The sequence below is a fragment of the Pseudomonas sp. BIGb0278 genome (genome assembly GCF_024809895.1).
GTDB classification, from domain to species: domain Bacteria; phylum Pseudomonadota; class Gammaproteobacteria; order Pseudomonadales; family Pseudomonadaceae; genus Aquipseudomonas; species Aquipseudomonas shirazensis.
On sequence record NZ_JANUEL010000010.1, the window covers coordinates 1 to 53281 of the forward strand.

Sequence of the window (53281 nt, forward strand, 5' to 3'; positions counted from 1 at the left end):
TGGACTCAGCAGGATTCGAACCTGCGACCGCTCGGTTCGTAGCCGAGTACTCTATCCAGCTGAGCTATGAGTCCAAGTTGGTAGTTTTAGACCAGATTACCACTGGTTAAACAATCCGGCTCTGCGAGCAAAACCTTCATGTTGTATGGTGGACTCAGCAGGATTCGAACCTGCGACCGCTCGGTTCGTAGCCGAGTACTCTATCCAGCTGAGCTATGAGTCCATGTCTTGCCGCGCATTATAGATCGCTTTACCGATTTGCCAAGTACTTTTTCGTTTAATTTCAACGACTTAGTAATCTTGGCCAGTTGAAGCGCCCTAAGCGAATAATGGCGGTGAAGGGGGGATTCGAACCCCCGATACCCTTATGAGGTATACTCCCTTAGCAGGGGAGCGCCTTCGGCCACTCGGCCACCTCACCGCAACACGGGGCGTACTATAACCAGAGCCCTCCCCGTTTGCAAACCCTTTTTTAAAAAAAATCTGATAAAAATTAAAGGGTTGGTTCTTCGTCCTTCTCTTTCTTGATTCGCAGGTAGATTTCTTCGCGGTGAACCGCGACTTCCTTGGGCGCGCTAACGCCAATTCGTACCTGGTTGCCTTTGACACCCAGGACCGTAACGGTGATCTCACCGTCACCAATGATCAGGCTCTCGGCGCACCGACGAGTCAGAATCAACATAGCTTTCTCCTTACGCAGTTCAATCAGGGACAACAGTCTGAGGTAGCGCGCTGGCTGCGGGACGCACAGTCAGCGTGTGTGGCCGCCAGAGAGGACAGGACAGGGCCCATCCGGCGGCCGGAAACGCGAAGGGCGCGGCAAGCCGCGCCCTCCTCCTGACTACGCGTTACTCGCCTTGGCGGGCAGGCGCATCCAGCTCGAAGGCGGTGTGCAGGGCGCGCACGGCCAGCTCGAGGTACTTCTCTTCGATGACCACCGAAACCTTGATCTCGGACGTGGAGATCATCTGGATGTTGATGGTCTCCTTGGCCAGCGCTTCGAACATACGGCTGGCAACGCCGGCGTGCGAGCGCATGCCGACGCCGACGATCGATACCTTGGCAATCTTGGTATCGCCGATCACTTCACGGGCGCCGATCTCGCGCGCAGTGTTTTCCAACACCTTGTGCGCCGCTTCGTACTCGTTGCGGTGCACGGTGAAGGTAAAATCGGTGGTGTTATCGTGGGCAACGTTCTGCACGATCATGTCGACTTCGATGTTCGAAGCGCTGATCGGGCCGAGGATCTTGAAGGCAACGCCTGGGGTATCCGGCACGCCACGAATGGTCAGCTTGGCTTCATCACGGTTGAAGGCGATACCGGAAATGATCGGCTGTTCCATGGATTCCTCTTCATCAATGGTAATGAGGGTACCTGGACCCTCCTTGAAACTGTGCAGCACGCGCAACGGAACGTTGTACTTGCCGGCGAATTCGACAGAGCGGATCTGCAGCACCTTGGAACCGAGGCTGGCCATTTCCAGCATCTCTTCGAAGGTGATCTTCTCCAGACGGCGCGCCTGCGGTACCACCCGCGGGTCGGTGGTGTAGACACCATCGACGTCGGTGTAGATCTGGCACTCGTCAGCCTTCAGCGCGGCCGCCAGGGCCACACCAGTGGTGTCCGAACCGCCACGACCGAGGGTGGTGATGCTGCCGTTCTCGTCGACGCCCTGGAAGCCCGCCACGACAACCACACGGCCAGCCTTGAGGTCGGCACGAATCTTCTGGTCGTCGATCTGCAGGATGCGCGCCTTGTTGTGCGCGCTGTCGGTGAGAATGCGCACCTGATTGCCGGTGTAGGACACCGCCGGCACGCCACGCTTGATCAAGGCCATGGCCAGCAGGGCAATGGTCACCTGCTCGCCAGTCGACACGATCACGTCCAGCTCACGCGGAACCGGCTTGTCGCTAATCTGCTTGGCCAGGTCCAGCAAGCGGTTGGTCTCCCCGCTCATGGCCGACAGGACCACGACCAGGTCATCGCCTGCCTCGCGGAATTTCTTGACCTTGTCGGCAACCTGCTCGATCCGCTCGATGGATCCGACAGAGGTGCCGCCAAATTTCTGTACGATCAACGCCATTTCAAAGCTGCCTCTGCCCGTGATGGGCACCCAATAAACAATCCAACCTGAAACGGCCCGCTATCACTAGCGGGCCGTTTCATCTCAAAGCCGCTGTTCGGCGAACGGCACAGCCAGGGCCAGGGCACTGTCCAGTGCAGCGACGTCGACGCCGCCACCCTGGGCCATGTCCGGACGACCACCGCCTTTACCGCCAACCGCCGCAGCGGCCTGCTTCATCAGATCGCCGGCCTTGAGTTGGCCGGAGAGGTCTTTGGTCACGCCAGCCACCAGCACGACCTTGCCCTCATGCTCACTGCCCAGCAGGATCACTGCGTGGCCGAGCTTGTTCTTCAGTTGATCGACCAGCGCCAGCAGAGCCTTGCCATCCTGCCCGTCAAGGCGAGCGGCGAGAACCTTGGCGCCTTTGACCTCAACGGCTGCGTTAGAGAGATCATCTCCGGCAGCGCTGGCGGCCTTGGCCTGCAGCTGTTCAAGCTGTTTTTCCAGCTGACGGTTGCGCTCGAGCACCGCCGCCAGCTTGTCGATCAGGTTGTCACGGTTACCCTTGACCAATTGCGCAGCTTCCTTGACCTGCTCTTCAGCAGCGTTCAGGTAAGCCAGTGCCGCAGCCCCGGTGATCGCTTCGATACGGCGCACGCCAGAAGCCACGCCGCCTTCGCTGATGATCTTGAACAGGCTGATGTCGCCGGTGCGCTTGGCATGGATACCACCGCACAGCTCCACCGAAAAATCACCGCCCATGCTCAATACGCGCACGCTGTCGCCGTATTTTTCGCCGAACAACGCCATTGCACCTTTGCGCTTGGCGGTTTCGATGTCGGTCTCTTCGGTTTGCACCTCGGAGTTCTTGCGCACTTCGCGGTTGACGATGTCTTCCAGCGCCTTGAGCTGCTCTGGCTTGACCGCCTCGAAGTGGCTGAAGTCAAAGCGCAGGCGCTGGCTGTCGACCAGCGAGCCTTTCTGCTGGACGTGATCGCCGAGCACCTGGCGCAGCGCCGCGTGCAGCAGGTGAGTCGCGGAGTGGTTGAGCGAGGTAGCGTGCTGCACTTCGGCATCCACCTGCGCTTCAACTTCGGCGCCTACGCGCAGCGCGCCAGTGGCGACTACACCGTGGTGCAGGAAAGCACCGGCAGTCTTGGTGGTATCACGCACATCAAAGCGCACGTCGGCGGCCTGCAGGTAGCCGGCATCGCCAATCTGGCCGCCGGACTCGGCGTAGAACGGCGTGCGATCAAGCACCACCACGCCTTCGTCGCCTTCATGCAGCTGCTCGACGGCTTGGCCGTCCTTGTATAGCGCGACGACCTTGGCCTGGGCCGTGGTTGCCTGGTAGCCGAGGAACTCGGTGGCAACATCGACCTTGACCAGGCTGTTGTAGTCCATGCCGAAGGCGCTGGCGGAGCGGGCGCGCTCGCGCTGGGCTTCCATCTCGCGCTCGAAACCGGCTTCGTCGATGGTCAGCTCGCGCTCACGGGCGATGTCGGCGGTCAGGTCCATCGGGAAGCCATAGGTGTCATACAGCTTGAACACCACGTCACCCGGGACGGTAGTGCCCTGCAGCTGAGCCAGGTCCTGCTCGAGGATGCGCAGGCCCTGCTCGAGGGTCTTGGCGAACTGCTCTTCTTCGCTCTTGAGGACGCGCTCGATGTGCGCCTGCTGGCTGCTCAGCTCAGGGAAGGCCTGGCCCATCTCGGCGACAAGGGCAGCGACGATCTGGTAGAAGAAGCTGCCCTTGGCACCGAGCTTGTTGCCGTGACGGCAAGCGCGGCGAATGATCCGGCGCAGCACGTAGCCGCGGCCTTCGTTGGACGGCAGCACGCCATCGGCGATGAGGAAGCCGCACGAACGAATATGGTCGGCGACGACTTTCAGCGAAGGCTGGCCGTCGTTGCTGCAACCGATAGCCTGGGCTGCGGCTACCAGCAGGTTCTGGAACAGGTCGATCTCGTAGTTCGAGTGCACATGCTGCATCACCGCACTGATCCGTTCCAGGCCCATGCCGGTATCCACCGACGGCGCTGGCAGCGGGTGCAGGACGCCATCGGCGGTGCGGTTGAACTGCATGAAGACGTTGTTCCAGATCTCGATGTAGCGGTCGCCGTCTTCTTCTGGCGAGCCGGGTGGGCCACCCCAGATATCGGCGCCGTGGTCAAAGAAGATCTCGGTGCACGGGCCGCATGGGCCGGTGTCGCCCATGGTCCAGAAGTTGTCCGAAGCGTAAGGCGCGCCTTTGTTGTCGCCAATGCGCACCATGCGCTCGGCCGGCACGCCGATTTCCTTGGTCCAGATGTCGTAGGCTTCGTCATCGCTGGCGTAGACCGTGACCCAGAGTTTTTCCTGGGGCAGGTTCAGCCACTGCGGCGAAGTCAGGAAGGTCCAGGCATAGGTGATCGCGTCACGCTTGAAGTAGTCGCCGAAGCTGAAGTTGCCCAGCATTTCGAAGAAGGTGTGGTGACGCGCGGTGTAACCGACGTTTTCCAGGTCGTTGTGCTTGCCGCCGGCGCGGACGCACTTCTGGCTGCTGGCGGCGCGGGTGTAGGCGCGCTTTTCCTGGCCGAGGAAGCAGTCCTTGAACTGGTTCATGCCGGCATTGGTGAACAGCAGGGTCGGGTCGTTGCCCGGGATCAGGGAGCTGGAGGCAACACGGGTGTGGCCCTGCTCCTCGAAGAAGCGAAGGAAGGCTTCACGGATTTCTGCGCTTTTCATAGGTTCTTCCACGGAAACGGCGGCCGTTAAGGCAAACACGTCGAAACGACGGCAAAGGGCCGCATTATATCGGTCCTGCAAGCTGGATGCAGTGTGTTTATGCGCCCTGAAAGGTCGTTTGCGGGCAATTTCAGGTCAGCACGGCTAAAAACTTGAAGGGGATGCTAAGGCGAGGGTTTGGCCGCTGGCAAGCCAATTACCGCTGGGGCAGGGAAAATCAGCCAGGATGCGCCGCTCGAGGCTGGCCGCGCAGCGCGCAGCCAGCGACAAATGGTACGGATCAGCTCAGGCGCTGGCCCGAATCGGGCACGATCAGAATGCCCGCACGCAGGCCGTTGCGCACCTTGGGGTTGGGGAAAATGATCCGCGCGCCCTCCTCCTCGACGATCCAGCGAGTTTCAGCCAGATCTTCGGCCAGCAGGTAGCCCTTGCTCAGTTCGGAGAAATTTTCGATGTCATCCGGCAGGTGCAGGTGGAAGTGGTCGCTGTGCTTGATGATTTCGCGGGCCACGCTGAACAGTTGCAGGCCGTCGAAACTGTCGTCGACCGCCGGCTCCTTGCCTTCGATGATCTGCACCAGGCGCTTGTGCAAACGGTCAAGGTTGACCTCTTCGTTCTGCCCGAACGGGCGCGCCTTGCCCAGTTCCAGGGTAAACGCCTCGGCTTCGAGCTGTTCGTAGGTGAAGGCACTGAAGGTGATCGAGGTCTTGCTCTGCAGCAACACCGCCTGCATCCCGGCCTGGCTCAGGCGCGCCAACTCGCGGCGCGAATGCTGGCGGCCGTCCTTGTACGGGTACAGGGCAAACTGCTCGATCTTCGAGCCGCGGATCGCGGTGTGCAGGTCGTAGTGCAGGCGATTGCGCCCAGCCACGCTGAAGAACGTGCGGGCGTACTGCTCCAACTCGGCAGCACGCAGCGCTTCGAAGCCGCTCGACGATTCGTGCCGACCGTTGAACAAGCGGTTCAGGTCCTGCTCAAGGTAACGCTGGCCTGCACGCATCGCCATTGGACTGCCAAACAGGAACAGGACCCGCGCCTGCGGCACGATCTCGCCCCTGGCGATGCCCTGCAGCAATTGATCGAGCAACTCGATCGGCGCGGTCTCGTTACCGTGAATACCCGCCGACAGCAGCAGGTGCAAGGTGCCGTCGTCCACCTTCGGCGGCGTCACTTCCAGCGCGCCCTCCCCCAGCCAACGCAGGCGCAGACCTGCTGATGTCGATTGAGTCTTCTCGCCCGGCTCACGGCCGCCAAGCGTCAGGTCAAGCAGTTTGCCGAGGGCGAGCATAGGCACATCCTTAGTGGTGGTGACCGCAATCCGGGCCGTGCACGTGGCCATCCTCATCGTCGTCGCCCAGCTCAGCCGGCTCCATCTCCAGCTGCAGGCTGACCAGGTTAGTGGCCATCGGGCGCAGCAGCAGGTTGGCGAACTCGGCATCGCCTTCAGCGACATCCACACCGATCAGCAGCTGGCCGCGACCGTCCTGCTGAATCCAGACTTCCTTGCCCTGCCAGAGCACGGCGAAGCGCGTGCAGGAGGTTTCCAGTTGGGTGCCATCATCGTCTTCCAGGATCAGGCGCAGGGCGTCAGACATTACGTAATTCTCTCTTCAGGGTTGGCGTTGGAACGGATAGACCGAGCCCAGCTTGAGCAGTTGGGTCAGGTCATCCAGGGCCGTACGGCATTCGGTGAGCAGTTGCGGGTCGGCCAGGTCGCTGTCGCTCATGCGATCGCGATAGTGCCGATCGACCCACTGGATCAGGCTGTCGTACAGCGGCGCCGACATGATAACCCCTGGATTGACCGCCGCCAGCTCGGATTCTTTCAAGGCCACGCGCAGTCGCAGGCACGCCGGGCCGCCGCCGTTCTGCATGCTCTGCTTGAGATCGAACACCTTGACCTCCTTGACCGGGCCACCCTGGCTGGTCAACTGGCTCAGGTAGTCCCAAACGCGCGGGTTGTTGCGGCACTCTTCCGGCACCACCAGCAGCATCGAGCCGTCTTCGCGTGACAGCAGTTGGCTGTTGAACAGGTAGGAACGCACCGCGTCCTCCACTGCCACAGCCGCCCGTGGCACGCAGATGCCCTGGAACTTGCCACCCTTGCCGGCCAGTTTAGCCTGCAGCTGGGCAAGCACCGCATCAGTCTCGAGGAAGGCATCCTCGTGGTAGAACAGCACCTCGCCGTTACCTACCGAAATAACGTCGTTATGGAACACGCCCTGGTCGATCACCGCTGGATTCTGTTGAGCGTAGACCACCCCATCAGCACTGAGGCCGTGCAAGCGAGCGACGGCCTGCGAAGCTTCCAGGGTCTGGCGTGCCGGGTACTTCTGCGGCGCCGGGTAGCGGCTGTCGAAGGCACTGCGGCCGTAGACAAAAAACTCTACGCCGGGCTCGCCATAGCTGCGACAGAAGCGCGTGTGGTTGGCCGCGCCTTCGTCACCAAACTGGGCCACCGCCGGCAGCGCCTGGTGGTGGGCGAATACCTGCTCATCGGCGAACATCGCCGCCAGCACGCGGCTGGTGGTCGGATGCTCGATGCTGCGGTGATACTTGCAGTTGAGGTTGGCGGCAGTGAAATGCACGCGGCCATCGGCAGTGTCGGCGCTCGGGCTGACCGTTGCCGCGTTGGCCACCCACATGCTCGAAGCCGAGCAACTGGCAACCAGCAAGGGCATGGCCTCCTGGGCGGCGCGACGGATCACCTCGGCGTCACTGCCGCTGAAGCCGAGCCGGCGCAGGGCAGCAACGTCCGGGCGCTCCTGCGGGGCGAGTACGCCCTGCTTGAAGCCCATGTCGCTCAGCGCCTTCATCTTGGCCAGGCCCTGACGCGCCGCTTCGCGCGGGTTGGAGCACTGCTGGCTGTTGCTCTGCGAGGCCACGTTGCCGTACGACAGGCCGCCGTAATTGTGGGTCGGCCCTACCAGGCCATCAAAATTCACTTCATAGGATTTCATCGGCAAGGCTCCGAGACCATTTGTTATAGGGTGACGCCCGGCGTCAATGTCGCCGGCAAGGCGAGGCTGGCGGTCTCCAGCGATGCCACGGGGTAAGCGCAGTAGTCGGCCGCGTAGTAAGCGCTGGCGCGGTGGTTGCCGCTGGCGCCGACGCCACCGAATGGCGCACTGCTGGCGGCCCCGGTGAGCTGTTTGTTCCAGTTGACGATACCGGCGCGGCTACGCAGCCAGAAGTGCTGGTAGCGCGCATGCGAGTCAGACAACAAACCGGCGGCCAGGCCGTATTGGGTGGCGTTGGCCTGGTCGATCGCGCTGTCGAAGTCGGCGTAGCGAATGACCTGCAGCAACGGCCCGAAGAACTCTTCATCAGGGCGCTCTGCAACGCCTGTGACATCGATGATGCCAGGCGTCAGCAGCGCTGCACCTGCTTGCGGCTGAGTCATCGGCAGCAGCGCCAGCGCACCCTTGCCGATCAGCGCTTGCTGAGCATCAAGCAGGGCCTGGGCCGCCGCCAGGGAAATCACCGAGCCCATGAACGGCGCGGGTTGCAGGTCATAGGCGCCAACCGTGATGCTGCGGCAGACCTCGACCAGCCGCGCCAGCAGGCTGTCACCCCAGGCGCCCTCGGGAACCAGCAAGCGACGCGCGCAGGTGCAGCGTTGGCCGGCAGAAATGAACGCCGACTGAATGATGGTATAGACGGCCGCGTCGAGATCCTTGACCTGATCGACCACCAACGGATTGTTGCCACCCATTTCCAGCGCCAGAATCTTTTCCGGGCGCCCGGCAAATTGCTGGTGCAACAGGTTGCCGGTGCGGCTGGAGCCGGTGAAGAACAAACCGTCGATACCAGCATCGGCAGCCAGCGCCACGCCAGTCTCACGGGCGCCCTGAACCAGATTGAGCACACCCGCAGGCAAACCCGCCGCGATCCAGCATTTGACCGTCAGCTCGGCCACTTTCGGGGTCAGCTCACTTGGCTTGAACACCACGCAGTTACCGGCCAGCAGCGCCGGCACAATATGCCCGTTGGGCAAATGGCCAGGGAAGTTGTACGGGCCGAACACCGCCACCACGCCATGGGGCTTGTGCCGCAGCACGGCAGTCGCATCGCCAAGCGGGCCGCTTTTTTCACCAGTGCGTTCACGATAGCTCTGCACCGAGATCGCCACCTTGTTGACCATGCTGGTGACTTCGGTTGCCGACTCCCACAACGGCTTACCGGTTTCTTCACCGATGCAGCGGACCAGTTCGTCAGCATGGGCCTTGAGCTGCTCAGCGAAGGCTTCCAGCACCGCGATGCGTGCTTCCAGGCTGAGCAGCGCCCAGGCCGGAAACGCCTCCCGAGCCGCACTTACTGCGGCGGCAACCTGGCCAGCAGCAGCGCCCTGCCCCGCCCAGACGAGCGCCTGGGTGACTGGGTTCAGCGACTGCAGCGCCTCACCCTGGCCAGCCTGCCATTGCCCTGCGATGTAATGGGTCGTCATCACTGCGCCTCCCGACTGGCGGACAAGGTGACTGCGCGCACGTGGTCACCCACGCCCAGGCGCAGGCGTTTCGCCGTCAGCGCGTCGACCACCAGCGTGCCGGCCGCCAGCCGCGCTGGCGCTGCGGTGATGCGGCAGTCTTCGCGTTTGCGGTTGTGGATCAGGTACGGCGTGGCGTCATCGCCTGGAGTGCCTACTGCCAGCACCAGATTCTGGCTTTCGCGCACGGCACGGATCTTCGCCGTGTCGCATTCGATTGCCGGGCCTGCATCGAAGATGTCGACGTAGCCCTGGTAGTTGAAACCTTCACGCTCGAGCATGGCCAGCGCCGGCTCGGTGTCGGTGTGTACCCGGCCGACCACACTGCGTGCAGCCTCGGAAAGGAAGCACGTGTACAGCGGGAACTTGGGCATCAATTCGGCGATGAAGGCCTTGTTGCCCACGCCGGTCAGATAGTCAGCCTGGCTGAACTCCATCTTGAAGAAGTGCCGGCCCAGCGACTCCCAGAACGGCGAGCGGCCTGCGGCGTCGGAGATCCCGCGCATCTCGGCGATGACCTTCTTGCCGAACAGCTCAGGGAACTCGGCGATGAACAGCATGCGCGCCTTCGACAGCAGGCGGCCGTTGAGGCCGTTGCGGTGATCACTGCGCAGGAACAACGAACACAGCTCGGAGTTGCCGGTGAGGTCGTTGGCCAGGAACAGGGTGGGGATCTCGCGGTAGATATTCAGCTCCTGCGAAGCGCTGACGGTCAGGCCGACCCGGTAGTTGTACCAGGGTTCACGCAGGCCGACGGCACCGGCGATGGCGCTGATGCCGACCACCAGGCCTTCGTCGTTTTCAAGCACGAACAGGTAATCGGTGTCGGCCCGCCCGGCCTCACCGGTGAAGCTCTTTTCAGCCCAGCGCACGCGCTGAGCCAGCCGCTCTTCGTTGGCCGGCAGGGTAGTCAGGCCAGTGGTACCGGCGCTGCGCGCCATTTCGATGAGCGCGGGTAAATCGCTGCTGCGTACAGGACGAACGATCATGCTATCTCCTTGAGCGGCGGTCTGTGCCGGCCGCAAGACGGGTGCGGGTCGCGAGCGCTGGCGCTATGGCCAGGCCGGTCAAACAGCGACCAGGCGCACGCTGGCACCTTCACCGACGCCCAGGGCATCGGCCGCTTCACTACTCAGGCTGACCGGCTTGCCCGGCACCCAGTCCAGCTCCAGCAACACGGCGCGGTAGTCCTGCAACTGGCCATTGCAGACCAGGTACGAGCGGCCACCCTTGACTGTGGCCTCGTCGAGCTTGACCGGGACTACCCGGCTCTGGCTGATCGAGCGGATCCCCGAGGCACGTGCGTGCAGGGTCGGGCCACCGTCGAAGATGTCGATGTAATGCTCGGTCTCGAAGCCTTCACGCATGAGGATGTCGAAGGTGATCTGCGCCCGCGGATGCACCTGACCCATCGCCTCCTGAGCGTGGTCCGGCAGCAGCGGTACATAGATCGGATAATGCGGCATCAGCTCGGCGAGGAAGGTCCGGCTCTTCAGCCCGCACAGGCGCTCGGCGTCGGAATAGTTCAGGTCGAAGAAGTTACGCCCTATCGAATCCCAGAACGGCGACTCGCCCTGCTCGTCGCTGTAGCCGACGATCTCGGTAACCACCGAGTCGGCAAAGCGCTCCGGGTGGGCGGCCATGAACAGCAGGCGGCCGCGCGAATTGAGCTCGGCAAAGCCGCTGGCCACCAGCTCCGGCAGCACGTAGAAGCTGGTCAGCAGGCTGTTGCCGGTGAGGTCGTGGCACAGCGACAGGACGTGGATCTTGTTGTGAATCTTCAGCTCGCGCGAAGCATGCACAAAGGTCTCGTTACGAAAGCTGTAGAACGGCTCCGAGTAGCCCGCCGAGGCGACGATGGCCGAGCAGCCGGCCAGCTTGCCGGTGCTGGTGTCTTCGAGCACAAAGAAGTAGCTCTCTTCGCCATTGAAGCTGACCTCGGCGGCAAACGAGGTTTCCGACGCGGCAATCTTGTCGCCCAGACGCGCAGCGTCATCAGGCAGCGAAGTGACACCAACCGGGCTGTCCGCAGCCATGCGCTGCACTTCATTCAGGTCAGCCATTTGCGCGGGGCGCATTACCAGCATGGTGTCACTCCTTTCGGGAATACGGGCCGCACAGCGTGGTGCGGCAAAACGGCGGGTGCCCGCCTGATACAAGGCACCCGCGCTGGAATTCTGCTGTCGCCGCTGGCACTGCTGACAGCGGCGACAGAATCGCTGTATGTCAGCCTTGCAGCAGCTTGGCTACCGCGCGTTCGAAGCGGTCCAGGCCTTCGTCGATATCGGCATCCTCGATGACCAGGCTCGGTGCAAAACGCACTACATCCGGGCCAGCCTGCAACACCATAAGGCCTTCTTTCTCGGCGGCGTTGAGCACGTCCTTGGCCTTGCCTTTCCAGGCATCGGTCAACACGCAGCCGATCAGCAGGCCGACACCGCGGACGAGGCTGAACAGCTCGATCTTCTCCAGGCGTGCCTTGAAGCGCTCGTGCTTGGCAGTGACAGCGGCCAGGGTCTGCGGGGTGTTGATCACATCCAGTACTGCACAGGCCACGGCGCAGCCCAGCGGGTTGCCGCCGTAGGTAGTGCCATGAGTACCGGCGACCAGATGCTTGGCAATGTCGTCGGTGGTCAGCATGGCGCCGATCGGGAAGCCGCCGCCCAGGCTCTTGGCGCTGGAGAGGATGTCCGGGATCACGCCGTAATGCTGGTAGGCATACAGGTGGCCGGTACGGCCGACCCCGGTCTGCACTTCGTCGAAGATCAGCAGCGCGTTGTGCTCGTCACACAGCTTGCGCGCACCTTCCAGGTAAGCCAGGTCAGCCGGCACTACGCCGCTCTCACCCTGGATCGGCTCGATCACCACCGCGCAGGTCTTGTCGGAGATCTGTGCCTTGAGCGCTTCAAGGTCGTTGTACGGCACATGGCTGATGCCAGTGATCTTCGGGCCGAAGCCGTCGGAGTACTTCGGCTGGCCGCCGACGCTGACGGTAAACAGGGTGCGACCGTGGAAGCTGTTCACGGTGGAGATGATTTCGTGCTTGTCCGGGCCGAAGCGATCATGGGCAACCCGACGGGCCAGCTTGAACGCAGCCTCGTTGGCCTCGGCGCCGGAGTTGCAGAAAAACGCCTTGTCGGCAAAGGTCGCGTCGACCAGCTTGTGCGCCAGACGCAACGCCGGCTCGTTGGTGAACACGTTGGATACATGCCAGAGGGTATTGGCCTGCTCGGTCAGTGCCTTGACCAGCGCCGGATGGCAATGACCCAGGGCGTTTACCGCGATGCCGCCGGCAAAGTCGATCAGTTCGCGGCCCGCCTGGTCCCAGACTCGAGAGCCCTCGCCTCGCACCGGAATGAACGCCGCCGGGGCGTAGTTGGGAACCATGACCTGGTCGAAATCGGCACGTTGCACCGGGGCTTGCTCAACGGACATCTGAGTCTCCTGAAGAGAAACGCTGGCCTGGGATTGGCGAGCGATGGGGGGATTGTAAGGACTGATCAGCGCCTGTCCTTGCGGCCAAGCGACAACTTGTTACAGCGCTAAACCGTGTTTCACAGAGGTTTTCGGCAATGCGACAAACACTGTCGCAATCGCGCAGTGTAAAGGAGCGAGGAACTGTCGGGGAGAGGTGGCGGGTAATTGAGAGAACAGTTGTTCACATGATAGTTGGGGCCGTTGCACGACCCTTCGCGGGCAAGCCCGCTCCCACAGGCTTGACCGCTACCCAATGTGGGATCGGGCTTGCCCGCGAAGGGCCATGCAACGGCCCATCATCCTACTTGTCGACTGAAGTCGCTGAACTCAACTCGAACGGGCTGTTGTTGCGCCGCTGGTTGCGGTCTTCCCGCGGCGTCGCGCCGAAGAAGTTGCGGTAGGCGCTGGAAAAATGCGGCCCCGACGAGAACCCGCACGACAGCCCGATCTGGATGATCGACTTGCTAGTCTGCATCAACATCTGCCGCGCCTTGTTCAAGCGCAGCTCAAGATAATACTGGCTCGGCACGCGATTGAGGTACTGCTTGAAGATCCGCTCCAGCTGGCGCCGCGAGACGCACACATGCTGGGCGATCTCATCGGTGGTCAGCGGCTCTTCGATGTTGGCTTCCATCAACAGCACGGCCTGGGTCAGCTTGGGATGGCTCGAGCCAAGGCGGTTCTGCAGCGGGATACGCTGCCGCTCGCCGCCCTCGCGAATGCGCTCGACCACCAGCTCCTCGGACACCGCACCGGCAAGCTCGGCGCCATGGTCACGGGCCAGGACGGCCAGCAGCAGGTCGACCACGGCCATACCACCACAGGCGGTCAGGCGATCACGGTCCCAGTCGAACAGATGGCTGGTGGCAATCACCTTGGGGAAGCGTTCGGCAAAATCATCCTGCCAGCGCCAATGTACCGCCGCGCGATAACCATCGAGCAGGCCGAGCTGCGCCAGGGGATAGACGCCCGCCGACAGCCCGGCAATGACGCAACCGCTGCGAGCCAGCTGCTTGAGCCCGGACGACAGCGCGGCCGTGACCGCCTGCGGCGGCTCGTCAGCCAGCACGAAGAGCTTCTGGAAACCTTCGAGCCGACCATTCCAGGCCTCGCCCGGCAACTGCCAGCCCTGCTGCTCGCCAGGCTCAGCCTGGAGAAACACCAGATCGTAGATAACTTCCGGATGTACCCGCTGAGCCACCAGCAGTGCTTCTTCGGCCAGGGCCAAGGTCAGCGGCCGGGTGTTGGGCCAGATGAGAAAGCCGATACGCTGGGTGGTCATAGGGCGTGGTCCGAAACCTGAGAAGAGGTGGCGTCAGTTGCGCCGGGGATGGCTGCGCTCGCTGCGCAGCATGCCCTATTCTGGTGCAAAGGTGCAGCGTTACTTCAAGCTGCCCGAGAGAAACTGCTGGAGCCGTTCCGACTGCGGATTGACCAGCACTTCACGCGGATTACCACGCTCCTCGACGATGCCTTTATGCAGGAACACCAGCTGATTGGAGACCTCGCGGGCAAAGCCCATTTCGTGGGTCACCACGACCATGGTGCGGCCCTCCTGGGCCAACGACTGCATGACCTTGAGCACATCACCGACCAGCTCCGGGTCGAGTGCCGAGGTCGGCTCGTCGAACAGCATCACCTCCGGCTCCATGGCCAGCGCACGGGCAATCGCCACACGTTGCTGCTCACCACCGGACATATGCCCAGGGTAGGCGTCCTTGCGGTGCGAGACGCCGACCTTGGCCAGGTAATGCTCGGCTTTCTCCAGAGCTTCTTTCTTGTTCATGCCGAGCACATGCACCGGCGCTTCGATGATGTTCTCGAGCGCGGTCATGTGCGCCCACAGATTGAAATGCTGAAACACCATCGACAGGCGCGAACGCATCCGCTGCAACTGGCGCGGATCGGCCGCCTTGAGCGCGCCTTCCTTGCCGGCAACCAGCTTGAGCTCTTCGTTGTTGAGCAGAATCTTGCCCGCATGCGGTTGCTCGAGCAGGTTGATGCAACGCAGGAAGGTCGACTTGCCCGAACCGCTGGAGCCGATGATGCTGATCACATCGCCGGCCTTTGCCGCCAGGGACACGCCCTTGAGCACTTCATGGCTGCCATAGCGCTTGTGCAGGTCTTGGACTTCGAGTTTGTACATGCTGTCGGTTCTCACAGAGCGGTCAGTGCTTGCGCGGCGCCAGGTAGCCCAGCCAGCGGCGTTCGGCCATCTTGAACAGGCGCACCAGAATGAAGGTCAGGCACAGGTAGAACACACCCGCGGTGATGTAGGCCTCGAAAGGCAGGTAGTACTGGGCATTGACGGTACGCGCCGCGCCGGTGATGTCGATCAGGGTCACGATCGAGGCCAGGCTGGTGGTCTGCAGCATCATGATCACTTCGTTGCTGTACTGCGGCAGCGCGCGGCGCATGGCCGACGGCAGCAGGATCCGGCGGTACATCTTGTAGCGCGACATACCCATCGCCTTGGCAGCTTCGATCTCGCCATGGGGCGTGGCCTTGAGGCTGCCGGCGATGATCTCAGCGGTATAGGCGCTGGTATTGACGGCAAACGCCAGGCACGCGCAGAAAGTCGCGCTGGACAGCCACGGCCAGAAGATACTCTCGCGCACTGCCTCGAACTGAGCCAGGCCGTAGTAGATCAAGAACAGCTGCACCAGCATTGGCGTGCCGCGAATGACATAGGTGTAGAGCCAGGCCGGCACATTCACCAGCGGCTGCTTGGACACCCGCATCAGCCCCAGCGGTACCGCTGCCAGCAAACCGAACAGCAGCGAGAACGCCAGCAATTTCAGGGTCGTCAGCAAGCCGCCCAGGTACAGCGGCATGGCTTCCCAGATGACGTTGTAGTCAAAGATCATAGTTCTGCCGCCTTGACGCCTACCGAGTAGCGCCGTTCAAGGTATTTCAACGCCAGCAGCGAAACACTGGTGAGCACCAGGTACAGCGCAGCCACCGCCAGGAAGAAAGTGAAGGGTTCGCGGGTGGCATCAGCCGCCTGCTTGGCCTTGAACATCATGTCTTGCAGACCGACCACCGAGATCAACGCGGTCGCCTTGGTCAATACCAGCCAGTTGTTGGTGAAACCCGGAATGGCCAGGCGGATCATCTGCGGCACCATCACCCGGAAGAACACCTGGCGGCTGCTCATGCCGTAAGCCACACCGGCTTCGGCCTGCCCTTTGGGGATACCCAGGAACGCGCCGCGGAAGGTTTCCGACAGGTACGCGCCAAAGATGAACCCCAGCGTACCGATACCGGCAGCCAGCGGGTTGAGGTCGATGTAGTCGTCATAGCCCAACAGTGGCGCCAGCCGATTGAGCAAGTCCTGGCCACCGTAGAAAATCAGCAGGATCAACACCAGATCCGGGATGCCGCGGATGACCGTGGCATACATATCGCCGAGCCAGGCCAGCCAGCGCACCGGCGACAGGCGCAGCGCCACGCCGATCAGACCGAGCACGATGGCCAGGGCCATCGACGACAGGGCGAGCTGTAGCGTCAGCCACGCCCCATCGAGGATGACTGCCCCGTAGCCTTTCAACATGATTGGGATTCCTCAGACCTAGGGAATGAAAAATGGTGCAAACCTCAGAGCCTCTGCTGTTTGCACCATTGCACAGTTGCGGTCCGACGTCTTACTTGGCCTCAGGCCCGTAGATGTCGAAATTGAAGTATTTGTCCTGGATCTTCTTGTACTCGCCGTTGGCGCGAATCGCGGCAATGGCAGCGTTGATCCGATCGAGGTTGGCCTTGTCACCCTTGCGCACGGCGATACCGATGCCGTCGCCGAAGTACTTGGCGTCGGTGAAGGCCGGACCTACAAAGGCAAAGCCCTTGCCGGCGTCGGTCTTGAGGAAGCCGTCTTCGAGCAGGGTGGCGTCGGCGACAGTGCCATCGAGACGACCGGCAGCGACATCCAGGTAGATTTCGTTCTGCGTGCCGTAAGGCACGACAGTTGCGCCTTGCGGGGCCAGTACTTCATTGGCGAAGCGGTTGTGGATCGAGCCGCGCTGCACGCCGATCTTCTTGCCCTTGAGCTCGGCCAGCGAGTCGCTGACGGTGGTGCCGTCTTTCATCACCAGACGTGCCGGGGTCAGGTAGTAGCGATTGGTGAAGTCGACCGACTTCTTGCGATCGTCGGTGATCGACATCGACGACAGGATCGCGTCGATCTTGCGCACCTTGAGTGCCGGGATCAGGCCGTCGAACTCTTGCTCGACCCAGGTGCACTTGACCTTCATCTCGGTGCACAGGGCATTGCCGATGTCGTAGTCAAAGCCGGCAATGCTGCCATCAGGCTGCTTGAAGGCGAACGGAGGGTAAGCGGCCTCGATACCGATTTTCAGCGGTTTTTCATCGGCGTGCGATACCAGGGAAAACACGGACAGCGCCAGGGCGCCAAGCAGTGCAAGCTTCTTCATCAGGTAACTCCATCGGTACGGGGCAATACAAGGCAGGGGGTAACAGCTGCCCGAATGCGAATGGGTACAACGCAAGCCGCGAGAGGTATCGACCAGGGCCGCAGACCACGAGCGAGTGAGTGGCATTCTAACGACAGCCCGTTAGTCGATATTTCTTCAAAGCGACAACTAGTTATAGAAGCGCATGAAACAGTAGCGGGCGATATTGACAGCCCTTACGATTTATGCAAGAGCGAAAAGGAAACAACCTGTAAACGAAGCAATAAGTGCGCCTATTATTGGCAAAGCCTTGTAATACGGCAAGTGCAGCGTGTCATCGGTTTTGCTGACAGCCACGGCAGCCCTGTTTTGGGGCCCGTGTGGGTAGCCACGCCCCGCCTTGGTGCGCCGCCGGTGACAAAATCGGTTACCGATGAATGTCGAAGTAACAGAATGCAAAAACCCCGCCGAAGCGGGGCTTTGGGGAGTGGGGCTGCTGCGCGCACCCTCCACACCGATTGATCAAGCCGAAGCCAGGTTCATCGACTTGTGCGTGTCGATCAAATGCTGCACCACACCAGGGTCGGCCAAGGTCGAAATATCACCCAAGGCATCGTACTCAGCCGTGGCGATCTTGCGCAGGATCCGTCGCATGATCTTGCCCGAGCGGGTCTTCGGCAGCCCTGGCGCCCACTGGATAACATCCGGCGAAGCAATCGGGCCGATCTCCTTGCGCACCCAGTTTTTCAGCTCAAGGCGCAACTGCTCGCTAGGCTCGATACCGGAGTTGAGGGTGACATAGACATAGATGCCCTGCCCCTTGATGTCGTGCGGCACACCCACCACCGCCGCCTCGGCGACCTTTGCATGAGCGACCATCGCGCTTTCGATCTCGGCGGTACCCATGCGGTGGCCGGAAACGTTGAGCACGTCATCCACACGACCGGTGATCCAGTAGTAGCCATCTTCGTCGCGACGGGCGCCGTCACCGGTGAAGTACATGCCGCGGAAGGTCTTGAAATAGGTATCGACGAAGCGGTCATGATCCCCATACAGCGAGCGCGACTGGCCTGGCCACGAATCGAGAATCACCAGGTTACCCTCGGCCGCACCATCAATCAGGTTGCCGAGGTTGTCGACCAGCGCCGGCACCACACCGAAGAACGGCCGCGTCGCCGAGCCCGGCTTGAGGCCAGTCGCGCCTGGCAGCGGGCTGATGAGGATGCCGCCGGTTTCGGTCTGCCACCAGGTGTCGACGATCGGGCAACGGCCCTTGCCTACGGCCTGGTGGTACCAGTTCCAGGCTTCCGGGTTGATCGGCTCGCCGACCGAGCCGAGCAGGCGCAGGCTTGAGCCATCGGCACCTTCGACTGCAGCCTGCCCCTCAGCCATCATTGCGCGGATCGCGGTCGGTGCGGTGTAGAGGATATTGACCTTGTGCTTGTCGATGATCTTCGACACACGAGTGATGTCCGGATAGTTTGGCACACCCTCGAACAACACGGTGGTAGCGCCGTTGGCCAGCGGGCCGTAGACGATGTAGCTGTGGCCGGTGATCCAGCCGACGTCGGCGGTGCACCAGTAGACTTCACCCGGGCGGTAGTCGAATACCCGCTCATGGGTCAGCGCGGCGTAAACCATGTAGCCGCCGGTGGTGTGCAAGACGCCCTTTGGCTTGCCGGTGGAACCTGAGGTGTAGAGGATGAACAGTGCTTCTTCGGCGCCCATTTCTTTCGGTGCACAGTGGCTGGAAGCAACCTTCATCAGGTCTTCGTACCAGATATCGCGATGCTGGTGCCAGGCGATGTCGCCACCGGTGCGCTTGCAGACGATGATCTTCTGCACGCTGCTGGTTTCCGGGTTGGTCAGTGCCAGGTCGACGTTGCCCTTGAGCGGGGTACGGCGACCGCCACGCAGGCCCTCGTCGGCAGTGATGACGATCTTCGACTTGCAGTCGATGATCCGCCCCGCAAGTGCTTCTGGCGAGAAACCACCGAAGACTACCGAATGGATCGCACCGATGCGGGCACAGGCCAGCATGGCGACCACAGCTTCGGGAATCATCGGCATGTAGATGGTCACCACGTCACCGCGGTGCACGTCCTGGCCACGCAAGGCGTTGGCGAACTTGCAGACCTGCTCGTGCAGTTCGCGGTAGGTGATGTTGCGGCTCTCGGAAGGGTCGTCGCCCTCCCAGATGATTGCTACCTGATCGCCACGCTCTTCAAGGTGACGGTCCAGGCAGTTGTAGGAAACGTTGAGGGTGCCATCGGCGAACCATTTGATATCGACATGATGGTCGTCGAACGAGGTCTGCTTGACCTTGGTGAACGGCTTGATCCAGTCCAGCCGCTGAGCCTGCTCGCGCCAGAAACCATCGGGGTTGATCACCGATTGCTGGTACATGGCCTTGTAGGTGGCCTCGTCGGTCAGGGTGGTCGCCGCAACCTCGGGACGAACGGGATACAGTGGAGCCGCACTCATCTGTGATACCTCGGTGTAATAGTTGTTTTTGTATGGAACCGTTTTTAACTGTAACAGAGTGCTCAGGGCCATTCGACGTTGGTAGTAGCGTGCCCCTCCTTTACCCACTGCTCCCTCAGCGATGGCTCTAGATCAGCCATGCCAGCACTTCGCCAGTCTGGTCACAGCACAGCGGCGCAGGATTGTTACAGAATCTGCCAACAGTCTTTATCAAAACCCGCTCTGTTTCAGCCGTACACCGCGGCCTAAAATTCATCTCGCCAACAACGGCAAGGCGATTAACTTCCGACAGTAGCCCCCACCCGGCAGGTGTTAATCCCAAGATAATTAAAACCCTTGATTATCGTTTTACGCGCAGCGCCACACGCGCTGCGTGCACCCTCTCGCCCCTGTATAGGTAAACTGAAAATGAAAGCGTTACTGGTATTGGCACTTGGCACTCTTTGCAGCACCGCGGCACTGGCCGACGACCTTGCAAACAACGCCAAGCAGATCCCGGTTGAACAGTACAACTACTCGCAGCACCTGGACATCGCCCGTGTTATCTCGATGAGCGCGGTGCCCAATGTCTGCGAAGTGGTTCCAGCCCGCATGACCTATGAGGACTCGCAGGGCCAACAGCACATTCTCGAATACCGAGTGATGGGCAACGGCTGCTCGAACGGTTAAGCAGCATGAAACAGGGGCCCGCAAGGCCCCTTTCGCTTAATCCGCACTATTGATCCGCTGATTTACCCAGCGCATATTCTCGCAACTTATTGGCGATGGTCGTATGTGAAACACCCAAGCGTTTACCCAACGCACGACTACTTGGAAACTCCGCCAACAACGATTCCAACACCGCCCTTTCAAAACGCCCGACAATATCAGCAAGTTGCCCCTCCAGGGAAAACTCGCCCAACGGTTGGCGCACACCATAATCCGGCAAACGGATATGCTCACTTTTAACCACACCGCCCTCACACAATGAAACGGCTTGAAACAGTACATTCTCAAGTTGGCGCACATTGCCCGGCCAGTGATAGTGCGCGAGTTTATCCATGGCCGCCGACACCAACTTGGGTAGTGGGCAGCCAATCTGCCGGCTGGCTTGATCCAGAAAATGCTCGACCAAGCCGTCCAGGCCATCCATGCATTCACGCAGCGGCGGAATGTGCAGCGAGAGCACGTTCAAGCGGTGGTACAGGTCCTGGCGGAACTCACCCCGCGCGCACAACTCGGACAAGTCCACCTGGGTCGCGCAGATGACCCGTACATCCAGGTATACCTCTTCATCACTGCCGACCCGACGAAAGCAGCCGTCCTGCAAAAAGCGCAGCAGCTTGACCTGCAGACGCGGGCTCATCTCGGCAACGCCATCGAGGAACAAGGTGCCGCCTGCGGTCAGCTCGAGCAGACCGAGCTTGCCCTCGGCGCGGGCACCTTCGAATGCGCCCGGGCCGTAGCCAAACAGCTCGGTCTCGGCCATCGACTCCGGCAAGCCGGCACAGTTGAGCGCCATCAACGGCGCCTGGCCGCGCGGGCTGGCCAGGTGACAGGCGCGCGCCAGCAGCTCCTTGCCCGTGCCGGTTTCACCTTCAATCAGCAGTGGCGCATCCAGAGGGGCCATGCGCCGCGCCTCGCGCACTACCGCCGCCATTACTTTCGAGCTTTGGAAGATACTGTCAAAGCCGCGCAGCTCCTGCTTGCGCACATTGTAGATACGCTCGCCGATGCGGTCGGCGCGGTGCAGGGTCAACACAGCACCGGCCAGCGCTTCGCTTTCATCGTGCTCGGACTGTAGCGGCGCGATATCTGCCAGAAACACATCGCCCTTGAGCTTGACCCGCAGGCCGTTGATCCGCGACTGGTTGGCGCGGACCAGTTCAGGCAGGTCAAAGTCCTCGACATAGCGCGCCAGCGGCAAGCCCGGCACCTCATCCACACGCACGCCCAGCAACTGCGCGGCGGCCCGGTTGGCGGCGACGATGCTGCCGCCCATGTCCACCGACAGCACCGGAAACTCGAGCGCGCCCAGCAGGGCGTTAAGCTCCATGTGCCGGCGCTCACTGGGCATCAGGCCGACCCGCTTGACGCCGAATACGCCGGTGATGGCTTCGAACTTGGGCCGTAACGCCTGAAACTGCAGGTTCACCAGGTTCGGGCAATGCAGGTAGATCGCGTTGCCATGGTCGCCGCCCACCTCCCCCCGCAGCACGTTGATGCCGTACTCCACCAGCAGGTTGAGGATGTCCCGCAGGATGCCGATGCGGTTCTGGCAATGCACTTTGATACGCATGTAGAGATCTCGAAGCTGCCGATTTTTAACCGGCACGCAGAAAAGTCGTAAAGATAAGCTGACAAAAATAGCGCTTAGCTACCGCGCATGGCCGCGATTTTCCGGGATCACCGACATTTTGTAAAATTAACGTTACGAAACCGCGGCCGGAAGCGGGTTAACGTGCGCGTTAAGCCGATGCAAAACCTTCGGCATCGGGATATTCCTAGGGGCAGTCGCAATCAAAACAATAAAGCCCTCACCAGGAGAGCCACATGAAACAGACGCACTACGTGGCCCGCGAGCCCGATGCGAACGGTTTTATCGACTACCCGCAAGACGAGCACGCAGTCTGGAATACCTTGATTACCCGCCAGTTAAAGGTGATTGAAGGCCGTGCGTGCCAGGAGTACCTGGACGGCATCGAGCAGCTCAAGCTGCCCCATGAGCGCATTCCCCAGTTGGGCGAGATCAACAAAGTGCTTGGCGCCACCACGGGCTGGCAGGTTGCACGCGTGCCAGCATTGATCCCGTTCCAGACCTTTTTCGAACTGCTTGCCAGCAAGCGCTTCCCGGTGGCTACCTTCATCCGCACCCGTGAAGAACTGGACTACCTGCAAGAGCCGGATATCTTTCATGAAATCTTCGGCCACTGCCCGCTGCTGACCAACCCATGGTTCGCCGAATTCACCCACACCTATGGCAAGCTGGGCCTGGCTGCGACCAAGGAAGAGCGGGTGTACCTGGCCCGGCTGTACTGGATGACCATCGAATTCGGCTTGATGGATACCGCGCAAGGCCAACGTATCTACGGCGGCGGCATCCTCTCCTCACCCAAGGAGACCGTCTACAGTCTGTCCAGCGAGCCTGAGCATCAGGCCTTCGACCCGATCGAGGCGATGCGCACGCCTTATCGCATCGATATCCTGCAGCCGGTGTACTTCGTCCTGCCCAACCTCAAGCGCCTGTTCGACCTGGCCCATGAAGACATCATGGGCATGGTCCACCAGGGCATGCAGCTGGGCCTGCACGCACCCAAGTTTCCACCCAAGGTTGCTGCCTGAAGCCACCTTGACGATAACAACTCGAATTGGAACCACACCATGAATGCCTTGAATCAAGCCCACTGCGAAGCCTGCCGCGCCGACGCCCCGCAGGTCAGCGAAGCCGAACTGCCCGAGCTGATCCGGCAGATCCCCGATTGGAACATCGAAGTGCGTGACGGCCATATGGAGCTGGAACGGGTATTCCTGTTCAAGAATTTCAAGCACGCCCTGGCCTTTACCAATGCCGTTGGCGAAATCGCCGAAGCCGAAGGCCACCACCCTGGCCTGATGACCGAATGGGGCAAAGTCACTGTGACCTGGTGGAGCCATTCGATCAAAGGTCTGCACCGCAATGACTTCATCATGTGCGCCCGCACCGATGAAGTGGCCAAGAACGCCGAAGGCCGCAAGTAACCTGCCTGGCAGCGCCTGCAGAGGCCGTGGACTCTGCGGGCGCTTGCCGTTTCAACTGCATCCCCTGCCACGCGCTGCGTCCGATATCCGCCCGCTAGCCGACAGCTGATCGGCAAAAAGTTCAAACTGTCATGTCGACTGCTGTATCCTGCCCAAGCTTTTTCAAAGCCACACACGCGCCTGGCGCAGCCTTTTCAACTCACACTTGCGAGGACGACGAGATGCATGAGATCCCGAATCATCCCTTCCCAAGCCTGAACCCCGAAGAGCACACCGTTGCCGCCCACTCTGAACCGACGCCAGCCGTCGAGCAGAATGGCGACGATACATCCAGCGCTGATCAGGAATAACCGCGCACGGCAGTGTGAAAACGGCTGAACACGGGAAACCCCACTTCATCACGTTTTCACACCGTCCAGAGTGCAGCTGGCAAGCCCAGCCTCATCAGACAGACCTACCGCCCCCTCCTGCGGTCACCTCTCCATGACTCCCTCCACCTCGCTGAAATTCAGCGCAGGGCAAACTGCAGCACGACTTCGAGCGGATGGCGCAACTGCTTGTCAGCCAGGCGCTTGACCTGACTGCGGCAGGAATAGCCAGTCGCCAGGGGCTCACCCTGTTTATCCAGCTTGGTCGCCCACGACTGCTCGAAGATAGTCCGCGAGGTCTGCTGGTTGCGCGCCTCATGCCCATAAGTGCCAGACATGCCACAGCAGCCGGTGGCCTCGGTGACCAATGTCAGGCCCATACGTGCGAAGACCTGCTCCCATTGCCGAGTGCTGGCCGGTACGTTGGTTTTCTCGGTGCAGTGCGCCATCAAGCGGAAGTTGGCGCCAGTGGCTGGCACTTGCTCAGGCAGCACATCGATCAGCCATTCCTGCGGCAACAGCACTTTCGGGCAGTCCTGCAGCCCCTCGACCTTCTGGTATTCCTGGCGATACACCAGGGTCATGGCCGGGTCCAGGCCTACCAATGGCACGCCACAGTCGGCCAGTGCCTTGAGCTGGCTGCCGTTGCGGATCGCCGCCTTGGCGAACGCACCGAGGAAGCCCTGCACGTGCAGCGGCTTGCCGTTGGCGCTGTAGGGCGCGAGGAAAACACGGTGGCCGAGGCGGTGGGCAAGCTCGATGAATGACGCCAACAGCGGCGTTTCGAAGTAGCGGGTGAAGGCATCCTGCACCAGCACGATGCTGCGCTCGCGCTGGGCGGGGGTCAGTTCGCGCAGGGTCGGCACAGTGGCCATCTGCACACGGCAACGGGTCAGCGTCGCCTGGAAGTTGAAGCGGCTGATCAATGGGCTGTCGACCATGCCGACTTTGTCGGCCAGCAACTTGCTGACCCACTTCGAGCCCATCACCGCGTTATACAGGCCCGGCGCGTGGGCCAAGTACGGGATGCTGAATTCCAGCGAGCCAATCAAGTAATCGCGCAGTGGCCGCTGGTAACGGCCGTGGTACAGCTCAAGGAAGCGCGAGCGGAAGTCCGGCACGTTGACCTTGATCGGGCACTGGCCTGCACAGGATTTACAGGCCAGACAACCCGCCATTGCGTCGTACACCTCGTGGGAAAAGTCGACCTCCCCCTGCTGCTGTGCACGGTTGTTGCGCAGCCGCGTCGGCAAGCCCTTGAGCCAGGAGACCTTGCTGCGTGCCGCAGCCAGCACGTCGATATCCGCCGCCCCTTGCAGGCGCAGCCACTCGCGCATCAACGAGGCACGGCCCTTGGGCGAATGCTGGCGCTCGCGGGTGGCCTTCCAGGACGGGCACATGGCGTCGTTGGGGTCGTAGTTGTAGCAGGCGCCGTTGCCGTTGCAGTGCACCGCGCTGCCAAAGCTCTGCCAGACGCGCTCGTCGATGGTCCGGTCGAGGTCACCACGCAGGGTCACGCCATCGACCTTGGTCAGGCCTTCGGCGCTGTCCGGCGGGGTGCAGATCTTGCCGGGGTTGAGCTGGTTGTGCGGATCGAACGCGCCCTTCAGGCGCTGCAAGGCTGGGTACAGCGCGCCGAAATACTCCGGCACGTATTCCGAGCGTAGGCCCTTGCCATGCTCGCCCCAGAGCAGCCCACCGTAGCGCTTGGTCAACGCTGCCACTGCATCCGAGATCGGTTTGACCAGCGCCGCCTGGGCCGGGTCTTTCATGTCCAATGCCGGGCGCACGTGCAGTACGCCGGCATCGACGTGGCCGAACATGCCATAGGCCAGGCCATAGCTGTCGAGCAGCGCGCGGAACTCGGCAATGTAGTCGGCCAACTGCTCGGGCGGCACTGCGGTGTCTTCGACAAACGGCTGCGGGCGCACTTCGCCATCGACGTTGCCCAGCAGGCCGACCGAGCGCTTGCGCATGGTGTATACGCGGGTGACCGCCTCGGCGCCCTCGGCCAGGGTGTGGCCGAGCCGTTCTACACCTTTGTCAGTCTGCAGATGGCCGATGAAAGCCTGCACCCGGGCATTCACCTCGGCAGGGTCATCACCGCAGAACTCGATCAGGTTGATGCCCAGGGTTGGCCGCTCGGCATCCGCCGGGAAGTACTCGGCGACGCTGTGCCAGACGATATCCTGCATCGCCAGCAGCAGCACCTTGGAATCGACCGTTTCGATCGACAGCGGCTTGTGCGCCATCAGCGCATTGGCATCGCGCAGAGCATCCATGAAGCTGCTGTAGCGCACGTTGACCAGCACTGCGTATTTGGGGATCGGCAGCACGTTGAGCTTGGCTTCGACCACATAGCCCAGCGAACCCTCGGCGCCGCACAGCACGCTATTGAGGTTGAAGCGGCCCTGCTCGTCGCGCAGGTGCGCAAGGTCATAGCCGGTCAGGCAGCGATTGAGCTTGGGGAAGGTGGTCTCGATCAGTTCTGCCTGGGTTTCATGAATGTCGCGAGCAATGCGATACACCTCACCGGCGCGGCCGGGTGCGGCACAGGCCTGCTCCAGCGCAGCGTCATCGATCGGCAGGCTGTGCAGGCGTTCGCCGCCGAGCAGCACGCTGTGCAGTTCGAGCACGTGGTCGCGAGTCTTGCCGTAGGTGCAACTGCCCTGGCCGCTGGCATCGGTGTTGATCATGCCGCCAACGGTGGCGCGGTTTGAGGTAGACAGCTCGGGGGCGAAGAACAACCCGTGCGGTTTGAGCGCAGCATTGAGCTGGTCTTTGACCACACCCGCCTGGACCCGCACCCAACGCTGCTCGACGTTGATCTCGAGGATGTTGTTCATGTGCCGCGACAGGTCGACGATGATGCCATCGGTCAGCGACTGGCCATTGGTACCAGTGCCGCCGCCGCGCGGGGTCAGCTTGATGCCGGCAAAGCGCGGCTCGCTCATCAGTGCTGCAACCTTGGCCACGTCGTCTGCGTGCAACGGAAACACCGCCGCCTGCGGCAGGCGCTGGTAAATCGAGTTGTCGGTCGCGAGCACGGTACGGGTGGCGTAGTCGGCGCTGATCTGGCCGGCGAAGCCACTGCCACGCAGGGCTTCGAGGAATTCTGGGTAATTGGCGGCAGGCGCGCTGGTGTGCAACTGGGCGATCATCGTTGGATGGCCTCTTGATATGGGCTGATTCACGGTAAACCTGTCATTGCGGCATGCATCGCGCAGGCACTGATGACGAATAGGCCAATGTTCCTGTAGTTTGCCGCTGGGGGCAAACGGATATTCCTGCCGCTATTGATGAGCTTTATGAATGAATTACCGCCACCTGACGCCCTCGATGTCACTGCTGCTGGCCTTCGAGGCAGCCGCCCGGCATGAGAGCTACACCCGCGCCGCCGCCGAGCTGTCGCTAACCCAAAGCGCGGTCAGCCGCCAGGTCCAGGCGCTGGAACAGCAACTGGGCCTGACGCTGTTTCGCCGCGAGGGCCGTCAGGTGCAGCTCACCGACGTCGGCCGGCTGTACCAGGGCGAGCTCAGCGAGGCGCTCGGGCGCATCCGCAGCGCGACCTTGCAGGCCTTGGCGTACCAGTCCGGCGTGGGCACACTGCGGCTGGCCACCCTGCCCACCTTCGGCTCGAAATGGCTGCTGCCACGCCTGCATGAGTTTTACGCGGCGCACCCGGGCATGCTGGTGCATATTCATTCGCGCATCGAAGCGATCAATTTCGACACCAGCGAAATCGACGCCGCCATCGGCGTGGCCAGCAATGACTTGCCCGGGCTGATCTGCCATCGCCTGCATGCCGAGCAACTGCTGGTGATCTTGCCGCCGGACGCAGCCCGCGATGGCCAGCAGTGGGACCCAACCCGGATCAGCCAGGAAGTAATGCTGAACGTGGCCAACAACCCTCATGCATGGGGCGAATGGTTCTCCCATCAGGAGCTGCCACACCGATCGATGCGCCTGGGGCCGAGCTTCGAGCTGACCTCGCATCTGATCCAGGCGGTGCGCGCCGGCATCGGCATTGGCCTGGTGCCGCGGATTCTGGTCGAGGAAGAATTGGCCAAGGGCGAGCTGTACAGCCCCGGCGCAGCTTTTGCCAGCCAACGCAGCTACTACCTGATCTATCCGCCGCGCAACGAAGCGTTGCCCTCGCTGCGGGCATTCCGTAGCTGGTTGCTGGCGCAGATCTGATCTGCAGCGAATAAAAAACCCGATGTCAGTGACCTGACATCGGGTTTTGGGTAAAGCCCGCGACCGTTTACTTGGCCACGCTCTCTACAACTGCCTCGGCAGGACCGGCACGTTTGCCGCCCTTGAGGACATAGGCCAGGTACATCACCAGCAGCCATACCGGGATGGCGTAGACCGACACCTGGATACCCGGGATCATCAGCATGGTGCCGAGGATCAGCACCACAAAAGCCATCACCAGGTAGTTGCCGTAGGGGTACCACAACGCCTTGAACAGCGGTTTCTGGCCAGTACGGTCAAGGTGCTGGCGGAACTTGAGGTGCGAGAAGCTGATCATCGCCCAGTTGATCACCAGCGCGGCCACTACCAGCGACATCAGCAGCTCGAGCGCATGCTGCGGCATGAAGTAGTTGAGCAGCACCGCTACCAGGGTGACCGCTGCCGAAGCCAGAATCGAACGAACCGGCACGCCGCGCTTGTCGATCTTGGCCAGGCCTGCTGGCGCATCGCCCTGCTCGGCCATGCCGTAGAGCATGCGCGCATTGCAGTAGGTGCCGCTGTTGTACACCGACAGCGCCGCGGTCAATACCACGAAGTTGAGCAGGTGCGCAGCAACGTCGCTACCCAGCAGCGAGAACACCTGCACGAACGGGCTGCTGCCGTAGCTGCCGCCGGCGGCTTCGATGCTGGCGACCAGGGTATTCCAAGGGGTCAGCGAGAGCAGGATCACCAGCGCGCCAATATAGAAGATCAGGATGCGATAGATGACCTGATTGATCGCCTTGGGGATGACGGTTTTCGGCTTGTCAGCCTCGGCCGCCGTAAAACCGAGCATCTCCAGGCCGCCGAACGAGAACATGATGATCGCCAGCGCCATCACCAGCCCCGTTACGCCGTTGGGGAAGAACCCGCCATGCACCCACAGGTTGGTGACCGACGCTTCCGGGCCGCCACTGCCTGAGGTGAGCATGTAGGCGCCCAGGCCGATCATGCCGACGATGGCCACGACCTTGATGATCGCGAACCAGAACTCGGTCTCGCCGAACACCTTCACGTTCATCAAATTGATGGCGTTGATCAGCAGGAAGAACGCCGCCGCGGTGACCCAGGTCGGTATCTCTGGCCACCAGTAATGGACGTACTTGCCCACTGCCGACAGCTCCGACATGCCCACCAGGATGTACAGCACCCAGCAGTTCCAGCCCGACAGGAAGCCGGCAAAACCGCCCCAGTACTTGTGCGCAAAGTGGCTGAAGGAACCTGCCACAGGCTCCTCGACAATCATCTCGCCGAGTTGGCGCATGATCATGAAGGCAATGAAGCCGCAGATGGCGTAGCCGAGGATCATCGACGGGCCGGCAGACGCCATCACTCCGGCTGAGCCGAGGAACAGGCCGGTACCAATCGCGCCGCCGAGGGCGATCAACTGGATGTGGCGGTTTTTCAGGCCCCGCTTGAGCTCGCCTGACTGCTTGATTTGTCCACTCATGAACGAAGTCACCTGCTTGTTTTTATCTGTGACGGAATCGGACCCACCGCACTCGTGGCGCAGCGGAATGGGCAAGGTGGTTACCTTGGATTTTTTCTGGATTCACGGGACGCGACGGGCAACAGGCCCAGGATCGGTCAGCCGGGAGTCAGCAGAAATGCGCGGTACGCAAGGGGGTCACAGGTAAAACGCGGCGCATTGTATACCCTCGCAAGCGCGCAGGCGTCAACGCGATGCGTCATTTCCTGTAGGAAAAGCGCACCGATCCGGTGGGAAGAGCCAGTTGTGGCGAACTGATCGGCGTACATTGCGCCTCCATTTGTTGTTTTATTAGCCGGGCTCTTTGGCCGGGCTGTGCACAGGGCATGGGGCTATATCAGCGTGTTGCGGGGCACTGGGCAAGGGCCTGGTTGGGTGCAGGGAGGGCTCTGCGGCGGGGGTTTGGCAAGTTTGCGTTACGCGGGGAGCGTTTGCTTGGGGAATCGGGAGATTCCGTAAGGATTTCTTTACGAGGCGGATGGAAAAGTTGCCAGGCATTGCGCCTGGGTTTGCCATCGAAACCACTGGGGCCGCAAAGCGGCCCCAGATCACACGCTATCAGCCGCGCGGCTTGCCGCGACCACCGCCAGCAGGCTTGCCGCCAGTTGGGCGACCGCCACTGGTGCGGGCACCATCAGGCTTGTTGGTGCGCTTGCGTACATCGCTCGGACGCTCGGCTACCGCACTGGCGACCGGGGCACGGCTGCCCTTGCGCGCAGCCGCGCTGTCTTCACGCGGCGCACGGGCCGGGCGCTCGGCCTGGCCTTCCTGCGCCGGGCGCAGATTGCGTACGCGTTCGCCACGGCCCAGCGGACGGCTGGACTTGCGCTGCATACGCTCCATCTTGTCCTTGGCCTTGAGGTTCAAGGTCGGCAGCGCAACCGGCTGCAGGCCCACTTCAGCGGCAAGGATGTCGATTTCGTACTGGCTCATTTCGCGCCAGCGACCCATTGGCAGGTCGGAGTTGAGGAACACCGGACCGAAGCGCACACGCTTCAGACGGCTGACGATCACACCTTGCGACTCCCACAGGCGACGTACTTCGCGGTTACGGCCTTCCATCACCACGCAGTGGTACCAATGGTTGAAGCCTTCGCCACCCGGCGCTTTCTGGATGTCGGTGAACTTCGCCGGGCCATCTTCAAGCACTACACCAGCCTTGAGTCGATCGAGCATTTCGTCGTCGACTTCGCCGCGCACACGTACCGCGTACTCGCGGTCCATCTCGTAGGATGGGTGCATCAGGCGGTTGGCCAGTTCGCCATCAGTGGTGAACAGCAGCAGGCCGGTGGTGTTGATGTCGAGACGACCGATGTTGATCCAGCGGCCCTCTTTCGGCCGTGGCAGGCGATCGAACACGGTTGGACGGCCTTCCGGGTCGTCACGGGTGCAGATTTCGCCATCTGGCTTGTTGTACATGATCACCCGGCGGGTGGCCTCGGAGGCCTCCACGCGCTTGATCAGCTTGCCATCGACCGAGATCGCGTCATGCATGTCGACACGCTGACCAAGGGTCGCGGCAACGCCGTTGACCTTGATCCGGCCCTGGCTGATCCAGGCCTCGACATCCCGACGCGAGCCCACGCCGATGCGGGCGAGAACTTTTTGCAGTTTTTCGCCGGATGGAGGAATAGGTTGGGTATCGAGCAGCTCTTTGTCACTCATCTGGGCACCTCCCGGTGTAAGAATGAAATGCGGTATCTGGCCACGAATGGGCCAGAGGGGCGCGCACTATACGCGGTTCATCAGCCAAGCGCACTGCAGAGTAGCGCCTTTTACGCAGGCAGCCAGGCTTTGCGCCGAACGGTCAACTCAGTTCGGCGTCATCTTCGGGCAACGGATCAGGCTGCGCCTCGGGCAGGTCTTCAAAATCAATCTTCAGACCTTCTTCCATCGCATCCAGCTCGACCAGCAGGCTGCGGAAGCTGGTCTCGGTCGGCGGCTCGCCCACCTCTTGCTCGCCCAGGCTGGCATCAGCCAACGCCTGCAGATGCGCCGGCACCGGGGCGTCGTCCGGGTCAAGCAGGGGCTCGGGCTCCATCTCGCGAAGCTCGGCCAGGGCTGGCAACTGGTCAAGGCTCTTCAGGTTGAAGTGATCGAGAAACGCCTTGGTAGTGGCAAACATCGCTGGGCGCCCCGGCACTTCACGGTAGCCGACGATGCGGATCCACTCGCGCTCCATCAGCGTCTTGACGATGTTGGTGTTGACCGCCACACCACGCACGTCTTCGATCTCGCCGCGAGTGATGGGCTGGCGGTAGGCAATCAGTGCCATGGTTTCGAGCAGGGCCCGCGAGTAACGCTGCGGCCGTTCTTCCCAGAGCCGGCCTACCCAAGGCGCAAAGTTCTCGCGGATCTGCAGGCGATAGCCACTGGCGACCTCTTTGAGCTCAAAGGCGCGGCCATTGCAGGACTTGGCCAGCAATTCGAGGGCCTTCTTGAAGACAGCCGGTGCCGGACGCTCGGTTTCATCGAGCAGCTCGTACAGCCGTTCAAGCGATTGTGGCTTGCCCGAGGCCAGCAGAAAAGCCTCGATCAGCGACGCCAGGTCGCGCGGTTCATTCAGGTTCATTGGAGTTGGGTCGGCTTGTTTCAGTCGGTCCGCGCACGGACATGGATCGGGGCGAAGGGCTCATTCTGCACCAGTTCGATCAGCGATTCCTTAACCAGCTCCAGAATCGCCATGAAGGTAACCACCACGCCAAGCTTGCCCTCTTCGACGGTGAACAACTCGACAAAGGGCACAAAGGCGCCGCCCTTGAGGCGCTCGAGCACCTCACTCATACGCTCACGGGTAGAGAGTGTCTCGCGGCTGATCTGGTGGCTCTCGAACAGGTCATTGCGGCGCATGACTTCAGCCATCGACAGCAGAATCTCTTCCAGGCTGACATCGGGCAGCAATTTGCGCACCTGCGCCTGCGGTGCGTCCAGCCTGGGAATGATCACGTCGCGGCCAACCCGGGCGAGGGTGTCGATGCCCTCGGCTGCGGCCTTGAACCGCTCGTACTCCTGCAAGCGGCGGATCAGCTCAGCCCGCGGATCGCCCTCCTCCTCTTCAACCTCGCTGGAGCGCGGCAACAGCATGCGCGACTTGATCTCGGCCAGCATGGCGGCCATCAGTAGGTATTCTGCGGCCAGTTCGAGGCGCACCGACTTCATCAGCTCGACGTAGGTCATGTACTGGCGGGTGATTTCCGCGACGGGAATATCAAGGATGTCGATGTTCTGCTTGCGAATCAGGTACAGCAGCAGATCGAGCGGGCCTTCAAATGCCTCAAGAATCACTTCAAGCGCATGCGGAGGGATGTATAGGTCCAGCGGCAGCTCGGTAACCGCCTCGCCATACACCAGCGCCAGCTGCAGTTGCTGCGGTACTGAAAGATCGCTGGCCGCTGCCTCGGGCTGCGCCAGTTGATTCACGCATCCACCAGGAACGGCGTCGGATCGCCACAGCCAACCCGGATCACTTCAGGCTCGTCGCCGCTGAGGTTGATCACCGTCGACCCTTCGACGTTGCCAAAGCCGCCGTCGATGATCAGGTCGACGTGATGTTCCAGCGCCTGGCGGATCTCGTAGGGGTCATTCATCGGCTCTTCGTCGCCGGGCATGATCAGGCTGACGCTCATCAATGGCTCGCCCAGCTCGGCCAGCAACGCCAGCACGATCGGATTGGACGGCACGCGCAGGCCGATGGTGCGGCGTTTTTCATGCAGCAACAAGCGCGGTACTTCGCGCGTGGCATTGAGGATGAAGGTATACGGCCCCGGCACATGCGCCTTGAGCAGGCGGAACGTGGAAGTGTCGATCTTGGCAAACAAGCCCATTTGCGAGAGGTCGCAGCACAGCAGGGTGAAGTTGTGGTTCTTGTCGAGCTGGCGCAAACGGCGCACCCGTTCGATGGCGCTCTTGTCGCCGATCTGGCAACCCATGGCATAGGCGGAGTCGGTCGGATAGACCACCACCCCACCCTTGCGAATGATTTCCACTGCCTGTTTGATCAGGCGCGGCTGCGGGTTCTCCGCATGAATCTGGAAAAATTGGCTCACTAAATCGTCCTGTTCAAACCGCCATAGGCTGCTCATGCTTGAATCGACGCCACAGAGGTGGCAGGTCCTCAGGCAATGGCCGATAGGCACCGATCTCGCCCCAGGTGCCGGGGCCGTGGAAATCACTGCCAGCGCTTGCCAGCAGGCCGAACTCACGGGTAAGGATGGACATGGTGCCCACCTGCTCAGCCGGCATCATGCCGTTGACCACTTCAAGTGCCTGCCCGCCTGCTTGAATATAGTCGGCAATCAGCCGTCTACGCTTGCTGCGGGTCAGTTCGTAGTGCATCGGATGCGCCAGGCTTACCCAAGCGTTGGACTGGCGCAGGGTCGCGACAGTTTCCTCGAGTGTAGGCCAATGCAGCTTCACATCGCCCAGCTTGCCGGCACCGAGCCATTTGCGAAACGCTTCGCCGCGGTCCTTGACGTGTCCGGCACGCACCAGGTAGTCGGCAAAGTGCGGCCGCGCCGGAGCATTGCCGCTGTCGCCGAGTTCTTGCTGCACCGCGCGAGCACCTTCGAGGGTGTTGGGCATGCCCTTGGCAGCCAGGCGTCGGTCGATTTCTTCGGCGCGCAGCCAGCGACCACGGTGCAAAGCTTCGATTGCGCTCAGCAACGGCGGCGCATCGAGAGGAAAATCGTAACCCAATATGTGGATGGTCGCGCCGCCCCAGGTGCACGACAACTCGATGCCGCTGACCCAGTGCATACCCCGTTCAATGCAGGCCTGGCGGGCCTCGGGCAGGCCTTCGATGGTGTCGTGATCGGTCAGGGCGAAAGTCTGCACGCCGTGCTCGTGGGCGCGGGCGACCAGAATCGAAGGCGCCAGGGCGCCGTCGGAGGCCGTGCTGTGACAGTGCAGATCAACATTCATGGAGGAGCGCTTTCGCTGGAATCGATGTTTGATATTATGCCGTCACATCCCGCTTCTGGCTGCCATTGTGAAACAATTCGTCGATTTCATTCCGTTGCTGCTGTTTTTCATCGTCTACAAGCTCGACCCGCGCCCACTCGAAGTAGCCGGTCACAGCTTCGAATTCGGCGGTATCTACAGCGCCACTGCGGTGTTGATCGCAAGCTCGCTGGTGGTCTACGGCGCGCTGCTGATCCGCCAGCGCAAGCTGGAAAAAGGCCAATGGCTGACCCTGCTCGCATGCCTGCTGTTCGGCGGCCTGACCCTGGCTTTCCACAGCGAAACCTTCCTTAAATGGAAAGCCCCGGTGGTCAACTGGTTGTTTGCCCTGGCTTTTGCCGGCAGCTACTTCATCGGTGATCGGGTGCTGATCAAACGCATCATGGGTCACGCCCTGACCCTGCCGGATGCGATCTGGGCACGGCTGAACCTGGCGTGGATCTGCTTCTTCCTGATCTGCGGTGCGGCCAACCTGTTCGTGGCCTTTACCTTCCAGGACTTCTGGGTCGACTTCAAAGTGTTCGGCAGCCTCGGCATGACCGTGATCTTCCTGGTCGCCCAAGGCGTCTACCTGTCGCGCCACCTGCACGACAGCGACTCAACTACCCCCAAGACCGAGGATTGACATGCTCTACGCCATCATCTCCAGCGACGTCGCCAACTCTCTGGACAAACGCCTGGCCGCGCGCCCTGCGCATATCGAGCGCCTGCAGCAGCTGCAAGGCGAAGGCCGCGTGGTCCTGGCTGGGCCACACCCGGCCATCGACAGCAATGACCCGGGCGCTGCCGGCTTTACCGGTAGCCTGATCGTCGCCGAGTTCGACAGCCTGGCTGCAGCGCAAGCCTGGGCCGATGCCGACCCGTACGTGGCTGCGGGCGTGTATGACAAGGTGGTGGTCAAGCCGTTCAAGCAGGTCATGCCATAACCCGCTGCACCTGCCGGCCCTGCCCGCAGGGCCGGCATCCAATCGCCCTCATCTAATCCGACGAGCGGCCGATACCCCTCAGTCAACACCGCCGAACCGACAAATGTGCTGCGTAATTGGCGCAGACGTTGCACTGTTCTCGGTAGTCTGCGGTATCTTTGCCACTGGCGGACACAGAAGACGCCGTCAATGGTTGAATTGAGTGAGTCATGAGCGAGCTGTTACTGATTGATGATGACCAGGAGCTCTGCGAGCTGCTTTGCAGCTGGCTGACCCAGGAAGGTTTTGTAGTGCGGGCTTGCCATGATGGCCGCAGTGCGCGTCAGGCCCTGGCCGAATGCGCGCCGGCGGCCGTGGTGCTGGACGTGATGTTGCCCGATGGCAGCGGCCTCGAGCTGCTCAAGCAGCTGCGCAGCGAGCACGCCGAACTGCCGGTGCTGATGCTCTCGGCACGCGGCGAGCCATTGGACCGGATCCTCGGCCTGGAACTGGGCGCCGACGATTACCTGGCCAAACCCTGCGACCCCCGCGAGCTGACCGCCCGCCTGCGCGCCGTATTGCGCCGCAGCCACCCGGCAGCGCCGAGCAGCCAGGTCGAAATCGGCGATCTGGCGTTCAGCCCAGCCCGTGGCGTGGTCAGCGTCGAAGGTCGCGAGATGACCTTGACCTTGTCCGAGAGCCGCATCCTCGAGGCGCTGCTGCGCCAGCCTGGCGAGCCGCTGGACAAACAGGAGCTGGCCCAGATCAGCCTTGGCCGCAAACTGACGCTGTATGACCGCAGCCTGGACATGCACGTGAGCAACCTGCGCCGTAAAGTTGGGCCCCACCCCGACGGCCGCCCGCGCATCGTCGCCCTGCGCAGCCGTGGCTATTACTACAGCCTCTGAGCCCTGCAGCAGACACAGGCAAGCCGCGCGACGCGGCTTGCCTTTCGCTCTAATGAGCCGCAACGCCCTGCAACCTCTTTACCTTGCCTTTACCTTGACCTGACTGCGCCTGACCTTGATCTCCCTAAACTGGGCTCATCCGGTAACAACCGGCCCATGAGAGGAGAAACACCATGCGCAAGACCCTGATCGCTCTGATGTTTGCCGCTGCCCTGCCAACCGTAGCCATGGCCATGCCAGACGGCGGTCCACGTCACGACGGCCCGCATCACCGCGGCAATGCGCCTTACGCCCAGCTCGACCTGACTCCGGAGCAACGCCAGCAGATCGGCAAGCTCAAGGGCGACGGCATGAAAGCCCAGCGCGAGATTACCAAGCGCTACCTGGACAAACTGCCGGCGGCCGATAAAAAAGCCATGCAGGACGAGCTCAAGGCCCGTCACGACAAGACCGACAGCGAGATCCGCGGCCTGCTCAAGCCCGAGCAACAGAAGATGTTCGACGCGCAGCAGAAAGAACGCGCTGCACGCAAGGCTGAATGGAAGGAATTCCAGGCCTGGAAAGCTGAAAAAGCCGGCAAGGCTCAGTAAGCTGTAACCCACTGCCCGGCCCGCTCAGAAGCGGGCCGGGCTTTTCTCGTTTGTGGAGGTCTCGTCTTGCGTTCATTGTTCTGGCGCATCCTGGCCAGTTTCTGGCTAGCCATCGCCCTGGTCGCAGGGCTGTCGATCCTGCTTGGCCATATGCTCAACCAGGACAACTGGATCCTCAGCCGTCACCCAGGCCTGAATACCCTGGCCAGCGGCTGGGCACAGCACTATGAACAAGACGGCGTGGCCTCGGCCCAGCGCTTTCTAGAACGGCGCAAGCAGCGCTACAAGGTCGATGTGCAGGTACTCAACGACGCCGGCGATGCGGTGGTGCCGGGCACCTTCCCGCGCCGTGCGGCCGATTTTGAAGCGCGCCAGCACAATGACCAGCGGCGCTTGCCGTGGCGCCGATTGACCGAGGAATACACCAGCCCCAGCAGCGGCGAGACCTACCTGCTGATCTACCGCATCCCGCACCCGGAGCTGGATGCCTGGCACCGCGAAAGCCTGCTCTGGCCACTCAGCGCGCTCGGCATCGCCCTGGTGGTGCTGACCTTGTTCAGCCTGTTGGTGACGCTGTCGATTACCCGCCCGCTGAGCCGCCTGCGCGGCGCCGTGCATGACCTTGGCCAGACCAGCTACCAGCAGAACAGCCTGGCCCAACTGGCGGCCCGGCGTGACGAGTTCGGCGTGCTGGCGACCGACTTCAACAAGATGGGCGCGCGCCTGCAGAGTTTGATCGGCAGCCAGCGCCAGTTGCTGCGCGACGTCTCGCACGAGCTGCGCTCACCGCTGGCGCGCCTGCGTATCGCCCTGGCGCTGGCCGAACGCGCGCAACCCGAGCAGCGCCAAGCCCTGTGGCCGCGCCTGACCCGCGAATGCGACCGACTGGAAGACCTGATCAGCGAGATTCTTGCCCTGGCCCGAGTCGATGCCGAGCAGGCGTTGGTCGAGCCGATCGACGTCAACGCTCTGCTGGGCAGTGTGCGCAAGGACGCGCAACTGAGTGCGCCGGAGCAGGAGATTCGCCTGGAAGCCGCGCCCGGGCTGACCTTGCAGGGCTGGCCGACGCTGGTCGAGCGCGCCGTGGATAACCTAGTGCGCAACGCATTGCGCTTCAATCCCAGCGGCAAACCGATCGAGATCAGCGCCAGGCTTGAGCAGCAGCGGGTGCTGATAACTGTGCGTGACCATGGTCCAGGGGTTGCGCCGGAGTATCTTGCTCAACTCGGCGAGCCGTTCTTCCGTGCACCGGGACAGGACTCCGCCGGTCATGGGCTTGGTCTGGCGATAGCACGGCGTGCAGCCGAGCGGCATGGTGGCAGCCTGATCCTGAGCAACCATGCCCAGGGAGGCTTCGTTGCTCGTCTGGAGTTCCCGGTCACGGCCGTCGTTGGCAGTTGATCGAGCGCTCCTTTACACCGAAAGCGGCGGGGCGCAGAGCGCCCCTTGCACGACTCAGCCCCAGGCGCGGACGAAGTCGGCCGTGTCCAGCACAGGCGCGGTGCGGGGCTCGTTGAGCGGCGTTCCGAGGTACAGGTAGCCTATCAACTCCTCGTTGGCCTCCAGCCCCAGGCCTTGATGAACATGGGCGTCGAAAGCCATGTCGCCGGTACGCCAGACAGCGCCGATACCCTGTGCATGGGCGGCGATGAGGATGCCGTGGGCAGCGCAACCGGCGGCCAGCCGCTGCTCGGACTTGGGCACCTTGAAGTGATCCTGCAGACGCGCGATAACCACGATCAGCAGCGGTGCGCGCAGCGGCATGGCGCGCGCCTTGTCCAGTGCGGCCTGGCTGGCGTCGCCTTTATTGGCCAGCGCTTCGGCAAACAGCTCACCAAGCTTGGCCCGGCCTTCGCCCTCGATGGTCAGAAAGCGCCATGGGCGCAGCTGGCCGTGGTCCGGCGCACGCAACGCCGCCTGGAACAACCCCTCGCGTTGCGCCGCATTGGGCGCCGGCTCGGTCAGGCGTGGCACGGATACACGGTTGAGCAATGCGTCGAGAGCCTCCATCGGCTACCCTCCTGGCAGATAAAAAGTGCTGCCATTCTGCACTATCGACGCCTGCCATGGCAGCACCGCTGCATCTGCCAAGGGCGTTTACTTAACCAGCCCCACAGGTAGAATGGCGCCCTTTCCGATTCGAGTCAGAGCAGATCACATGGCGTTGCCGACCTTAAGAATCATTGGTTTCATCATCGGCATCTTCCTGATCACCCTGGCGGTCAGCATGGTCGTGCCGATGGCCACGCTGCTGGTGTTCGAACGCACCGGCGACATGCCGTCGTTTCTCTGGTCAAGCCTGATCACCTTCATCGCCGGCCTGGCGCTGATCATCCCAGGCCGCCCCGAGCACGTGCACCTGCGCCCACGCGACATGTACCTGCTCACCGTCAGCAGTTGGCTGATCGTCTGCGTGTTCGCGGCGTTGCCGTTCCTGTTGACTCAGCACATCAGCTATACCAACGCCTTTTTCGAGAGCATGTCGGGGATTACCGCCACCGGTGCGACGGTGTTGAGCGGGCTGGACACCATGTCTCCTGGCATTCTCATGTGGCGCTCGATGCTGCACTGGCTGGGTGGTATCGGCTTTATCGCGATGGCGGTGGCGATCTTGCCGTTGCTGCGCATTGGTGGCATGCGCCTGTTCCAGACCGAGTCTTCTGACCGCTCGGAGAAGGTCATGCCGCGCTCGCACATGGTCGCCAAGTCGATCGTGCTGGTGTACGTCGGCATTACCTTCCTCGGCAGCCTGGCGTTCTGGTGGGCGGGCATGAGCCTGTTCGATGCGATCAACCACGCCATGTCGGCGATCTCCACCGGCGGTTTTTCCACCTCGGACCTGTCGCTGGCCAAGTGGGACATCCCGGCCGTGCACTGGGTTGCGGTAGTGGTGATGATCTTCGGCAGCATGCCGTTCACGCTGTATGTGGCGACGCTGCGCGGCAATCGCCGAGCGCTGTTCAAGGATCAACAGGTGCAGGGCTTGCTGGGCCTGCTGGTGATCACCTGGCTGGTACTTGGCACCTGGTACTGGGCAACCACCGAACTGCACTGGCTGGATGCCCTGCGCCACGTCGCGCTGAACGTCACCTCGATCGTTACCACCACCGGTTTCGCCTTGGGCGACTACAGCCTGTGGGGCAACTTCTCGCTGATGCTGTTTTTCTATCTGGGCTTTATCGGTGGCTGCTCCGGCTCGACGGCCGGCGGGATCAAGATTTTCCGCTTTCAGGTTGCCTACATCCTGCTCAAGGCCAGCCTCAATCAGCTGATCCACCCGCGCGCGGTGATCAAGCAGAAGTACAACGGCCATCGCCTGGATGAAGAGATCGTCCGCTCGATTCTGACTTTCTCGTTCTTCTTCGCCATCACCATCTGCGTAATCGCCCTGCTGCTGTCGCTGCTGGGAGTGGACTGGATGACAGCGCTGACCGGCGCCGCGGGCACTGTGTCCGGCGTAGGCCCGGGCCTGGGCGAAGTGATTGGCCCAGCGGGCAACTACGCCACTTTACCGGATGCCGCCAAGTGGATCCTGGCCGGCGGCATGCTGCTCGGCCGGCTGGAAATCATCACCGTGCTGGTTCTATGTATGCCGGCGTTCTGGCGTCACTGACCGCCTCGGCGCCCAGCCGCGAGCGGTATTCGCTGGGGGTGGCGTCGAACCAACGGCGAAATGCCCGGTAGAAATTGCTCGGGTCGGAAAAGCCCAGCAAGTAGGCGGTTTCGAGCAGGGTCATGCCTGATTGGGCCAGGTACTGCTCGGCCAACTCGCGACGGGTGTCGTCGAGCAGCGTCTGGAAACTGGTGCCCTCCTCCTGCAAACGCCGCTGCAGGGTGCGCTGAGACATGTGCAGCGCCTGCGCCACGGTTTCGCGTTTGGGCTCGCCCTGGGGCAGGATCCGGCACAACACCTGCCGCACCCGGTGGGTGACGCGGCTTTCCGAGAAGCGGGCCAGATATTCGCCGGCAAAGCGGTCATGCAACACCGCCATGGCTTCATTGGCGGTGGGCAATGGCGCTTCCATATCGGCCCGCTCGAACACCAACGCGTCGTGAGCAGCGCCAAATACCAGCGGCGAGTGAAAGGCTACCTTGTAAGGCTCGATGTCGTCAGGCTGTGGCCCTTGGATAAGCACGCGCCGCGGCTGGATCGGTCGCCCGCTCAACCATTTGCTCAGCGCCAGCGCGCACGCCAGCGAGGCTTCGGCACTGTGGCGGGTTGGCGGCAGGTGATCGCCGTGCACGGTCAGCACCAGCGAGTAACCCTCAGGCCCGAGGCGGAAGCTCAGGTCCGAGCTTTCGGCGATGATCCGCTGGTAGCGCACCAGCCGTTCGAAGCCCTCGGCCAGGGTACGGCTGGACATCAACGCATAACCGACCACATGAAACGATGCCGGGCGTACCACCCGCGCCATGTTCAAGCCGATCGCCTGGTTACCCGACAGATCGACCGCCAGTTGCCACAGGCGGGTCATCGAATCCTGCGGGAAGCGCGCGTCCGGGTCATCCAGCGCAGCGAAGTCCAGGCCGAGTTCCTTGAACATGGCCTGGCAGTCGAGGCCTTCCAGCTCGAGGGCCTTGACGATGCCGGATGCCCAGCTGGCGGATGTGGTTCTTTCACTCATAACCGGCTTCTTGTGCTGACCGCTCCTGCGGTGAATGCCAAGGATACTCAATTGGCGCTTATTGTCACTGGCCCGCTTTGCCTATGACTCTAGACTCTAATCAGGCTCCACGCCGTGTACCCACGCCATAAGCAGTTGCTCAGGGAGCGAAATAATGGACCGCACAGCGCAGTTTCGCAGTTTTGCCGAGTTCTACCCCTTCTACCTCGGCGAGCACAGCAACCCCACCTGCCGGCGGCTGCACTTCGTCGGCACCAGCCTGGTGATAGCACTGCTCGCCTACACCATTGCCAGCGGCAAATGGTTGTTGCTGTTGTTGATCCCGGTTGCCGGATATGGCTTTGCCTGGATCGGGCATTTTGTCTTCGAGAAGAATCGCCCAGCGACGTTCGATCATCCGTGGTACAGCCTGATCGGCGACTTCGCGATGTTCCGTGACGTCTTGCTGGGCAAGGTCAGCTTGTAAGGCGCCAGGGCTGCGTACACGCTGATGCGCGGCACGGGGATGGGCGAATTGGCCACAGACAGCGCCCCCGCCAGCGCTTAAACTGGCTCGCACCTGTCATCAGCCATCGCTGCGCCACGCCTCGTACCTATCGCCAGCGGTCCGCACAGAGGACTCCCATGACACCCCGCACCGCCCTCGGCGCTCTGCACATCGGCGCGCTGCTGTTTGGCCTGACCGGTGTCTTCGGCAAGCTCGCTGTCTCGGCCAGCCCGGCCATCATTGTTTTTGGCCGTGCCGCCTTCGCCGTGCTGGCGCTGGGTCTGTTTGCCCAGTTCATGCGTCAGACCTGGCAACCACTCAAAGGCGCTGATGTGCGCCGTCTGCTGTTTGGCGGCGTGTTGCTGGCCGGTCATTGGGTGAGCTTTTTCATCGCGGTCAAGGTTGCCGGCGTGGCCATCGCCACCCTGGGCTTTGCCAGCTTCCCGGCGTTCACGGTGATCCTTGAAGGGCTGTTGTTTCGCGAGCGCATCCGTCGCAACGAGCTGATGCTGGTCGTGCTGGTGAGCATCGGCCTGATCCTCGTCACGCCCGCCTTCGACCTGGCCAGCGAGGCCACCAGTGGCCTGCTCTGGGCATTGTTTTCGGGGCTACTGTTCTCGCTGCTGTCGCTGACCAACCGCGCGGGTGGCGCGCGCTTGCCGGCGGCGCAGGCAGCGCTCTGGCAGAATCTGGTGGTAGCGCTGTGCCTGGTGCCGTTCGCAGCGCCGGGTCTGGCCGACGTTCGCGCTGTCGACTGGCTCTGGATCAGCCTGCTTGGGGTGTTCTGTACCGGCATTGCGCACAGCCTGTTCGTCGCTGCGCTGGCGGTGATCAAGGCGCGCACCGCCGCCGTGGTGTTCGGCATGGAGCCGGTCTATGGCATCGCCGTGGCCTGGGCGTTATTCGCCGAGCGGCCTTCGCTGACCATGCTCGCCGGCGGCGCCTTGATCGTGCTGGCGATCATCCTCTCCAGCCGCCTGGCCAGCGAGCCGGCCAGCGCCGCCAAGCCTGCAACCCAGGGCAGCTGATCAGCGATCGTTGTGGCCGAGGTCACGCTGCGGGTCGATCTGGTCGCGTACGCGCTGTTTGAGCTGCTTGGCCTCGGGGAAGCCGCCATCCGCCTTGCGCTCCCAGATCTGCACACCGTTGCAGGTGACCCGGAACACGCCACCGGAGCCTGGCTCCAGCGCGACCCGGGCCAGATCGTCGGCAAAGGTACTGAGCAGCTCCTGCGCCAGCCAGGCGGCGCGCAGCAGCCATTGGCACTGAGTGCAATAATTGATGACTATTTCGGGCTTGCTCGCAGACATGATCAACTATCTCCAGAGTGTTGGCCGCTTATACTAGCGGCCTTTCCCTCTGCTTTGAGACTGGACGATGCACCGCTTGCTGTTGTGCCTGATGCTGCTGCTTACCTGTTTGCCGATCACAGCTGCCGAAAACACCCGGCCCAAGGTCGGCCTGGTGCTGTCTGGCGGCGCAGCCAGGGGCCTGGCGCACATCGGCGTGCTCAAGGCGCTGGAAGAGCAAGGCGTGCGCGTCGATGCCATTGCCGGCACCAGCATGGGCGCGGTCATTGGCGGCCTGTATGCCTCGGGCTACAGCGTCGAAGAGCTGGAAAAACTCGCCATCACACTCGACTGGCAGCAGGCGCTGTCCGATGCGCCACCGCGCAAGGACGTGCCGTTCCGGCGCAAGCAGGATGATCGCGATTTTCTGGTCAAGCAGAAGCTGAGCTTTCGCGACGACGGCAGCCTGGGCCTGCCGCTGGGGGTGATCCAGGGTCAGAACCTCGCCCTGCTGCTGGAAAGCAAATTGGCCCACACCGCTGATACCCGCGACTTCGACAAACTGCCGATCCCCTTCCGCGCCGTTGCAACCGACATCGCCAGTGGCGAAAAAGTGGTGTTCCGCCGTGGCCACCTGCCGCAGGTGATCCGCGCCAGCATGTCGATCCCGGCGGTGTTCGCCCCAGTCGAGATGGATGGGCGCTTGCTGGTCGACGGCGGCATGGTCGACAACATCCCGCTGGATGTCGCCCGCGAGATGGGCGTCGATCTGGCCATTGTGGTCGACATCGGTACTCCGTTGCGCGACCGCAAGCAACTGAACACGGTAGTGGATGTGCTCAACCAGTCGATCACCTTGATGACCCGGCGAAACTCCGAAGAGCAACTGGCCAACCTGCACCGCGATGACATCCTGATTCAGCCGCCCTTGGCGGCATTCGGCGTCACTGACTTCGGCCGCACCGCCGAGATGATCGAGGCCGGCTACCGCGCCACCCGTGCTCTTGATGCCCGGCTGGCTACACTGCGCCAGGCGGAGGGCGATACTCAGCTCGCCATCGCCCGCTCGCCGCGCCAGCGCACCCCGGTGATTACCGCAATCAAGGTCGAGAATGATTCGAAGGTCAGCGACGACGTGATCCGCTACTACGTTCGCCAGCCGATTGGCGAGCCACTGGAGCTGGAGCGTCTGCAGACCGACATGGGTACCCTGTATGGCCTGGATTACTTTGACGGTGTGCAGTACCGCGTGGTGCACAAGGGCGACGACAACACCCTGGTGATCAAGGCCAGCGGCAAACGCGGCGGTACCGACTACCTACGCCTGGGCCTCAACCTGTCGGACGACATGCGCGGCGACAGCGCCTTCAACCTCGGCGCCAGCTACCGCATCAATGGCATCAATCGGCTGGGCGGTGAATGGCTGACGCGGGCGCAGATCGGCGATCAGCAAGAGCTGTACAGCGAGTTCTATCAGCCGCTGGACATCGGTTCGCGGTATTTCGTCGCGCCGTATCTGGATCTGGGTTCACAGAACATCGAAGCGACACTGGAAAATGACCCGATCGCCGAATACCGCTTGCAACGCTATGGTTTCGGCATCAACCTCGGCCGCCAGATCGGTACCTATGGCGAGGTGCGTGCAGGCGTGGGCAAGGCCTGGGGCAACGCCGACGTTCGCATTGGTGATCAGGACCTGCCCTCGGTCAGCTTCAACGAAGGTTTCTACGAGCTCAAGTACTCGTTCGATACGCTGGACAACGTGTACTTCCCGCACAGTGGCGAAGACATCGGCCTGACTCTGCGCAACTACGACAAGTCGCTGGATTCGGACAGCAACTATCGTCAGTGGGAGCTGAACGTGGACAAGGCACTCAGCAGCGGCGCCGACACGCTGGTGCTTGGCGGGCGCTACGGACGCACGCTGAACGACGCCGATGTGGTCACTTCGAGCTTCGTGCTCGGTGGCGCCCGGCAGCTGTCGGGCTTCCGTCAGGATTCGGTGTCGGGGCAGAACATCAGCCTGATGCGGATGGTCTATTACCGGCGCCTGACGCCACGCGCCTACCTGCCGCTGGACTTCCCGCTGTACATCGGCGGCTCGCTCGAACGCGGCCGGGCCTGGAACAACGACAATGACTTCGACAGTGGCTACATCAACGCCGCGAGCATATTTTTAGGGTTGGAGACGCCGCTAGGGCCGTTGAACCTCAGTTATGGGGCCAACAGCGAGCAGCAGAAAGCGGTGTATCTCAATCTGGGCCACACGTTCTGATTGAACGCGCCCGGGGCTGCCTCTGCATGGCAGCCCTGGCGTCGCCTCAGGATTTTTCCAGGTTGCCGAGAATCTTTGCGTGGACCCGCATGCAGATATCCAGGTCAGCCTCGTCTACCCCGCTGAACAGTTCGGTACGCAGCTGGTTGGCGATGGTTTCGATTTGCTCAATCAGCGGCTTGGCGGGTGGGCAGAGCAGAATCTTTTTGGCACGACGATCTTCCAGCACCGCCTGGCGGCGCACCAGACCCTGGGTTTCCAGGCTGTCGAGCAGGCGCGCCAGCGTTGGGCCTTCAACGCCCACGCTCTGCGCCAGTTCACGCTGGGTCGGAGCTTCGGCGAAGCGAGCGAGGTGCAACAGCACCAACCAGCGAGCCTGAGACAGATTCAGCCCGGCCAGTCGGCGATCCAGTTCAGCGCGCCAGCCCCGGGACATCTGGGCCAGTTGCATGCCAAAGCGGTGTTGATTGTCGGTAAGCGGCATAAACAACTCGATGGATAGAACTAATTATTAGCCAGCTAATCATGGCCTTGCGCTCCAGGCAAGGCTGGGCGTCACGGAAATGTCCGATAATCATCAAAAAATATGACAAGGATCAGCCAGATGCCGCGCTCAGCGGCATCGCGCCTGGTTACAGCTCAAACTCTGCCGCCAGCGCAGCGCGGATGCAATACAGCACACCCTCCGGCACGCGCTGGGCGAATTGCGCTGCGATCTCCGCCACCGGCGGTAGCTCGCCTTCGCCATCAAGGAAGGCATCCTGCACTTCCATCATCAGGTCTTCGGGCAAGTCCAGCGCCTGGTCCAGGCTCAGTTCCTGACGGCCGAGCGCCTCGGCCAACAGGCTGTAGACATTCTTTTCGCTGCAGTTGAGCTGGCCGGCAATCTGCATCGGCGTCATGCCCGCCCGCGCCAGGCTTACCAGTTCGTGGCGCAGGTCAAGCACCACCTTTGGCGCCTGCGTGCTCTCGCCGCCGTTGAGCACCTCGAGAAACGCCTGGCCATAGCGCTCCAGTTTGCGCGCGCCGACACCACTGACCTGGCCCATGTCGGCAAGGCTTGCAGGCTGACTGCGGAGCATTTCCAGCAAAGTCGAATCGGGGAAGATGACGTAAGGCGGTACGCTGTGCTCTTCAGCCAGCTTGCGCCGCAGGGTGCGCAAGGCTTCCCACATCTCGCGCTCTTCGCCACGCACCAACTGGCTGGCCGGGCTGCCACCGCTGGAGCTCTTGGCGCTGGTCTGTGGTTTGAGGTCGCGACGCAGCTGCAGGTTGACCTCGCCACGCAGCAATGGCCGGCAGCTGTCGGACAGGCGCAGGCCGCCGTAGCCTTCGAGGTCGATATCGACCAGGCCACGCGCGACCAGTTGGCGGAACAGCGAGCGCCACTCATGTTCACTCAGGGACTTACCGACGCCGTAGACCGAGAGCTTCTCGTGACCAAAGCTGCGGATCTTCTCGTTGTCCTTGCCCAGCAGCACATCGACCAGATGACCAACGCCGTAGCGCTGACCAGTACGAAACACCGCCGACAGGGCCTGACGTGCAGGCTCGGTTGCGTCCCAGGTCTGCACCTTGTCGACGCAGTTGTCACAGTGACCGCAGGGCTGTTCGAGGACTTCGTCGAAGTAGGCCAGCAGCGACTGTCGGCGGCAGCGGGTTTCTTCACACAGGGCCAGCATGGCGTCGAGTTTGTGCTGCTCGACCCGCTTGTGACGCTCGTCACCTTCGGAGTTCTGCAACATCTGCTTGAGCATGACCATGTCTTGCAGGCCGTAGGCCATCCAGGCGTCGGCGGGCAAGCCGTCACGACCGGCACGACCGGTCTCCTGGTAATACGCCTCGAGCGACTTGGGTAAGTCGAGGTGGGCAACGAAGCGCACGTTGGGCTTGTCGATGCCCATGCCAAATGCAATGGTCGCAACCATGATCAGGCCTTCCTCGTTGAGGAAGCGGCGCTGGTTGCTGGCACGGGTGTCGGCGGCCAGGCCGGCATGGTAGGACAGTGCGGGAAAGCCCTGTTCGCAGAGAAACGCTGCGGTCTCGTCAACCTTCTTGCGTGACAGGCAATAGACGATCCCGGCGTTGCCGCGGCGCTCGCCCAGAAACGCCATCAGCTGTTTGCGCGGCGCTTCCTTGGGCACGATGCGGTAAAAGATATTCGGTCGGTCGAAGCTCGACAGAAAGCGCTCGGCGCCCTGCAGGTGCAGACGCTGGACGATCTCTTCGCGGGTGCGCATGTCGGCGGTGGCGGTCAGGGCGATGCGTGGCACATGCGGAAACTGTTCGGCCAGTTGGCCCAATTGCAGGTACTCAGGCCGGAAGTCATGGCCCCACTGCGACACGCAGTGCGCTTCGTCGATGGCGAACAGCGATACGTCGAGGCCCTGCAGGAACTCGAGCATGCGTGGTTGCACCAAGCGCTCAGGCGCGAGGTAGAGCATCTTCACCTCGCCGCGGCGCAAGCGCCCGGCCAGCTCGCGTTGCTGCTCGGCACTCAGGGTCGAATTCAGGGCTGCCGCGGCCACGCCGAGTTCGTCGAGGGTGGCAACCTGGTCGTCCATCAAGGCGATCAGTGGCGATACCACCACAGTCAAGCCGGGCCGCAACAAGCCAGGGACCTGGAAGCACAGCGACTTGCCGCCGCCGGTAGGCATCAGTACCAAGGCATCGCCGCCATTGGCCACACATTCGATGATCGCTGCCTGGCGCCCCCGGAAACTGTCGTAGCCGAAGATGTCCTTGAGGACGCGCTGAGCCTGTTCGAGCATTGCAAACTCCGAAATCGCCGTATCATTCCCGAACACAGGCTGGACGATAAACTCGTCCGGCACACGCGCGAATGCGTAAGCAGCTTTTGCCAAGGGCCGCACAAACACTGTGCCCGGCTGAAAACCGCGGATTATACCCCAGCGACGAGTGCTAAAGGACGCTACGGTGACAGACGTTCCCTTTGCCCCGTGATCGCAGCAAGGTGCTAGAATTCGTTATCGTTTATTCTTCAAGGTAGCCCCGTAATGTCCTTCGCCGAGCAACTGACCCGCCTGCAAGTCTTCCTCGATGCCGACGAGCTGCACGAAGAAGCGCTGGATTACGTCGCCGCCCACGGCTACCTGACCGCGCTTTCGATCACTTCCGAGGCCGTTCCTGACCGCGAATGGATCGACGCGCTGTTTGCCGAAGAGCCCAAGTACAGCAGCGACGCCCAGCGGGTCGAAATCGAAGCCACGCTGGTCGCCCTCAAGGCCCACATCAGCCGTCAACTGGCCAGTGACGAAGAGTTCGAGCTGCCGTGCGACCTCGACCTGGGTGAAGACCCGGACGACTCCGATCTGCGCGGCTGGTGCATCGGCTTCATGGAAGGCGTGTTCCTGCGTGAAGAAGCCTGGTTCGAGAACGCCGAAGAAGAAGTCAGCGAAATGCTGCTGCCGATCATGGTCGGTTCGGGTCTGTTCGATGAGCAGCCAGAGTTTGAAGACATTGCCAAGGACGCCAACCTGCAGGACGACATGATCGTGCAGATTCCGGAAGCCCTGACCGCGCTGTACCTGCTGCTGCACGCTCCGGAAGAAAAGCCAGCCCTGCTCAAGCCGCGCCATCACTGACAGCTGTCATGCGCTACCTGTTGCTGGCCGCTGGCTGGCTCAGCGTTGCGCTGGGGGTATTGGGGATTTTCCTGCCGGTATTGCCAACCACCCCCTTTCTGCTGCTGGCGGCCGCCTGCTTCGCCCGCAGCTCGCCGCGCTTCCACGCCTGGCTGGTCAATCACCCGCAGTTGGGACCGTGGATTCGCGACTACCTCGGTGGTGAGGGGATCCCGCTCAAAGGCAAGGTCTACGCCATTGGCCTGATGTGGGCCAGTATCGGTTTGTCCTGCTATCTGGTGCCACTCTTTTGGGCAAGACTGTTCATGCTCACCAGCGCAGTGCTGGTGAGCCTGTACATTCTCAAGCAGAAGACCCTACGCCGCAGTTGAGCCCGTCCTCCAAGCACTGCCAGGCCGGCACTCACCTACCTTGCGAACTATGAGATATCGTTGATCCAATTGAGATAGCCGGGGCTGCTGCGCAGCCCTTTCGCGACACAAGGCCGCTCCTACAGGGTCCGCGCATGACTGACTAGCGCGGTCCCTGTAGGAGCGGCCTTGTGTCGCGAAAGGGCCGCAAAGCGGCCCCAGCGGGCTCAAGATGAGTCAAACAACCTTAGACGGTATCCACCTTCAACGAATGATCGTTGAGCATGCCGTTGATGATGGTTGCGGTGTCATGCCCGGATGCAATAAGACCACCCGCCCCCGCCGTTACGCCATAGTGCTGGGCAAGGTCGACGCCGGCCAGGTCGATGGTCTGACTCGGTGCCGCACCGGCCACGCTGCTGACTTCGATGGTCGACACCACCGTACCTCCCGCTGCGCTAACCTTGAAGTGCAGGAAGTCATCCAGTGAAGCCGCCGCGCCACCATCGCCCTGAAGCAATTGCGACAGGTCAAGATGATCAGCGCCTGGCGTGAAGTCAGTCACAGTGTCGTGGCCGGTGTCACCCTTCTGCCAGACGAAGGTGTCATTGCCGCCGCCCCCGGTCAGCAGGTCATCACCCCGACCGCCAATCAGCACGTTGTCATTGGCGTTGCCAATCAAGGTGTCGTGGTAGTCCGAGCCGATCAGGTTGTCGATCCTGACCAGGGTGTCCAGCCCACCGCCGCCGGTATCCTGCTGGCCCACCAGGTTGAGGTCGACCACTACGCCTGCCTTGGCTGTGGCATAGCTGACGGTATCAATACCGTGACCGCCTTCGAGCAGGTCATTGCCTGGGCTGCTTACCAGCACCGCCTCGCCTTTGCCATCCTCCACCGCCAACCACGTATCGGCGGTCAGCGCGCTGCCAGTGCTGTCTGCGTGGTAGACGATGTCTGCAGTGCCAGTTGCCGAGTCGCTGCCAACTGTCTGGCCGCCAGGGTGGCTCTGGCCTTGGACATTGCTCGAATCGATCAGCAGGCTGAGCTTGAAGCTGTCCTGCGCCGGGGCAGTGCTATCGGTCGTGCTGGTCAGCTGGATGCTGTACAGGCCATCGTGGCTGGCGGTGAAGCTGCCGCCGTCCGCCACAGGGTGATAGCTGCCAGCTGCGCCTTTCCATTCCATGAGCAAGTTGCCCGGCGCGCGATCGTGGTCGAGGGTGAGCGTCTCACCCTTGCGCAGGGCCACCGTGTACACGTCCTGCTCGCCGGCGTGGCTGTTGCCCATCTGCGCCAGATAGCCGGCCACCACCAGCGCGGAGGTCATGGCGCCGCTGTTGGCAGCGAACGCGCTGCGAGCAAGCTCCTTGAGCGAGCCGGTGGCTTTGTGTTCGTCAACGTCGAACCGGATCGGCGCAGCTTTGTCAGTGGCCGCCGAGCGAGCGCCAACAACTCCATCAACGCAGCCCGCCTGGCTGGCGTCCTGGACGTTGAAGGTCACCGTCGTAGTGCTTTCATCACCGTCGGCGTCACGGATGGTGTAGACGAAGGTGTCGGTAGCTCCAGCCGGTGACACGCTGTTGGGGTTGGCGTGATAAACGCCATTACCGTTGGCATCCAGCGTTGCGTAGCCATAAGCGCCTTGCACCTCTGTGCCGAGCTGGCCCACAGCAGAAGTCGAGGTGTCGCTGCCGGCGCGGATCCCGATCACATACTGGCCAGCGGCAGAGACGTCGGCGCCGATCACGTCATTCCACAGCAGGTTGCCCGTCACGCTGCTGCCTTCGACCACATTGGCGAAGTCGCAGTGGGCTTGGGGCACGTCATCAACAATGCTGACGACGATGTTGCTGGTGGTGGTGTTGCCGAGCGAGTCCTTGACTTGATAGGTGAAGGTTTCGGTGACGATATTGGGGCCATCGTTCTGTTGCGGCGAAGTGCTGGCAGGCGAAGTCAGGGTATAGGTGTAAGAGCCATCACCGTTGACCTGGATCTGGCCGAAATGGCCCTCGGCATTGCCGACCAGGCTGTAGGTGAGGATGCCTACGCCGCCGCTCACGGCGCCAACCAAGGTGCCGCTGGCTGTTTCAGCGGCCGATCCCGGCTGGCTGCCGAGCACAGCGCCCGGAGCCAGGTCGTGGCAATCCTTGTTCAGGTCCAGAGCGTTTTCGTAGACAGTGACGTCGTGATCCGGTGTCGCCACCATCTGGCAGTTGAGCACGTTGATACTGACCGTCGCGGTGCTCTGGTCACCGTCGGCATCACGGATGGTGTAGACGAAGGTATCCGTGGCGCCCTCTGGGGCATTGCTGTTGGGGTACGAGTGGTAAACCCCGTTACCCTCGGCATCGAGGGTGATGTAGCCGTAAGTGCCCTGGACATTGACGCCGAGTTGGCCAGAGGCAGGCGTCGATGTATCTGAACCGGCGCGTACACCAACTACGTATTTACCATCAGCGGAGACGTCGGCGCCGATCACGTCGTTGAGCAGTACGTTACCGCTGACCTGCCCACCCATTTCCACTCGGGCAACGTCGCAATGCGCCTGTGGCACGTCATCGACGATGCTGATGACGATGTTGCTGGTGGTGGTATTACCGAGCGAATCCTTGACCTGATAGGTAAAGCTCTCGGTAATGATGTTCGGCCCGTCGTTCTGATGGGTCGGCGAATTCGCCGGCGAGGTCAGGGTGTAGGTGTAGGAGCCATCGGCGTTGACCTGGATCTGCCCGAATTGCCCTGCAGTGTTGCCAACCAGGCTGTAGGTCAAAGCCCCAACGCCGCCTGTGACCGAACCGACCAAGGTCCCACTGGCTGTTTCGCCGGTCGAGCCAGGTTGGCTGCCGGTGACGGTGCCGGGCGCGAGGTCGTTGCCGTCCTTGGTCAGGTCCAGAGCGTTTTCATGGACGGTAACATCGTGGTCTTGTGCAGCAACCATCTGGCAGTTGAGCACGTTGATAGTGACGGTCGCGGTGCTCTCATCGCCGTCAGCATCGCGAATGGTATAGACGAAGGTGTCCGTCGCGCCTGCTGGAGCATTGCTGTTCGGGTTGGAGTGATAAACGCCGTTTCCTTCAGCGTCCAAGGTGATGTAGCCATAAGTCCCTTGAACATTCACGCCGAGCTGCCCGGAGGCCGGGGTCGAAGTATCGGAACCGGCCCGCACGCCGACCACGTACTTGCCGTCGGCAGAAACATCCGCGCCGATCACATCATTGAGCAGTACGTTGCCACTGACCTGCCCACCCATTTCCACTCGGGCAACGTCGCAATGCGCCTGTGGCACGTCATCGACGATGCTGATGACGATGTTGCTGGTGGTGGTATTACCGAGCGAATCCTTGACCTGATAGGTAAAGCTCTCGGTAATGATGTTCGGCCCGTCGTTCTGATGGGTCGGCGAATTCGCCGGCGAGGTCAGGGTGTAGGTGTAGGAGCCATCGGCGTTGACCTGAATCTGGCCGAATTGCCCTGCAGTGTTGCCAACCAGGCTGTAGGTCAAAGCCCCAACGCCGCCTGTGACCGAACCGACCAAGGTCCCACTGGCTGTTTCGCCGGTCGAGCCAGGTTGGCTGCCGGTGACGGTGCCGGGCGCCAGGTCGTTGCCGTCCTTGGTCAGGTCCAGAGCGTTTTCATGGACGGTGACATCGTGGTCTTGTGCAGCAACCATCTGGCAGTTGAGCACGTTGATAGTGACGGTCGCGGTGCTCTCATCGCCGTCAGCATCGCGAATGGTATAGACGAAGGTGTCCGTCGCGCCTGCTGGAGCATTGCTGTTCGGGTTGGAGTGATAAACGCCGTTTCCTTCAGCGTCCAAGGTGATGTAGCCATA

The 53281-nt window shown here is 62.0% G+C and carries 45 protein-coding genes, 3 tRNA genes and 1 pseudogene; 16 read left to right on the top strand and 33 right to left on the bottom strand.

Going from position 1 to position 53281, the window contains the following annotated elements:
- The 19 genes from M2396_RS23730 to acs form a co-directional block, all read right to left on the bottom strand.
- Window positions 1–74 (bottom strand) — tRNA-Arg (locus tag M2396_RS23730).
- A gap of 72 nt (window positions 75–146) precedes the next feature.
- A tRNA-Arg gene (locus M2396_RS23735) sits at window positions 147–223 on the bottom strand.
- A 107-nt stretch (window positions 224–330) separates the two neighbouring features.
- Window positions 331–421: transfer RNA gene (locus M2396_RS23740), tRNA-Ser, on the bottom strand.
- A gap of 72 nt (window positions 422–493) precedes the next feature.
- On the bottom strand, window positions 494–682 hold the full coding sequence (gene csrA, locus M2396_RS23745; protein ID WP_043209419.1) for a carbon storage regulator CsrA: 189 nt from the start codon (window positions 680–682) through the stop codon (window positions 494–496).
- 166 nt (window positions 683–848) lie between these two features.
- Complete coding sequence (locus M2396_RS23750) at window positions 849–2084, bottom strand: aspartate kinase (protein WP_101317730.1); 1236 nt, start codon at window positions 2082–2084, stop codon at window positions 849–851.
- Between the two features lie 84 nt (window positions 2085–2168).
- Window positions 2169–4793 carry an alanine--tRNA ligase gene (alaS, locus tag M2396_RS23755; RefSeq protein WP_150569798.1) on the bottom strand — a complete coding sequence of 875 codons (2625 nt, stop codon included), beginning with the start codon at window positions 4791–4793 and terminating at the stop codon, window positions 2169–2171.
- Window positions 4794–5073: 280 nt separating this feature from the next.
- Window positions 5074–6081, bottom strand: a complete 1008-nt coding sequence (astE, locus tag M2396_RS23760) for a succinylglutamate desuccinylase (protein ID WP_150569799.1) — start codon at window positions 6079–6081, stop codon at window positions 5074–5076.
- A 10-nt stretch (window positions 6082–6091) separates the two neighbouring features.
- Window positions 6092–6388, bottom strand: a complete 297-nt coding sequence (locus tag M2396_RS23765) for a topoisomerase II (protein ID WP_101317724.1) — start codon at window positions 6386–6388, stop codon at window positions 6092–6094.
- A gap of 15 nt (window positions 6389–6403) precedes the next feature.
- Complete coding sequence (gene astB / locus M2396_RS23770) at window positions 6404–7753, bottom strand: N-succinylarginine dihydrolase (protein ID WP_101317722.1); 1350 nt, start codon at window positions 7751–7753, stop codon at window positions 6404–6406.
- A gap of 23 nt (window positions 7754–7776) precedes the next feature.
- Window positions 7777–9243, bottom strand: a complete 1467-nt coding sequence (gene astD / locus M2396_RS23775; RefSeq protein WP_259078973.1) for a succinylglutamate-semialdehyde dehydrogenase — start codon at window positions 9241–9243, stop codon at window positions 7777–7779.
- On the bottom strand, window positions 9240–10268 hold the full coding sequence (gene astA / locus M2396_RS23780) for an arginine N-succinyltransferase (RefSeq protein WP_101317718.1): 1029 nt from the start codon (window positions 10266–10268) through the stop codon (window positions 9240–9242). Before astA ends, astD begins: the two co-directional genes overlap by 4 nt.
- Window positions 10269–10346: 78 nt before the next feature.
- A complete protein-coding gene (gene aruF / locus M2396_RS23785) occupies window positions 10347–11366 on the bottom strand; it encodes an arginine/ornithine succinyltransferase subunit alpha (RefSeq protein WP_150569802.1) in 1020 nt (339 codons plus the stop codon).
- 139 nt (window positions 11367–11505) lie between these two features.
- Window positions 11506–12714 carry an aspartate aminotransferase family protein gene (locus M2396_RS23790; RefSeq protein WP_181088168.1) on the bottom strand — a complete coding sequence of 403 codons (1209 nt, stop codon included), beginning with the start codon at window positions 12712–12714 and terminating at the stop codon, window positions 11506–11508.
- A 343-nt stretch (window positions 12715–13057) separates the two neighbouring features.
- Entirely contained in the window at window positions 13058–14038 is a 981-nt protein-coding gene (argR, locus tag M2396_RS23795; protein ID WP_101317712.1) for a transcriptional regulator ArgR, read from the bottom strand.
- A 99-nt stretch (window positions 14039–14137) separates the two neighbouring features.
- Window positions 14138–14902 (bottom strand): ABC transporter ATP-binding protein, encoded by a 765-nt coding sequence (locus tag M2396_RS23800; protein ID WP_101317710.1) that lies wholly within the window; start codon window positions 14900–14902, stop codon window positions 14138–14140.
- Window positions 14903–14924: 22 nt separating this feature from the next.
- A complete protein-coding gene (locus tag M2396_RS23805) occupies window positions 14925–15623 on the bottom strand; it encodes an ABC transporter permease (protein ID WP_101317708.1) in 699 nt (232 codons plus the stop codon).
- Window positions 15620–16309 carry an ABC transporter permease gene (locus M2396_RS23810; RefSeq protein ID WP_101317706.1) on the bottom strand — a complete coding sequence of 230 codons (690 nt, stop codon included), beginning with the start codon at window positions 16307–16309 and terminating at the stop codon, window positions 15620–15622. The genes M2396_RS23805 and M2396_RS23810 overlap by 4 nt, the downstream gene beginning before the upstream one ends.
- A gap of 91 nt (window positions 16310–16400) precedes the next feature.
- Window positions 16401–17186, bottom strand: a complete 786-nt coding sequence (locus M2396_RS23815; RefSeq protein ID WP_101317704.1) for an ABC transporter substrate-binding protein — start codon at window positions 17184–17186, stop codon at window positions 16401–16403.
- A gap of 501 nt (window positions 17187–17687) precedes the next feature.
- Complete coding sequence (gene acs, locus M2396_RS23820; protein ID WP_150569805.1) at window positions 17688–19649, bottom strand: acetate--CoA ligase; 1962 nt, start codon at window positions 19647–19649, stop codon at window positions 17688–17690.
- A 408-nt stretch (window positions 19650–20057) separates the two neighbouring features.
- Between acs and M2396_RS23825 the strand changes: the two genes are divergently transcribed.
- Window positions 20058–20318 carry a DUF2790 domain-containing protein gene (locus M2396_RS23825; protein ID WP_101317702.1) on the top strand — a complete coding sequence of 87 codons (261 nt, stop codon included), beginning with the start codon at window positions 20058–20060 and terminating at the stop codon, window positions 20316–20318.
- A gap of 46 nt (window positions 20319–20364) precedes the next feature.
- Here the strand turns inward: M2396_RS23825 and M2396_RS23830 are convergent, their stop codons facing one another.
- On the bottom strand, window positions 20365–21927 hold the full coding sequence (locus tag M2396_RS23830) for a sigma-54-dependent transcriptional regulator (protein ID WP_103436599.1): 1563 nt from the start codon (window positions 21925–21927) through the stop codon (window positions 20365–20367).
- Window positions 21928–22181: 254 nt separating this feature from the next.
- Between M2396_RS23830 and phhA the strand changes: the two genes are divergently transcribed.
- On the top strand, window positions 22182–22970 hold the full coding sequence (gene phhA / locus M2396_RS23835; protein WP_181088171.1) for a phenylalanine 4-monooxygenase: 789 nt from the start codon (window positions 22182–22184) through the stop codon (window positions 22968–22970).
- Between the two features lie 39 nt (window positions 22971–23009).
- Window positions 23010–23366: a 4a-hydroxytetrahydrobiopterin dehydratase gene (locus M2396_RS23840; protein ID WP_101317695.1), complete on the top strand. Its 357-nt coding sequence runs from the start codon at window positions 23010–23012 to the stop codon at window positions 23364–23366.
- Between the two features lie 508 nt (window positions 23367–23874).
- On the opposite strand, the gene M2396_RS23845 is transcribed toward M2396_RS23840, so the two are convergent.
- Complete coding sequence (locus M2396_RS23845) at window positions 23875–26895, bottom strand: FAD-binding and (Fe-S)-binding domain-containing protein (protein WP_259078974.1); 3021 nt, start codon at window positions 26893–26895, stop codon at window positions 23875–23877.
- A gap of 151 nt (window positions 26896–27046) precedes the next feature.
- On the opposite strand from M2396_RS23845, the gene M2396_RS23850 reads away from it, so the two are divergent.
- Complete coding sequence (locus M2396_RS23850) at window positions 27047–27931, top strand: LysR substrate-binding domain-containing protein (RefSeq protein WP_259078975.1); 885 nt, start codon at window positions 27047–27049, stop codon at window positions 27929–27931.
- Window positions 27932–27998: 67 nt separating this feature from the next.
- On the opposite strand, the gene M2396_RS23855 is transcribed toward M2396_RS23850, so the two are convergent.
- The 6 genes from M2396_RS23855 to M2396_RS23880 all read right to left on the bottom strand — a co-directional run bounded on the left by M2396_RS23855 (window position 27999) and on the right by M2396_RS23880 (window position 34379).
- A complete protein-coding gene (locus M2396_RS23855) occupies window positions 27999–29420 on the bottom strand; it encodes an amino acid permease (RefSeq protein ID WP_101317689.1) in 1422 nt (473 codons plus the stop codon).
- 597 nt (window positions 29421–30017) lie between these two features.
- Window positions 30018–31124 carry a 23S rRNA pseudouridine(2605) synthase RluB gene (gene rluB / locus M2396_RS23860; protein ID WP_101317687.1) on the bottom strand — a complete coding sequence of 369 codons (1107 nt, stop codon included), beginning with the start codon at window positions 31122–31124 and terminating at the stop codon, window positions 30018–30020.
- 142 nt (window positions 31125–31266) lie between these two features.
- Window positions 31267–32031, bottom strand: coding sequence for an SMC-Scp complex subunit ScpB (gene scpB / locus M2396_RS23865; protein WP_150569809.1), 765 nt, complete (start codon window positions 32029–32031; stop codon window positions 31267–31269).
- 20 nt (window positions 32032–32051) lie between these two features.
- On the bottom strand, window positions 32052–32765 hold the full coding sequence (locus M2396_RS23870) for a ScpA family protein (protein ID WP_181088302.1): 714 nt from the start codon (window positions 32763–32765) through the stop codon (window positions 32052–32054).
- A 110-nt stretch (window positions 32766–32875) separates the two neighbouring features.
- Complete coding sequence (locus M2396_RS23875) at window positions 32876–33505, bottom strand: L-threonylcarbamoyladenylate synthase (protein WP_101317683.1); 630 nt, start codon at window positions 33503–33505, stop codon at window positions 32876–32878.
- A 13-nt stretch (window positions 33506–33518) separates the two neighbouring features.
- A complete protein-coding gene (locus tag M2396_RS23880) occupies window positions 33519–34379 on the bottom strand; it encodes a PHP domain-containing protein (RefSeq protein WP_101317681.1) in 861 nt (286 codons plus the stop codon).
- Between the two features lie 67 nt (window positions 34380–34446).
- On the opposite strand from M2396_RS23880, the gene M2396_RS23885 reads away from it, so the two are divergent.
- The 6 genes and pseudogenes from M2396_RS23885 to M2396_RS23910 all read left to right on the top strand — a co-directional run bounded on the left by M2396_RS23885 (window position 34447) and on the right by M2396_RS23910 (window position 38222).
- On the top strand, window positions 34447–35043 hold the full coding sequence (locus M2396_RS23885) for a septation protein A (RefSeq protein WP_186698563.1): 597 nt from the start codon (window positions 34447–34449) through the stop codon (window positions 35041–35043).
- Between the two features lies 1 nt (window position 35044).
- Window positions 35045–35344, top strand: coding sequence for a YciI family protein (locus M2396_RS23890; RefSeq protein ID WP_150569811.1), 300 nt, complete (start codon window positions 35045–35047; stop codon window positions 35342–35344).
- 118 nt (window positions 35345–35462) lie between these two features.
- Window positions 35463–35546: pseudogene (locus M2396_RS23895) on the top strand (translation initiation factor 2); the annotation flags it as partial.
- 7 nt (window positions 35547–35553) lie between these two features.
- Window positions 35554–36231: a response regulator transcription factor gene (locus tag M2396_RS23900; RefSeq protein WP_101317674.1), complete on the top strand. Its 678-nt coding sequence runs from the start codon at window positions 35554–35556 to the stop codon at window positions 36229–36231.
- 173 nt (window positions 36232–36404) lie between these two features.
- Window positions 36405–36821 (top strand): Spy/CpxP family protein refolding chaperone, encoded by a 417-nt coding sequence (locus tag M2396_RS23905; RefSeq protein ID WP_101317672.1) that lies wholly within the window; start codon window positions 36405–36407, stop codon window positions 36819–36821.
- Between the two features lie 66 nt (window positions 36822–36887).
- The gene (locus M2396_RS23910; protein ID WP_150572177.1) at window positions 36888–38222 is read left to right on the top strand and encodes a HAMP domain-containing sensor histidine kinase; all 1335 of its coding nucleotides are present in this window, start codon (window positions 36888–36890) and stop codon (window positions 38220–38222) included.
- A gap of 54 nt (window positions 38223–38276) precedes the next feature.
- Here the strand turns inward: M2396_RS23910 and M2396_RS23915 are convergent, their stop codons facing one another.
- A complete protein-coding gene (locus M2396_RS23915) occupies window positions 38277–38831 on the bottom strand; it encodes an NAD(P)H nitroreductase (RefSeq protein ID WP_101317668.1) in 555 nt (184 codons plus the stop codon).
- Between the two features lie 148 nt (window positions 38832–38979).
- On the opposite strand from M2396_RS23915, the gene M2396_RS23920 reads away from it, so the two are divergent.
- A complete protein-coding gene (locus tag M2396_RS23920; protein WP_150569813.1) occupies window positions 38980–40434 on the top strand; it encodes a TrkH family potassium uptake protein in 1455 nt (484 codons plus the stop codon).
- Here the strand turns inward: M2396_RS23920 and M2396_RS23925 are convergent.
- On the bottom strand, window positions 40391–41446 hold the full coding sequence (locus M2396_RS23925; RefSeq protein ID WP_259078977.1) for an AraC family transcriptional regulator: 1056 nt from the start codon (window positions 41444–41446) through the stop codon (window positions 40391–40393). The genes M2396_RS23920 and M2396_RS23925 overlap by 44 nt on opposite strands.
- A 154-nt stretch (window positions 41447–41600) precedes the next feature.
- Here M2396_RS23925 and M2396_RS23930 point away from each other — a divergent pair, with 154 nt between their 5' ends.
- Together M2396_RS23930 and M2396_RS23935 are read left to right on the top strand one after the other, a co-directional pair.
- Window positions 41601–41912 carry a DUF962 domain-containing protein gene (locus M2396_RS23930; protein WP_101317662.1) on the top strand — a complete coding sequence of 104 codons (312 nt, stop codon included), beginning with the start codon at window positions 41601–41603 and terminating at the stop codon, window positions 41910–41912.
- Window positions 41913–42070: 158 nt separating this feature from the next.
- Window positions 42071–42961, top strand: coding sequence for a DMT family transporter (locus M2396_RS23935; protein ID WP_220633265.1), 891 nt, complete (start codon window positions 42071–42073; stop codon window positions 42959–42961).
- Here the strand turns inward: M2396_RS23935 and M2396_RS23940 are convergent, their stop codons facing one another.
- On the bottom strand, window positions 42962–43243 hold the full coding sequence (locus tag M2396_RS23940) for a SelT/SelW/SelH family protein (protein WP_259078978.1): 282 nt from the start codon (window positions 43241–43243) through the stop codon (window positions 42962–42964).
- Between the two features lie 67 nt (window positions 43244–43310).
- Here M2396_RS23940 and M2396_RS23945 point away from each other — a divergent pair, with 67 nt between their 5' ends.
- The gene (locus tag M2396_RS23945; protein WP_259078979.1) at window positions 43311–45497 is read left to right on the top strand and encodes a patatin-like phospholipase family protein; all 2187 of its coding nucleotides are present in this window, start codon (window positions 43311–43313) and stop codon (window positions 45495–45497) included.
- Window positions 45498–45543: 46 nt separating this feature from the next.
- On the opposite strand, the gene M2396_RS23950 is transcribed toward M2396_RS23945, so the two are convergent.
- Both M2396_RS23950 and recQ read right to left on the bottom strand, forming a co-directional pair.
- Window positions 45544–45981 carry a MarR family transcriptional regulator gene (locus M2396_RS23950; protein WP_101317654.1) on the bottom strand — a complete coding sequence of 146 codons (438 nt, stop codon included), beginning with the start codon at window positions 45979–45981 and terminating at the stop codon, window positions 45544–45546.
- A 148-nt stretch (window positions 45982–46129) separates the two neighbouring features.
- Window positions 46130–48268, bottom strand: a complete 2139-nt coding sequence (gene recQ / locus M2396_RS23955) for a DNA helicase RecQ (RefSeq protein WP_150572174.1) — start codon at window positions 48266–48268, stop codon at window positions 46130–46132.
- Between the two features lie 246 nt (window positions 48269–48514).
- On the opposite strand from recQ, the gene M2396_RS23960 reads away from it, so the two are divergent.
- A complete protein-coding gene (locus M2396_RS23960) occupies window positions 48515–49102 on the top strand; it encodes a YecA family protein (protein WP_101317650.1) in 588 nt (195 codons plus the stop codon).
- Between the two features lie 8 nt (window positions 49103–49110).
- Window positions 49111–49473 carry a YbaN family protein gene (locus M2396_RS23965; RefSeq protein ID WP_101317648.1) on the top strand — a complete coding sequence of 121 codons (363 nt, stop codon included), beginning with the start codon at window positions 49111–49113 and terminating at the stop codon, window positions 49471–49473.
- Between the two features lie 226 nt (window positions 49474–49699).
- On the opposite strand, the gene M2396_RS23970 is transcribed toward M2396_RS23965, so the two are convergent.
- The coding region (locus tag M2396_RS23970; RefSeq protein WP_409035118.1) for an Ig-like domain-containing protein at window positions 49700–53281 on the bottom strand (3582 nt) is incomplete at its 5' end.

Excerpts from the sequence above, each read along its gene's own strand:
- argR (WP_101317712.1), bottom strand. The coding sequence starts at position 14,038 with ATGACCACCCAGCGTATCGGCTTTCTCATCTGGCCCAACACCCGGCCG.
- M2396_RS23940 (WP_259078978.1), bottom strand. The coding sequence starts at position 43,243 with ATGTCTGCGAGCAAGCCCGAAATAGTCATCAATTATTGCACTCAGTGC.
- M2396_RS23965 (WP_101317648.1), top strand. The coding sequence starts at position 49,111 with ATGCGCTACCTGTTGCTGGCCGCTGGCTGGCTCAGCGTTGCGCTGGGG.
- M2396_RS23915 (WP_101317668.1), bottom strand. The coding sequence starts at position 38,831 with ATGGAGGCTCTCGACGCATTGCTCAACCGTGTATCCGTGCCACGCCTG.
- astB (WP_101317722.1), bottom strand. The coding sequence starts at position 7,753 with ATGAAATCCTATGAAGTGAATTTTGATGGCCTGGTAGGGCCGACCCAC.
- M2396_RS23840 (WP_101317695.1), top strand. The coding sequence starts at position 23,010 with ATGAATGCCTTGAATCAAGCCCACTGCGAAGCCTGCCGCGCCGACGCC.
- scpB (WP_150569809.1), bottom strand. The coding sequence starts at position 32,031 with ATGAACCTGAATGAACCGCGCGACCTGGCGTCGCTGATCGAGGCTTTT.
- csrA (WP_043209419.1), bottom strand. The coding sequence starts at position 682 with ATGTTGATTCTGACTCGTCGGTGCGCCGAGAGCCTGATCATTGGTGAC.
- astA (WP_101317718.1), bottom strand. The coding sequence starts at position 10,268 with ATGATCGTTCGTCCTGTACGCAGCAGCGATTTACCCGCGCTCATCGAA.
- M2396_RS23825 (WP_101317702.1), top strand. The coding sequence starts at position 20,058 with ATGAAAGCGTTACTGGTATTGGCACTTGGCACTCTTTGCAGCACCGCG.
- M2396_RS23810 (WP_101317706.1), bottom strand. The coding sequence starts at position 16,309 with ATGTTGAAAGGCTACGGGGCAGTCATCCTCGATGGGGCGTGGCTGACG.
- phhA (WP_181088171.1), top strand. The coding sequence starts at position 22,182 with ATGAAACAGACGCACTACGTGGCCCGCGAGCCCGATGCGAACGGTTTT.
- alaS (WP_150569798.1), bottom strand. The coding sequence starts at position 4,793 with ATGAAAAGCGCAGAAATCCGTGAAGCCTTCCTTCGCTTCTTCGAGGAG.
- recQ (WP_150572174.1), bottom strand. The coding sequence starts at position 48,268 with ATGCTCGAACAGGCTCAGCGCGTCCTCAAGGACATCTTCGGCTACGAC.
- acs (WP_150569805.1), bottom strand. The coding sequence starts at position 19,649 with ATGAGTGCGGCTCCACTGTATCCCGTTCGTCCCGAGGTTGCGGCGACC.
- M2396_RS23920 (WP_150569813.1), top strand. The coding sequence starts at position 38,980 with ATGGCGTTGCCGACCTTAAGAATCATTGGTTTCATCATCGGCATCTTC.
- M2396_RS23905 (WP_101317672.1), top strand. The coding sequence starts at position 36,405 with ATGCGCAAGACCCTGATCGCTCTGATGTTTGCCGCTGCCCTGCCAACC.
- M2396_RS23790 (WP_181088168.1), bottom strand. The coding sequence starts at position 12,714 with ATGTCCGTTGAGCAAGCCCCGGTGCAACGTGCCGATTTCGACCAGGTC.
- rluB (WP_101317687.1), bottom strand. The coding sequence starts at position 31,124 with ATGAGTGACAAAGAGCTGCTCGATACCCAACCTATTCCTCCATCCGGC.
- M2396_RS23960 (WP_101317650.1), top strand. The coding sequence starts at position 48,515 with ATGTCCTTCGCCGAGCAACTGACCCGCCTGCAAGTCTTCCTCGATGCC.
- M2396_RS23845 (WP_259078974.1), bottom strand. The coding sequence starts at position 26,895 with ATGATCGCCCAGTTGCACACCAGCGCGCCTGCCGCCAATTACCCAGAA.
- M2396_RS23765 (WP_101317724.1), bottom strand. The coding sequence starts at position 6,388 with ATGTCTGACGCCCTGCGCCTGATCCTGGAAGACGATGATGGCACCCAA.
- M2396_RS23925 (WP_259078977.1), bottom strand. The coding sequence starts at position 41,446 with ATGAGTGAAAGAACCACATCCGCCAGCTGGGCATCCGGCATCGTCAAG.
- M2396_RS23890 (WP_150569811.1), top strand. The coding sequence starts at position 35,045 with ATGCTCTACGCCATCATCTCCAGCGACGTCGCCAACTCTCTGGACAAA.
- M2396_RS23945 (WP_259078979.1), top strand. The coding sequence starts at position 43,311 with ATGCACCGCTTGCTGTTGTGCCTGATGCTGCTGCTTACCTGTTTGCCG.
- M2396_RS23750 (WP_101317730.1), bottom strand. The coding sequence starts at position 2,084 with ATGGCGTTGATCGTACAGAAATTTGGCGGCACCTCTGTCGGATCCATC.
- M2396_RS23805 (WP_101317708.1), bottom strand. The coding sequence starts at position 15,623 with ATGATCTTTGACTACAACGTCATCTGGGAAGCCATGCCGCTGTACCTG.
- M2396_RS23935 (WP_220633265.1), top strand. The coding sequence starts at position 42,071 with ATGACACCCCGCACCGCCCTCGGCGCTCTGCACATCGGCGCGCTGCTG.
- astE (WP_150569799.1), bottom strand. The coding sequence starts at position 6,081 with ATGCTCGCCCTCGGCAAACTGCTTGACCTGACGCTTGGCGGCCGTGAG.
- M2396_RS23830 (WP_103436599.1), bottom strand. The coding sequence starts at position 21,927 with ATGCGTATCAAAGTGCATTGCCAGAACCGCATCGGCATCCTGCGGGAC.
- aruF (WP_150569802.1), bottom strand. The coding sequence starts at position 11,366 with ATGCTGGTAATGCGCCCCGCGCAAATGGCTGACCTGAATGAAGTGCAG.
- M2396_RS23800 (WP_101317710.1), bottom strand. The coding sequence starts at position 14,902 with ATGTACAAACTCGAAGTCCAAGACCTGCACAAGCGCTATGGCAGCCAT.
- M2396_RS23900 (WP_101317674.1), top strand. The coding sequence starts at position 35,554 with ATGAGCGAGCTGTTACTGATTGATGATGACCAGGAGCTCTGCGAGCTG.
- M2396_RS23850 (WP_259078975.1), top strand. The coding sequence starts at position 27,047 with ATGAATTACCGCCACCTGACGCCCTCGATGTCACTGCTGCTGGCCTTC.
- M2396_RS23930 (WP_101317662.1), top strand. The coding sequence starts at position 41,601 with ATGGACCGCACAGCGCAGTTTCGCAGTTTTGCCGAGTTCTACCCCTTC.
- M2396_RS23880 (WP_101317681.1), bottom strand. The coding sequence starts at position 34,379 with ATGAATGTTGATCTGCACTGTCACAGCACGGCCTCCGACGGCGCCCTG.
- M2396_RS23950 (WP_101317654.1), bottom strand. The coding sequence starts at position 45,981 with ATGCCGCTTACCGACAATCAACACCGCTTTGGCATGCAACTGGCCCAG.
- M2396_RS23815 (WP_101317704.1), bottom strand. The coding sequence starts at position 17,186 with ATGAAGAAGCTTGCACTGCTTGGCGCCCTGGCGCTGTCCGTGTTTTCC.
- M2396_RS23855 (WP_101317689.1), bottom strand. The coding sequence starts at position 29,420 with ATGAGTGGACAAATCAAGCAGTCAGGCGAGCTCAAGCGGGGCCTGAAA.